The organism is Methanoregula sp., assembly GCF_028712425.1.
Classification (GTDB): Archaea; Halobacteriota; Methanomicrobia; order Methanomicrobiales; family Methanospirillaceae; genus Methanoregula.
Map to the genome: position 1 here is coordinate 56,439 of NZ_JAQTQD010000007.1, position 57,671 is coordinate 114,109.

At 52.6% G+C, this 57,671-nt stretch carries 54 protein-coding genes and 1 tRNA gene (2 of these 55 cut by a window edge); 19 read left to right on the forward strand and 36 right to left on the reverse strand.

Annotated elements, in window-relative coordinates; genetic code table 11:
* The 4 genes from gdhA to PHF39_RS05485 all read right to left on the reverse strand — a co-directional run.
* Window positions 1-1,212 carry the 5' portion of an NADP-specific glutamate dehydrogenase gene (gene gdhA / locus PHF39_RS05470; RefSeq protein WP_300221243.1) on the reverse strand. The gene continues 141 nt to the left of window position 1, outside the view, so 1,212 of the gene's 1,353 nt are visible here — the first part of the coding sequence; its start codon is at window positions 1,210-1,212; its stop codon lies off the left edge, out of view.
* A gap of 358 nt (window positions 1,213-1,570) precedes the next feature.
* On the reverse strand, window positions 1,571-2,422 hold the full coding sequence (locus PHF39_RS05475; RefSeq protein ID WP_300221417.1) for a DUF362 domain-containing protein: 852 nt from the start codon (window positions 2,420-2,422) through the stop codon (window positions 1,571-1,573).
* A gap of 480 nt (window positions 2,423-2,902) precedes the next feature.
* Complete coding sequence (locus PHF39_RS05480; RefSeq protein WP_300221245.1) at window positions 2,903-3,736, reverse strand: hypothetical protein; 834 nt, start codon at window positions 3,734-3,736, stop codon at window positions 2,903-2,905.
* A 13-nt stretch (window positions 3,737-3,749) separates the two neighbouring features.
* The gene (locus tag PHF39_RS05485; protein ID WP_300221247.1) at window positions 3,750-5,096 is read right to left on the reverse strand and encodes a hypothetical protein; all 1,347 of its coding nucleotides are present in this window, start codon (window positions 5,094-5,096) and stop codon (window positions 3,750-3,752) included.
* 99 nt (window positions 5,097-5,195) lie between these two features.
* Between PHF39_RS05485 and PHF39_RS05490 the strand changes: the two genes are divergently transcribed.
* Window positions 5,196-5,861 (forward strand): hypothetical protein, encoded by a 666-nt coding sequence (locus PHF39_RS05490; protein ID WP_300221249.1) that lies wholly within the window; start codon window positions 5,196-5,198, stop codon window positions 5,859-5,861.
* 49 nt (window positions 5,862-5,910) lie between these two features.
* Here the strand turns inward: PHF39_RS05490 and PHF39_RS05495 are convergent, their stop codons facing one another.
* The 8 genes from PHF39_RS05495 to PHF39_RS05530 form a co-directional block, all read right to left on the reverse strand.
* Window positions 5,911-6,276: a hypothetical protein gene (locus PHF39_RS05495; protein ID WP_300221250.1), complete on the reverse strand. Its 366-nt coding sequence runs from the start codon at window positions 6,274-6,276 to the stop codon at window positions 5,911-5,913.
* 1,009 nt (window positions 6,277-7,285) lie between these two features.
* The gene (locus tag PHF39_RS05500) at window positions 7,286-8,524 is read right to left on the reverse strand and encodes a tyrosine-type recombinase/integrase (protein ID WP_300221252.1); all 1,239 of its coding nucleotides are present in this window, start codon (window positions 8,522-8,524) and stop codon (window positions 7,286-7,288) included.
* A gap of 73 nt (window positions 8,525-8,597) precedes the next feature.
* A complete protein-coding gene (locus tag PHF39_RS05505; protein WP_300221255.1) occupies window positions 8,598-8,876 on the reverse strand; it encodes a DUF362 domain-containing protein in 279 nt (92 codons plus the stop codon).
* A gap of 122 nt (window positions 8,877-8,998) precedes the next feature.
* Complete coding sequence (locus PHF39_RS05510) at window positions 8,999-9,487, reverse strand: ferritin (protein ID WP_300221258.1); 489 nt, start codon at window positions 9,485-9,487, stop codon at window positions 8,999-9,001.
* 88 nt (window positions 9,488-9,575) lie between these two features.
* Window positions 9,576-10,040, reverse strand: coding sequence for a tetratricopeptide repeat protein (locus tag PHF39_RS05515; RefSeq protein ID WP_300221261.1), 465 nt, complete (start codon window positions 10,038-10,040; stop codon window positions 9,576-9,578).
* A gap of 34 nt (window positions 10,041-10,074) precedes the next feature.
* Window positions 10,075-11,088 (reverse strand): hypothetical protein, encoded by a 1,014-nt coding sequence (locus tag PHF39_RS05520; protein ID WP_300221264.1) that lies wholly within the window; start codon window positions 11,086-11,088, stop codon window positions 10,075-10,077.
* A gap of 225 nt (window positions 11,089-11,313) precedes the next feature.
* Entirely contained in the window at window positions 11,314-11,457 is a 144-nt protein-coding gene (locus PHF39_RS05525) for a YHS domain-containing protein (RefSeq protein ID WP_300221267.1), read from the reverse strand.
* An 8-nt stretch (window positions 11,458-11,465) separates the two neighbouring features.
* On the reverse strand, window positions 11,466-13,901 hold the full coding sequence (locus PHF39_RS05530) for a heavy metal translocating P-type ATPase (RefSeq protein WP_300221270.1): 2,436 nt from the start codon (window positions 13,899-13,901) through the stop codon (window positions 11,466-11,468).
* 137 nt (window positions 13,902-14,038) lie between these two features.
* On the opposite strand from PHF39_RS05530, the gene PHF39_RS05535 reads away from it, so the two are divergent.
* From PHF39_RS05535 to PHF39_RS05545, 3 genes are all read left to right on the forward strand, one after another.
* On the forward strand, window positions 14,039-14,326 hold the full coding sequence (locus PHF39_RS05535; protein WP_300221273.1) for a hypothetical protein: 288 nt from the start codon (window positions 14,039-14,041) through the stop codon (window positions 14,324-14,326).
* Window positions 14,310-14,585 (forward strand): AN1-type zinc finger protein, encoded by a 276-nt coding sequence (locus tag PHF39_RS05540; RefSeq protein WP_300221275.1) that lies wholly within the window; start codon window positions 14,310-14,312, stop codon window positions 14,583-14,585. The genes PHF39_RS05535 and PHF39_RS05540 overlap by 17 nt, the downstream gene beginning before the upstream one ends.
* 92 nt (window positions 14,586-14,677) lie before the next feature.
* A complete protein-coding gene (locus PHF39_RS05545; RefSeq protein ID WP_300221277.1) occupies window positions 14,678-15,004 on the forward strand; it encodes a hypothetical protein in 327 nt (108 codons plus the stop codon).
* A gap of 2 nt (window positions 15,005-15,006) precedes the next feature.
* Here the strand turns inward: PHF39_RS05545 and PHF39_RS05550 are convergent, their stop codons facing one another.
* The 4 genes from PHF39_RS05550 to hcp are packed head-to-tail and all read right to left on the reverse strand — an operon-like array spanning window position 15,007 to window position 17,709.
* A complete protein-coding gene (locus tag PHF39_RS05550) occupies window positions 15,007-15,294 on the reverse strand; it encodes an NAC family transcription factor (RefSeq protein WP_300221279.1) in 288 nt (95 codons plus the stop codon).
* Window positions 15,281-15,664, reverse strand: a complete 384-nt coding sequence (locus PHF39_RS05555; RefSeq protein ID WP_300221282.1) for a cupin domain-containing protein — start codon at window positions 15,662-15,664, stop codon at window positions 15,281-15,283. The genes PHF39_RS05550 and PHF39_RS05555 overlap by 14 nt, the downstream gene beginning before the upstream one ends.
* Before the next feature lie 5 nt (window positions 15,665-15,669).
* Window positions 15,670-16,032: a cupin domain-containing protein gene (locus tag PHF39_RS05560; protein WP_300221285.1), complete on the reverse strand. Its 363-nt coding sequence runs from the start codon at window positions 16,030-16,032 to the stop codon at window positions 15,670-15,672.
* Window positions 16,033-16,092: 60 nt separating this feature from the next.
* Window positions 16,093-17,709: a hydroxylamine reductase gene (hcp, locus tag PHF39_RS05565; protein ID WP_300221288.1), complete on the reverse strand. Its 1,617-nt coding sequence runs from the start codon at window positions 17,707-17,709 to the stop codon at window positions 16,093-16,095.
* An 88-nt stretch (window positions 17,710-17,797) separates the two neighbouring features.
* Between hcp and PHF39_RS05570 the strand changes: the two genes are divergently transcribed.
* The 3 genes from PHF39_RS05570 to PHF39_RS05580 all read left to right on the forward strand — a co-directional run bounded on the left by PHF39_RS05570 (window position 17,798) and on the right by PHF39_RS05580 (window position 21,196).
* Window positions 17,798-18,157, forward strand: a complete 360-nt coding sequence (locus tag PHF39_RS05570) for a helix-turn-helix domain-containing protein (RefSeq protein WP_300221292.1) — start codon at window positions 17,798-17,800, stop codon at window positions 18,155-18,157.
* Window positions 18,158-18,291: 134 nt separating this feature from the next.
* Entirely contained in the window at window positions 18,292-20,079 is a 1,788-nt protein-coding gene (locus tag PHF39_RS05575) for an Eco57I restriction-modification methylase domain-containing protein (RefSeq protein WP_300221295.1), read from the forward strand.
* A gap of 4 nt (window positions 20,080-20,083) precedes the next feature.
* Window positions 20,084-21,196 carry a BsuBI/PstI family type II restriction endonuclease gene (locus PHF39_RS05580; RefSeq protein ID WP_300221298.1) on the forward strand — a complete coding sequence of 371 codons (1,113 nt, stop codon included), beginning with the start codon at window positions 20,084-20,086 and terminating at the stop codon, window positions 21,194-21,196.
* A 352-nt stretch (window positions 21,197-21,548) separates the two neighbouring features.
* Here the strand turns inward: PHF39_RS05580 and PHF39_RS05585 are convergent, their stop codons facing one another.
* The 8 genes from PHF39_RS05585 to PHF39_RS05620 form a co-directional block, all read right to left on the reverse strand.
* Window positions 21,549-22,865: a DNA-processing protein DprA gene (locus PHF39_RS05585; RefSeq protein WP_300221301.1), complete on the reverse strand. Its 1,317-nt coding sequence runs from the start codon at window positions 22,863-22,865 to the stop codon at window positions 21,549-21,551.
* Window positions 22,862-24,961: a RecQ family ATP-dependent DNA helicase gene (locus PHF39_RS05590; protein ID WP_300221304.1), complete on the reverse strand. Its 2,100-nt coding sequence runs from the start codon at window positions 24,959-24,961 to the stop codon at window positions 22,862-22,864. Before PHF39_RS05590 ends, PHF39_RS05585 begins: the two co-directional genes overlap by 4 nt.
* Window positions 24,962-26,182: 1,221 nt before the next feature.
* Window positions 26,183-27,277: a ribosome small subunit-dependent GTPase A gene (gene rsgA / locus PHF39_RS05595; RefSeq protein ID WP_300221307.1), complete on the reverse strand. Its 1,095-nt coding sequence runs from the start codon at window positions 27,275-27,277 to the stop codon at window positions 26,183-26,185.
* A gap of 185 nt (window positions 27,278-27,462) precedes the next feature.
* On the reverse strand, window positions 27,463-27,888 hold the full coding sequence (locus tag PHF39_RS05600) for a HEPN domain-containing protein (RefSeq protein WP_300221310.1): 426 nt from the start codon (window positions 27,886-27,888) through the stop codon (window positions 27,463-27,465).
* Window positions 27,881-28,444: a nucleotidyltransferase domain-containing protein gene (locus PHF39_RS05605; RefSeq protein WP_300221313.1), complete on the reverse strand. Its 564-nt coding sequence runs from the start codon at window positions 28,442-28,444 to the stop codon at window positions 27,881-27,883. Before PHF39_RS05605 ends, PHF39_RS05600 begins: the two co-directional genes overlap by 8 nt.
* 128 nt (window positions 28,445-28,572) lie before the next feature.
* A complete protein-coding gene (locus tag PHF39_RS05610; RefSeq protein ID WP_300221316.1) occupies window positions 28,573-29,328 on the reverse strand; it encodes a queuosine precursor transporter in 756 nt (251 codons plus the stop codon).
* Between the two features lie 55 nt (window positions 29,329-29,383).
* Window positions 29,384-30,625: an SLC13 family permease gene (locus PHF39_RS05615; RefSeq protein WP_300221318.1), complete on the reverse strand. Its 1,242-nt coding sequence runs from the start codon at window positions 30,623-30,625 to the stop codon at window positions 29,384-29,386.
* A 397-nt stretch (window positions 30,626-31,022) separates the two neighbouring features.
* Window positions 31,023-31,700 (reverse strand): 2,5-diamino-6-(ribosylamino)-4(3H)-pyrimidinone 5'-phosphate reductase, encoded by a 678-nt coding sequence (locus PHF39_RS05620; protein WP_300221321.1) that lies wholly within the window; start codon window positions 31,698-31,700, stop codon window positions 31,023-31,025.
* A 204-nt stretch (window positions 31,701-31,904) separates the two neighbouring features.
* Here PHF39_RS05620 and PHF39_RS05625 point away from each other — a divergent pair, with 204 nt between their 5' ends.
* Together PHF39_RS05625 and PHF39_RS05630 are read left to right on the forward strand one after the other, a co-directional pair.
* A complete protein-coding gene (locus PHF39_RS05625) occupies window positions 31,905-33,701 on the forward strand; it encodes a PAS domain-containing sensor histidine kinase (RefSeq protein ID WP_300221325.1) in 1,797 nt (598 codons plus the stop codon).
* Window positions 33,691-34,065, forward strand: a complete 375-nt coding sequence (locus tag PHF39_RS05630) for a response regulator (protein WP_300221328.1) — start codon at window positions 33,691-33,693, stop codon at window positions 34,063-34,065. The genes PHF39_RS05625 and PHF39_RS05630 overlap by 11 nt, the downstream gene beginning before the upstream one ends.
* 48 nt (window positions 34,066-34,113) lie before the next feature.
* Here PHF39_RS05630 and PHF39_RS05635 read toward each other — a convergent pair whose 3' ends face one another.
* The 3 genes from PHF39_RS05635 to PHF39_RS05645 all read right to left on the reverse strand — a co-directional run bounded on the left by PHF39_RS05635 (window position 34,114) and on the right by PHF39_RS05645 (window position 36,648).
* Window positions 34,114-34,326 (reverse strand): hypothetical protein, encoded by a 213-nt coding sequence (locus PHF39_RS05635; protein WP_300221331.1) that lies wholly within the window; start codon window positions 34,324-34,326, stop codon window positions 34,114-34,116.
* Window positions 34,327-34,418: 92 nt separating this feature from the next.
* Entirely contained in the window at window positions 34,419-36,425 is a 2,007-nt protein-coding gene (locus PHF39_RS05640; RefSeq protein ID WP_300221334.1) for a cation:proton antiporter, read from the reverse strand.
* A 149-nt stretch (window positions 36,426-36,574) separates the two neighbouring features.
* Window positions 36,575-36,648 (reverse strand) — tRNA-Phe (locus PHF39_RS05645).
* Window positions 36,649-36,757: 109 nt separating this feature from the next.
* Here PHF39_RS05645 and PHF39_RS05650 point away from each other — a divergent pair.
* Window positions 36,758-37,720 carry a phosphoesterase gene (locus PHF39_RS05650; protein ID WP_300221337.1) on the forward strand — a complete coding sequence of 321 codons (963 nt, stop codon included), beginning with the start codon at window positions 36,758-36,760 and terminating at the stop codon, window positions 37,718-37,720.
* A gap of 107 nt (window positions 37,721-37,827) precedes the next feature.
* Entirely contained in the window at window positions 37,828-38,328 is a 501-nt protein-coding gene (locus PHF39_RS05655) for a hypothetical protein (protein ID WP_300221340.1), read from the forward strand.
* Window positions 38,329-38,518: 190 nt separating this feature from the next.
* Here PHF39_RS05655 and PHF39_RS05660 read toward each other — a convergent pair whose 3' ends face one another.
* Window positions 38,519-39,310: a hypothetical protein gene (locus PHF39_RS05660; RefSeq protein WP_300221343.1), complete on the reverse strand. Its 792-nt coding sequence runs from the start codon at window positions 39,308-39,310 to the stop codon at window positions 38,519-38,521.
* A gap of 39 nt (window positions 39,311-39,349) precedes the next feature.
* Between PHF39_RS05660 and metG the strand changes: the two genes are divergently transcribed.
* Window positions 39,350-41,338: a methionine--tRNA ligase gene (gene metG, locus PHF39_RS05665; RefSeq protein WP_300221346.1), complete on the forward strand. Its 1,989-nt coding sequence runs from the start codon at window positions 39,350-39,352 to the stop codon at window positions 41,336-41,338.
* Between the two features lie 40 nt (window positions 41,339-41,378).
* Here the strand turns inward: metG and PHF39_RS05670 are convergent, their stop codons facing one another.
* Window positions 41,379-42,032, reverse strand: a complete 654-nt coding sequence (locus PHF39_RS05670) for a hypothetical protein (RefSeq protein ID WP_300221349.1) — start codon at window positions 42,030-42,032, stop codon at window positions 41,379-41,381.
* 445 nt (window positions 42,033-42,477) lie between these two features.
* Between PHF39_RS05670 and PHF39_RS05675 the strand changes: the two genes are divergently transcribed.
* Both PHF39_RS05675 and PHF39_RS05680 read left to right on the forward strand, forming a co-directional pair.
* Complete coding sequence (locus tag PHF39_RS05675) at window positions 42,478-44,142, forward strand: hypothetical protein (protein WP_300221352.1); 1,665 nt, start codon at window positions 42,478-42,480, stop codon at window positions 44,140-44,142.
* A 99-nt stretch (window positions 44,143-44,241) separates the two neighbouring features.
* Window positions 44,242-44,925: a hypothetical protein gene (locus PHF39_RS05680; RefSeq protein ID WP_300221355.1), complete on the forward strand. Its 684-nt coding sequence runs from the start codon at window positions 44,242-44,244 to the stop codon at window positions 44,923-44,925.
* A gap of 143 nt (window positions 44,926-45,068) precedes the next feature.
* Here PHF39_RS05680 and PHF39_RS05685 read toward each other — a convergent pair whose 3' ends face one another.
* From PHF39_RS05685 to PHF39_RS05710, 6 genes are all read right to left on the reverse strand, one after another.
* Window positions 45,069-45,269: a hypothetical protein gene (locus tag PHF39_RS05685; protein WP_300221358.1), complete on the reverse strand. Its 201-nt coding sequence runs from the start codon at window positions 45,267-45,269 to the stop codon at window positions 45,069-45,071.
* Between the two features lie 348 nt (window positions 45,270-45,617).
* Window positions 45,618-46,124 (reverse strand): peptide-methionine (S)-S-oxide reductase MsrA, encoded by a 507-nt coding sequence (gene msrA / locus PHF39_RS05690; RefSeq protein ID WP_300221360.1) that lies wholly within the window; start codon window positions 46,122-46,124, stop codon window positions 45,618-45,620.
* A 60-nt stretch (window positions 46,125-46,184) separates the two neighbouring features.
* Window positions 46,185-46,679 (reverse strand): phosphohistidine phosphatase SixA, encoded by a 495-nt coding sequence (gene sixA / locus PHF39_RS05695; protein WP_300221363.1) that lies wholly within the window; start codon window positions 46,677-46,679, stop codon window positions 46,185-46,187.
* Between the two features lie 63 nt (window positions 46,680-46,742).
* Window positions 46,743-47,837, reverse strand: a complete 1,095-nt coding sequence (locus PHF39_RS05700) for a PEGA domain-containing protein (RefSeq protein ID WP_300221366.1) — start codon at window positions 47,835-47,837, stop codon at window positions 46,743-46,745.
* Window positions 47,838-47,903: 66 nt separating this feature from the next.
* On the reverse strand, window positions 47,904-49,373 hold the full coding sequence (guaB, locus tag PHF39_RS05705; protein ID WP_300221369.1) for an IMP dehydrogenase: 1,470 nt from the start codon (window positions 49,371-49,373) through the stop codon (window positions 47,904-47,906).
* A 5-nt stretch (window positions 49,374-49,378) separates the two neighbouring features.
* On the reverse strand, window positions 49,379-50,065 hold the full coding sequence (locus PHF39_RS05710) for a (5-formylfuran-3-yl)methyl phosphate synthase (RefSeq protein WP_300221372.1): 687 nt from the start codon (window positions 50,063-50,065) through the stop codon (window positions 49,379-49,381).
* Window positions 50,066-50,110: 45 nt separating this feature from the next.
* Between PHF39_RS05710 and PHF39_RS05715 the strand changes: the two genes are divergently transcribed.
* The 5 genes from PHF39_RS05715 to PHF39_RS05735 all read left to right on the forward strand — a co-directional run bounded on the left by PHF39_RS05715 (window position 50,111) and on the right by PHF39_RS05735 (window position 56,190).
* The gene (locus PHF39_RS05715) at window positions 50,111-50,782 is read left to right on the forward strand and encodes a HisA/HisF-related TIM barrel protein (RefSeq protein ID WP_300221375.1); all 672 of its coding nucleotides are present in this window, start codon (window positions 50,111-50,113) and stop codon (window positions 50,780-50,782) included.
* Entirely contained in the window at window positions 50,776-51,402 is a 627-nt protein-coding gene (gene tmk / locus PHF39_RS05720) for a dTMP kinase (protein ID WP_300221378.1), read from the forward strand. The genes PHF39_RS05715 and tmk overlap by 7 nt, the downstream gene beginning before the upstream one ends.
* Window positions 51,403-52,008: 606 nt before the next feature.
* Window positions 52,009-53,013, forward strand: a complete 1,005-nt coding sequence (locus PHF39_RS05725; RefSeq protein ID WP_300221381.1) for a Fic family protein — start codon at window positions 52,009-52,011, stop codon at window positions 53,011-53,013.
* A gap of 1,825 nt (window positions 53,014-54,838) precedes the next feature.
* Window positions 54,839-55,570: a hypothetical protein gene (locus tag PHF39_RS05730; RefSeq protein WP_300221384.1), complete on the forward strand. Its 732-nt coding sequence runs from the start codon at window positions 54,839-54,841 to the stop codon at window positions 55,568-55,570.
* Between the two features lie 149 nt (window positions 55,571-55,719).
* Window positions 55,720-56,190, forward strand: a complete 471-nt coding sequence (locus PHF39_RS05735; protein ID WP_300221387.1) for a winged helix-turn-helix domain-containing protein — start codon at window positions 55,720-55,722, stop codon at window positions 56,188-56,190.
* Between the two features lie 129 nt (window positions 56,191-56,319).
* On the opposite strand, the gene PHF39_RS05740 is transcribed toward PHF39_RS05735, so the two are convergent.
* On the reverse strand, window positions 56,320-57,671 hold the 3' portion of the coding sequence (locus PHF39_RS05740) for a valine--tRNA ligase (protein ID WP_300221390.1). 1,243 nt of this gene lie beyond the right edge of the window; the window shows 1,352 of its 2,595 coding nt (coding positions 1,244-2,595); its start codon lies off the right edge, out of view; the stop codon is at window positions 56,320-56,322.

The window sequence follows — 57,671 nt, forward strand, 5'->3', positions numbered from 1 at the left end:
GAGTTTTGCATCAACCTCTTCAGCAGTCCAGGATAAGCGTTCCGAGTTCTGGGACATCTCGAGACCTGAAGTGGCGACACCGCCCGCGTTGGAGGCTTTCCCGGGTGAGAAAACGATCTTTGCTGCAAGGAATGTCTCAATCGCTTCGGGTGTGCAGGGCATGTTTGCGCCTTCGCAGACCGCGATGACACCGTTCTTTAAGAGGGCCTTTGCATCCGCGCCATCGAGTTCATTCTGGGTAGCACACGGGAGTGCAACCTTGCACGGGACCTGCCAGATCTTCTTGCAGCCCTCGTGGTACTCGCTGCCCGGGACACGCTTGGCATACTCGCTGATCCGTGCCCGCTCAACTTCCTTGAGCTGTTTGACAATATCCAGTTTGATCCCCTTGGCGTCGTAGATATAGCCGGAGGAATCGGACATTGCAACAACCTTGGCCCCGAGCTGCATGGCTTTCTCTGCGGCGTAGGTGGCCACATTGCCGGAACCGGAGATGACCGTGACCTTTCCCTTGAAGGATTCCTTCTTCATCACGGCCATTGCTTCCTGTGCAAAGTAGCACAGGCCATAACCGGTTGCCTGGGTCCGTACAAGCGATCCGCCAAAGGACAGGCCCTTGCCGGTCAGGACACCGGTAAACTCGTTCCGGATCCTCTTGTACTGGCCGAACATGTACCCGACTTCCCTGCCTCCGACACCGATGTCCCCTGCGGGAACATCGAGGTCTGCCCCGATGTGGCGGGAGAGTTCGGTCATGAATGCCTGGCAGAAACGCATGATCTCGACATCGGACTTGCCCTTGGGATCGAAGTCGGAGCCACCCTTGCCGCCCCCCATGGGCAGGCCGGTCAGGCTGTTCTTGAAGATCTGCTCAAAGCCGAGGAACTTGATGATGGAAGCCGTGACCGACGGGTGGAACCGGATACCGCCCTTGTACGGGCCGATTGCCGAGTTGAACTGGAACCGGTACCCGCGGTTGACCTGGGTTTTGCCCTTGTCATCCACCCATGCAACGCGGAACTGGATGCCCCGCTCGGGTTCAACGAGCCGTTCGAGAAGTCTGTTCTCAAAGAGTTCAGGCGTCTTCTTGATGACCGGTTCGAAAGACTGGAGCACTTCGAACACTGCCTGGTGGAACTCTTTCTGGTCGGGGTCTCTTTTGACAACCCCTTCATATACCTGCTGTAAGTCCTTATTTTTTAGAGAAGTCATGCATTTCACACTCGCATGTTGCCGTATGATACATCACTTGAATGATCCATAAATGGGTTGTGTAATCTTTCCGGGTAACACCCGAAATTTTCCAGCCGAAGAATGATGCCGCTTCCTCACCGGGTGTCCGGGTTGAAGGCGTATTTTTCCCTGGGTGGTTGGAGGTGTTGCCTGATACCCGGCTCTTCACAAGCCAGTTACATTTAATACCTATTCACTAATAAGCCATTGCCCACCATCCCTTTATAAATTTAGTGTTTAGTTTCTCACCTCAAACGGTTTTCCCCTGGATAGTTGGAAAATTACAGGCAAAAATAAAAAAACGTGAGAATGGATCAGTATGCGTTTTTTCTGAGGATCAGATCCTGATGAGCTCGTAGTTGCTGCTGCCCATCCCGATCTCCTCGCCGTACCGCACCTGCCGGTACCCGTCCGTCTGCTCATGGACGCCCGTGAACTTATCCTCGCCCGGGTGATGGTGTGCAGTGAGGAGCGAGTCCTTGTATCCCTGCTGCTGGTTCACGAGATCGAAACTCGCGGCATCGATTGCCACCGGGTCCTTCGATGCAAGGATCCCGATATCCGGCACGATCGGGGCGTCAGAAAACGGGAAACAGTCGCAGTCCGGTGTGATCCGGATCAGGAAGTTCATGAACCCGACCTTCTTCTCTTTCCCCTTCACCGCCCCGTACGCGTACTCAACCATCCGCTCCATGAACTGCGGGATCTCGGTCTCCCAGTCAATGTCGATCGCATGCTCCGGGCAGGCGTGCATGCATTCGAAGCAGCCGATGCAGAGCTCGCGGTCGATCACGGACTTTTTCTTCTTCACGGTTATCGCGTCTTTCGGGCAGACCTTCAAGCACGAAGCGCAGCCCGTGCACTTCTCCGGAATGGTGAATGGCCGGGCATTGTGCTGTGCCCGCTTCCCTTCCGGTGGAGCACAGCCCATGGCCATATTCTTGATCGCTCCCCCGAACCCGGAGACGATGTGGCCCTTGAAGTGGGAGAGTACGATCATGCTGTCCGCTGCTGCAATATCTCCGGCAATTGTGACTTCTTCGAAATGCTTCTTGCCTATGGCTACCTTCCGGACATTCTTCCCGTTCAGCCCGTCCGCAATGATGACCGGTGCGCCCGCCACGGCAAAATCGAACCCGTGGGAGATCGCGGTGCCGATATGTTCGACAGCGTTCGACCGTGCCCCCAGGTCGGGTGAACTTTTTCCGGGTTGGAATTATCCGTTTTCCAACCTTCTTTTGTCAAAATCGAACCTCCTTGGGTTCTGATCAGTAGATCGGCGCGATCCGAAATAAAGTTATGTAAGCCGGGATGGGGAGTTTTGTAAATCCAGCATCAAAGGGAAAATGCGCGGGGCCGGGAAATGTCCTGTGGCACGGGATAAAACAACATACTTCTATCGTGATATGAGGTGTTTCCTTATCCCAGATCCTCTTGGGATTACTGTTGATTTGATCAAAACAAAAAATATCTTGGGCGTATTGTTAGAAAAAACAGGAAATTTTTATGGTTTTTTTTGTCTAAGAATCGTGACAATTCTAATTCATGTTGTTACGGGGGAGACCTCCGTAGTTTTCCTTATTGTTCCACACGTATTTTACGGCATCATTTTTTGAAGAACAACAGGAAAAAGCGAGAACAATAGGCTCGATAATACGAAATGAAAAAGTTATTTTTTACGGGTTAAATGATAGAGACGAATTTCCTTTATTCCATTTTCATTAATTTCTGTTGTATTCTTAAATTCAATCAAAAAAATACGATTTCTATCAATTGGTTTAGCACATATCGGGCGACAAATCAGATCGGGGAAGTTTTGTTTGGCGAATTCAACCATGCTCGTGATTTGTACCCATCCCAATTTATCACGTTCTTGAGGACTTTTGGCTTCAAGAGGGAAAATGTATTTTTTACCTTCTCGATCAATCCCTACATAGATTTCATCAATTTCAATTTGGCCCTTATTTTTTATCGTGGTTCTAATATGGGATTGCAGAGGAAAGCAAGTGACTTTAGTAAAAATATCAATTAGCCGGTTATACCTGATAGACGATAATAATCCTTGTTCATCTTCAGCTGAATAATCTTCAACAATTTCTGGAAGTGAATTTAGAATTTCAATTTCGGATAATCCATCCTGTATTGAGATAAAGGGAGATTTGTTGATTTTTACAAACGCATATTTTCCCTTACCTCTTGGTTCGATGATCCAATTTCCAGTTTTCAAGATTTTTTCAGGGAAATCGCCACGTGATCTATATGTGTAAATGATATCCGGAACATTTTTCGCCTTGATTCCTAGTGATTCACCAGACTCAACTAACTCTGTTTTTAAAAATGGAAATTCCGTAATTGTTTCAGAATTTGTTTTTGGATATTTTTTGAAAAAGAGATCTTCAATTACTTTATCGTATTGAGACAATTCTTCATGAGTAATTGTATCCGCGTTACTAGTGTCTTCATCTTCGAGTTCTTCATCGGTTTTATTTCTCTTTTCTTTCATAATTAACAACCCCTCATTGATTTTCGAGAATTATTACATTTTCATCAATTGAACGCGAAGTAGCAGTTGCATATCGGGTTCTCCACAGTTCAATTTCAGATACCTTGTACCCTAATGACTCTGCAACTTCACCTAACAAATCCGCAGTCGGGATATACGTCTGGAAGAACGACATTTGATCCCCAACAACATACGCCAGCTTTGCATCGGGAGATAAAAACGGTTTCAAGGTTTTCAGGTGAAGTAACATGCCCCCAAAATAATGACGAACAATCTTATGGTACTGTTTTTCAAATCCTGATGTTTTATTCATCCGAATCCTTTTTTCCTCAATTTCATCAGCAATTTTTTCAATACTCTCGAATTTTCTTACATATTCGCCATCAGTATCATTTACGAATATATTGCGTGAGTTGCTTCTGAGTAGGTTTTCCTTCATTGATCGCAATTCCTGCTTATTTTGGATAAATCCAAGGAGCACACTCTCTAATCGTGTACTTCGTGTGTAATCTTTCTCATTTGGATACGGGGGTGATGTAATAACACAATCAATTTTTCCTTTTAAATCGGAATTTAAACAACTATTTACGTCTCTTGAATCTCCATGAACTATATTTGAAATATTACGCCCATTTTTAAATAATTTTATATCTTGGATCATATGGTCCGTATTTACGCTGTAATACGACAATGCATCGATATCCACTTTTGCCTTTTTCCGATATATCTCAGGTCCAAACCCGATATTCCCTGCACGTTTAACAATCAAATTAGCTAATGACAATGTGAAAAAGGCCCGAACCTCGTTATCTTCGATAGTGTCGATAATCGTTTTTAAAATTTGAACTTTGTACAGGGGTTTTTCACTAATGAATCCCGCTGGAATTATTTTTTCTTGTTCTTCTGTCAATCTTGGAATTTCTTTGATTATGATTGGATCTTGTTGAGATTCCAAAGGAGTTAAAAAAGCAATTCCATCCGAGATATGGTGATAATTGAACGAGTAATTCGCCGATTGAACAATGAATCCAAGGGTATCAGATAATTCCGATGGATCTAGTGCAAGGTTGGTTTTCACGGTTGAGGCAAAATAAGCCATATTATTCGCTTCGATACCCCAATTAGCAATCCCACACTTCATACATTCAACGGGGGTGGTACCAGTCCCACAAAATGGATCCAAAACGAGATTACCACGGTGAATGTTGAATTTTGATAAATAATATTTTACTAAGTGGGGTGGATATCCTAAAACAAATTGATACCATGAATGGATGGGGGTATCTACGAGTTGCAGCTTATTTTTCTTTCCATTATCGATGTCGGTGTGGATAAAGGAAGCTTCTTTCGATCCAATCATTTCCGTAATCTCTGATGAATAATATGTGGCATAGATAATTTAATACTCTGTTAAGGTCTGTGAAAAGAACTAAACGTGGACTGATATAAGCATAATATAATGAGTGTATTGATAATCACAGAGGACACTGCGACAAAACTACCTCAAGTCGATAAATGGACCACCCCAATACGAAAAGGGCAAGATATCGAAAAAAATATTGAGTTAGTTCAATTATTAAAGACACATAATTCAACAATTCCATCAGATGACCTCAAAAAAGAAAAGGCATATAAAACCATTTTAAAAAAATACATTCGACCTGCAAAGTACATGTTTTCCGCCGTGTTTTCCGAAGTCCGTGATTTTTCGGATGAATCAGCGGAACTCACAAGAACCGACCTATATATTATATCTGGACGATATGGATTAATTAATGGAAATGATGAGATTATCCCGTATTCAAAAACTGTGAAAACAAGTATCGAATTGGCAGAGCTCGATAGAAAAACTGATTTTGTAAAAAATATTCAGACGCTCTTAAACCAATACTCAATAATTATTTTTTTACTACCGAGTGAATTCATAAAATTTTTTTTAATTGTAGGTTTTTTTGATTCTATCCCAAAAAAACAAACAGTGATAATTGTCACCAGTACACAAAATAATACAATTTTAGGAAAATATCCGAATTTTATAACCTTATCTCGAAAAGGATTGGCACGACTTGGTGCGATCAACCGGGAAAAAATTATTGATCTAATTAAAAAAAAGAATACCTCATAACTTCCCCAATTAAAAAATGAGGGTTTTTATAATTATCTGCTAAAATCCTTCAGAGATTTTGTTTGTTCAACCGTTTCTTCAACCGCTGCTTAATATTGCAGGTTGTCGCTGTACACCCATCATCCGTTGTTGTCTTATCAGGTTCACTTACTGTTCCTTCAGAAGTCTCACCCGGATCCTCGGCCACCTTTGCTCGAAGGGATTCATCGTAGATAGGAATCCGCCGACACTGCTTAGTTTCACCGGTAATAACATCTACATCACATTCCAAAAGGGACAGCGTCTTTCTTGTACCTGATGCGGATGTTTCCGTCTGCGATACCTTCATCTGCCCTGCGGTAGATGAAATTTCCTTGGGGGTGCTCTGTTCAGATTGTACCCTGGAACGAGACTCCCCCAGATCTTCTTTTGTCATGTTTTTTCCTATGTGATTGAACACATTGCAACTGATTTACGCAACAGCTGGCGAATTCTTATATCGATAATGATCTGTTACCTGTCAAGTTCCTTATTCACTACACAATATCGCCCCCCAATTGAGAGTATTCCCCGTTGGTAGTCGGAGAGTTTCGAAAAGGAGGCTGTCCTATGGGTGTGGGTATAGATGCCATCACGGCACCCCGCACCCTCTTGGAATAGCGTGTAGCAAGACGGTAGCGTATCGGAGTATCTCCTGATGCCCGGAGGATCATTTTGTCCCCATACAACCGGAAGAAGATTGCACGGTCGAAGCCCGGTATCTCGCTGGCCTGTTGGAATGTGAAGTGGCGGTACCCGAACCTGTTATGGATATCCCTGAACAGATCGCCCTTATGGCTGCCCATGCCGCGAAGGGTCATGCTCATAAGCGGTCCTCCGCTGGTTTGGTCGGGTTTTCGACAACGATTCTCTTCTCTTTCAGAACGCATTCGCCACGGCCCACGAGTATGTCAACTGTCAGCTTGTGAAGAGGGCTGGGAAGATTGTCATACTGTGCACGGGTCAAAACAAATTTGTCACAGTTGTTGATTTCTTTCATAAAAAGAAGTGGAAATCCAGCTTACATAAGCATTTTGGGCATTATTTGAGCGTTAAATTGAAATTGCGCTTAAATAATGTCTCAAAAATGGAATTCAACTGTCCATGGACGGACAATTTTTCATTTTCCGGAAAATTTTCTTGTCCATGGCAGGACAGTTTGTCAAGGCACCTGATCGGTTTTTGTCATTGCAATGACAAGTAAGTGTCATTCCATGGACATTTTTGACAACAGGACGTGATTTTGCTGTCAGTATGCTGACACAATTATTTTTTAATTTTATGATAAATTTTCAAATCTTTGGATTTATCGACGATAAAAACTAAAACTCACATTTGTCAGTGCGGATCGATAGCGCAGACGCGCGGAAAAATGTTGAAAAAAGAAATGATGATATCGGGAACAGCTACGGTGCCGCTTCTTCCATCTGGGCTGCCTTCATGGTCAGCTCCGCGACAAGTGACTTAAACACCGGGTTCTGCTCGATCTTCTTCACTACCTGCTCCATCGTTCGTTCCTCCGTTTCAGACAGGGGCATGCCGCACGTTCCACAATACTTCACACCGGGCTCACATATTGCCTGACAGTTCCGGCACTGGGTAGCCACCATCAGGGACTTCTCCGAGTTCTTCGGACACGAGATACCGTTCAGCCGGAGTATTTCGGCATCGACATCGGAACTGGATAGATGCGTGTAATTCCCGAGCATCTTCGTTGACTGCGATCCCCAGCACATCTGTTTCACAACGGCTTCGCTGCATCCCTGCTGGAGCAGGTGGGTGACTCTGCTGTGTCTGAAAAGATGGGGATGCATTCGCTTGGTTATGCCTGCACGAATGGCGATTTTCTTGAGCTGAACGTTGACCTGCCCGTGTTCGAGCGGCTTGTGCTGGTATGTGATGAACACAAGGTTTTCCCCACTGGATTCGTACGGGTAATCCTTCCGCCACGCGGCCAGATGCGGAACCGAGTTGACCAGCCGGACGTACCGCGGCTTTTCCGTCTTCTGGTTCGTATTGATCACGACACCGAGGTGATCGAACTTCACCTGTTGCCATTCAAGACGGGCCATCTCGACGATACGGAAGCCGCCTTCGTACATGACACTGATCAGCGCACGGTCACGAGAGTTCCGGCATGCCGCTATCATGTCCAAGACTTCCTGCTCGGTGAGCAGGTCTTCAGCGGTCGTGCTCATGGTATCGGCACCCGGAGGTTTGATCTCCTTGATCTTGTCCCACGGCAGAGTCGAATACTTGTTCCTGATCAGCCAGTGGTAAAACCGTTTCAGGAATGTGATGTAATCGCGGAGCGTGTTCTGCTTGATGGGCCGGCCAATGAAAAGGGTTGCTTTCCTCTTGGCAATTCCCTGATAGATGGAATCTACCGTGTTCTGGTCAAATGGCCCGATGAAACTACGCCAGTTCACGAGAACGGACATGATCTTGAATGCCCGGGCCTCCCCGATATTGGCGATTACCCGGCGTTCATCAATGTACCGGGTGATCAGGGTGCGGTCGTTCTGCGTGAGCGAGCCGTGTTGCATCTTCCAATCAAGATGATCCTCAAGTGCATTCGGTTTCAGGATGTGAAATTCCCGGTCCTTGCGGGTCGGGGCATGCTGAATGTTCTTTTTTGCATTCATGCCGGGTGCGTCCCCGCTCGTAATCAAAAACCTAGCGGGTGCTCTGGACGGTTTTTGAGAGTCTGTCGGGTGTCTACCCCGAAAAGAGTACGCCCAGGTAGAGTGTATTGGTGTCGGTCAGAAATGGCAGGGCCTTGCATTCCTTCACCTTTTCAACAACCTGCCGCACGAACACCGGGCTGATGAACCCGTCGCTGCCTACCTCGCCGAAATGGAGCTTGATGGCAGTCTTGTCCTGCGGTGCAATGAGCTCGGAAAATCCGGCCTCGTCAAACAGCCGTCGCACTTTCTCCGTGGTGGCTTCCTTGTCGGAGAACGCACGGAGGCTGGAAAAATATACGGGACTCTTCATGGCGAATACTCCCCTGCGGGGAATGTTGACACCCATACCGTATAATCCCGCCGGTTACTTCCGGAAATACTGTGGTGCTGCATCCTGCAGGAAACACCGGAATATGAACGAAAAAAAGGGGATTATTCCCGCTTGCCCAGCTCGTGGTCGAGCCAGAAGAGGTGGCCGACAACATCGCCGAGCATGTTGATCTGGGAGAGGATCCCGCTTGCCTGCTCCTCTTCTTCAACCTGCTCTTTGACAAACCACTGGAGCATCTCGAACGTTGCATGGTCCTTCTCCTTAATGGCGAGGTCCACGAGGTTGTTGATCATGCCGGTGACTTTCTGCTCGTGAGAATAGACCTCTTCAAAGACTTTCCCGGCCGAGGTCCACTTCGCCTTCGGGGCCTCGATTGCTTCCAGAGAGGCTTTCCCGCCGCGTGCAATGATGTAATCGTAGATCTTCATCGCGTGGCTCTGCTCCTCTTTTGCCTGGAGCCGCATCCATTTTGCAAAGCCCTTCATGCTTGCGGTCTCGAAATACGCAGACATTGCCAGGTACAGGTACGCAGAATAGAGCTCGCGGTTGACCTGACGGTTTAACGCACTTTCCATAGACTTTGATAACATGCGGATTCCTCCGTCTGAATGTGAAATTGATTTTTCCTTTCATAATGGTTTCTATAGCCGCAAAAAAAGGAGAGGAAAAATGTCCGGGTTACCACTGCTTCTTCATCCGCCTTGCTTCCGCGTGCATGTCAAGGATGATCTCCAGTTCGAGCGACCGGCCATAGGCCTCCTGTGCCTCATCGCTCCTGCCCATCTCGTCAAGGCAGACGCCCCTGATATACCAGGCCGTGACATCGTTTGCATTCAGGGTCGATGCCCGGGTGCTCGCAGCGAGTGCGTCCTCGATCCGCTCAAGGTAGAAGAGGGCGAGCGATTTCTTGGACCAGGCTTCGGAAAGGTTCTGGTTGATGGCAATAGCCTTGTCGCAGTCAACGAGCCCTTCCTTGTACTTGCCGGACTCGATCAGCGCCGCAGCCCGGAGGAAGAGCCCCTCCGCGTAATTCGGATCAAGGGTGAGCGCCTTGTTGTAATAGGCAAGCGCCTCCTTGTACTTTGTCCGCTTGGCATACGACAGGCCTTTCTTTGCCAGTTCCACGGCTTCCTTCAGTGCCATACGATCCCTCCCGACGGGTCTCTCTTCTTCATCCTCATGATCCCTCCAGCGTATCGGTGATGAGGTCCCCGAAGATCTTCTTTAACGCCTCTTTCTCGTACTCTGCCTTGTGCTCGTGGGCGTCGAGCAGGTGCTTGGGCGGCTCCCACACAAACCAGTCCCGCATGGTCATGTACCCGATCAGGTTATCGGTCAACAGTTTCCCGACCTTGTACAAGTCATAATAGTAATCGATTGTTGGCTCCTCCTTCCAGTTCACCGGCCCGAGTGGTTTTTCGATGATCGAGAGCATGTTGTCGCCAAAGACCTTGGACTGGTACCAGGCCGTGTGCGTCCACCGGGTGGTCAGCATCTCCTTGACCTCGAGGTGGTTGAATTTCTTCATCTGCGGGATGTTTAAGACCGGCATCAGCTCGTCCGCCGGCAGGGTCTTTGCAAGATACATGTCGCGGGCATAGAACATCGCTTTGTTCAGTACGAAATACCGGCGCGGGACAATAGACTCCTGCTCCATCATCTCGTCCATGTCGTTCTTGCTCTCCTTCATGATGTGGTAGAGCTGGGTTTTCCTTATCTTCGGCATCCGGTGGTAGACATCGGCATTGATGATCGCGTTCCACGGGATCTCGTTGATGTCGTCGTTGAAATGCGAGAAGAGGATAAAGAGCATCTGGATGAGTTTCTGGACCGGGAGCTTGTTCTCCTTCTTGGCCTCGTCTTTTAAAGCATCGATATAGATCTGCCTCATCCCGGCGTAAACGCCATCAGCATTATAGGAACAGACCTTATACTCGCCCTTCTTTGCCGCAGCGCCCTTGATCAAAAGGTGCGTACAGTGCTTTGCGATGATGAAGTCTTTCAAGAGCCCGACATACTGCGCCGGAAAGATGATGACGTTTGAGTCGATGTCGTAGGTGAACTTGTCGACAAGTGTGCCCCCGGGCTCGGCTTCCGGCTGGCGCAGGAGCGAGATTTTGGTATCGAGCATCTCTTCGGTATGGACAAGGATCCGCCGGATTGGCTTGGATAAGGGCATCTCGGTTCTCATGGGAAAATCACCGGGGCGGATCCGAACACCGTCCCAAGGATCTGTGGGTAATACAATTGTTCGTACCAGTGCATTTATAACATACACATTCTTTGGCGGATACCCAAGAGAAAATGTGTCTCGTTCTGGTTATTGCCCGATACTCCCCTGCCAGGATTCTTCGGCACCGGTAAAAAAGAGTATGATCACGGTTTATCCACGAAAATCTGGACAAACCTGCCCGGATTATTCTGCGTATTTCGCCGGGTCCGAGTCGAACTTCTTCTTGCAGCCCGGGGCACAGAAGTAATACTTCTTCCCCTTGTACTCGCTCGTGAACTTCGCGGTCTTCTCGTCAACAGTCATCTTACAGATAGGGTCGATTGCCATAGAACACCTCAGTTCCTCCCTTTCCTTGCATCGGGTATATACTTTTTTAAGAGCAGCGAGAGCGAGACCACGGTGACGGAACTCGCTGCCATCGCGAGTGCGGCAAGTTCCGGCCGGAACATGATCCCGAATGACGGGTAAAGCACCCCCGCGGCAACCGGGATGAGCGCAACATTGTACGCAAACGCCCAGAAGATGTTGCCCCGGATCCGGCCCATCACTTTCTTTGAGAGCTGGATTGCCGCAACCGCATCCACAAGATCGTCCCGGACAAGCACGATGTCCCCGCTCTCAATGGCAACGTCCGTGCCGCTGCCGATTGCGATTCCCACATCGGCCTGCGCAAGCGCCGGGGCATCGTTGATCCCATCCCCGACAAAGGCGACAACCCCGCCCTTCTCCTGCAGCCGCCGGACTTCCGCGGCCTTGTCCTGGGGCATCACTTCCGCGATCACCGTGTCGATCCCGGCCTCGCGGGCAACCGCGTCTGCGGTCCTCCGGTTGTCGCCCGTGATCATCGCGACCTCTTTGCCCATGGCACGGAGCTGCGCAATCGCCTCGCGGGTTGTTGGCTTGATACTGTCGGCAATGGCGATCAGGCCCGCGATCGCGCCCCCGGCAGCAACAAGCACGACCGTCTTTCCTTCCTGTTCGAGTGAAACGATCCGCGACTCGATTTCACCAGGAATGGCCACGGCCTTTTCGTTCAGGAACGCACGGTTCCCGACCAGCACGGTCTCGGAGAGGACAGTTGCTGCAACGCCACGCCCGCCGAACGTGTCAAAGCCTGTTGCCGCCTCAGCCATCATGCCCCGTCCTTCTGCCGCACGCACAACCGCGTCGGCCAGCGGGTGCTGCGAGTTCTTCTCGACCGCTGCAGCAAGGGAGAGAAGCGTCTGTTCGGTGACTCCGACCGGGACTATATCCGTGACCTCGGGTTTCCCTTTCGTCAGCGTCCCGGTCTTGTCAAAGACAACGGTCGTCACCCGTTCGGCAACTTCCAGCGCCTCGCCGTTCCGGATCAGGATGCCGAGTTCCGCACCCCGGCCCACGCCCACGGTCACGGCCGTCGGCGTTGCGAGCCCCAGCGCACAGGGACAGGCAACGACAAGCACGGAGATGAACGCTGTCAGGGAAAAGAGCGCGGTCTCGTGGAAGATAAAGAACCAGAGCAGGAACGATGCGGTTGCGATGATCAGCACGGCCGGGATAAAGTACGTCACCGCCACATCGGCAATCCGCTGGACCGGCGGTTTCGAGCCCTGTGCGTCCTCGACCAGCCGGATGATCTGGGCAAGCACGGTCTCCTTCCCGACTTTTTCTGCACGGACCTTCAGTACGCTGTTCGTGTTCAGGGTCCCGCCCACGACATGGCTCCCGCTCTTCTTCAGCGGGGGGACCGGCTCGCCGGTGATCATCGCTTCGTTGACGTAACTCTCCCCTTCGACAACCACGCCATCAACAGGGATACTCGCCCCGGGCTTCACCACCACGACATCGCCCGGCACAACCTCTTCTACCGCCATCTCGCGTTCGGTCCCGTCGCTGACGACAATCGCGACTTTTGCCCGCAGCCCCGCGAGTTTTTTGATCGCATCGGAGGTCCGGCCCTTAGCCCGTGCCTCCAGGAACCGCCCCAGCATCAGGAACGCGGCGAGCATGATGGCAGTATCGTAGAACATGTATTCGTGCGTAAGGACGATCGAGAACGTCCCCATCACGCTCGCGACATACGAGACCCCGGTGCCCATCGCGTACATGACGTCCATCGAGAGCTTCTTGTTCTTCAGCGAGACCCACGCGGCCCGGAAGATCGGGGCTGCGACAAAGACGAAGACCGGCGTTGCGATGACGAGCATCACGTACGAGAGCGTGTGCATCGGGATGGGGAGCGGCACGAACATCGCGATCATCAGCGGGATACTGACGGCAAACCCGACCATGAAGCGGACGAACTTATCGTGCAGGTCGGCGTCGCGGGCTTTCTTCTCCGCCTCTTCGCTCACCTCGCCGGAAATCCCGAGGTACTGGTATCCCGCATCCTCGATCGCCTTCTTCATGTCGGAGAGGTCCGAGAGCGACGGGTTGTAGGTCACGTATGCTTTTTCCGTACCAAGGTTCACCGACACGGTTGCAACGCCCGGCAGCGCCCGGAGCGCGGCCTCAATGGTCTCGACGCAGGTAGCGCACATCATGCCGCCGACCTTGATCGTTGCCTCGCTGTTCACCACATCATAACCGGCGTCCTTCACCGCCTTCTCCAGCGTGAACAGCGTGACCTTTGCCGGATCGAACTCGACATGCGCCTTTTCCGTACCCAGGTTCACCTGCGCTTTTGTCACATCTTTGAGCTGCGACAGCGATTCTTCGATGTTAACGGCGCACGTGGCGCAGGTCATTCCCGTGATCTTCAGTTCGGCCTTCTTCTTCTCCGGCTCCGGCATGCTTGCCTCCCTGTGTGGTGTCTTTGTTATGGGGATATAATCGTTGTGAACGGGGCAGGCGCCCGGTGGAATACAGATTCACGCTGCTCTCCGCTCATTAATAACGCCAGCGGGTGATGGTATCGCGAGGAAAACCATTGGGAGTCTTTCGCTTCGAGAGCAAATATGCCGCACCGACAAAGGAGCAGCGGGAGCGGTACATGCGTGGGGAATCTGAAGAGCACACGTTCGGGAACGATGGGGAGATCGTCCTTATCCTGTACGATGAAGCCGCGTATCTCAAGGATGACCGCGAGGGTGTCCGCATCCTGTTCACGGGTGTTTCGGACAAGCAGAAAGTCAATGACGAGGTGCGCCGGCTGCTTGAGGAGCATGGGCAGAAGGAGCAGCGGCCGGACGAATTTGAAAATGGAAAACGGCGCTGACCCGGCCGGGCCGGATTATTTTTTAGTGAAAGCCACCAACACCTTCAGCATGGGCCTTGTCGCAACCATTCGTCGCTTCTTCTCGCGGCTGTTCGAGAAGAAGGAGTACCCAGTACACGGGACCTGCGCCGTCTGCGGCGAGCGCGTCTATCTCCCGTTCCACTGCGAGTACTGCAACAAGTACTACTGCGACAAACACCGGCTCCCGTTCGATCACGATTGTAAGAACATCGGACAGTGGAAGAGGAAACCGAAGTAATCCTTTCCGGATCCGCTTGCAAGTTTCCTGATGGAAGCCTTTTGTAGTTTCATTCCTAAAGAATGGTAATTGAATCAGATTTGGTGATATCCATGACTGAACAGGAAGGGCATTTCGAGAAGGGGGTCTGGGTGAAGGAAGCCGCCGCAGCCCCTGCCGCACAAATGGAGAACAAGATCGAAGAGCGCCTGACAACCGCGACAAAGAACGTCATCTCCGCTGTCGACGAGCTGGCAAAAGCAACGCACGACCTCCTTGCGACCGAGGAGGGCAAGAAGCATATCGAGAAGACCGTGAAGGAGACAACGGACCAGGTCCAGAAGTCCTTCGACGACATTCTCAGCAAGGCCCGTGCCGAGATGGACAAGGCAAAGGCCGATATCAAGGCTGAAGCGGAAAAAGCAAAACAGAAAAAATAATTTTATTCGTTTTTCGCCAGCGATTCCTTGTACGCAGCAAGGAGCCCGGCCGCGTACTCGGCCTTCTTCTTCGTGGGCACGTAATTGAACTGCTGCACCCGGATGAGGATCTCCTCCGCGAGCCGGGAATCGTTTTCGGTCCCGAGCTTCTTCACTTCAGAAAAGATCCAGTCCAGGTGGTCGATCCCGGTTGCCTTGCCATCGATGAGGACCTGTTTTGTGGTGATCCTGTCCGGGGGAACGCCGCCGCAGATCGTGCAGTAGTACCCGTCCGCATCATTTCCGCCCATCGTCCCCCTCCTTGATCATCACAAGCGACATCTTGAACTTCGTGATGGCCGAGAGGGCGTGGGGGACCCCGGCCGGGAAGATGATCGTCTCCCCGGTCTTCATCTGGTACGTTGTCCCGGCAACCCAGACCTCGCACTCCCCGTCCAGGATCGTGACGACGGCATCGAAAGGTGCCGTGTGCTCACTGAGCCCCTCGTCCTCGTCAAACGAGAAGATCGTGATGCTCCCGCACTTCCGGTTGATCACCATCCGGCTTGCAACCGTCCCGTCCGCGTACTCCACGAGGTCCGAAAGGCGTATCACTTTGCCTTTGAGTTCCTCGCGTTTCTTGTCCGGTTTTCCCGGCTCATCCTGCTTCCATTCAACCATTGCATTCACTCCCGGATCATCGTCAGCGTCATCTTGAACCGCTTCTTTGCCTGGACGCCGTGCGGCCGGTTTGCCGGCAGGATGATCATCTCGCCGGCCCGCACCGTGAACGGTTCTCCCTCAATCGTCACGTCCGCCTCCCCGTCCGTGACCGTGAGGATCGCATCGTACGGGGCCGAGTGTTCGGAGAGCCCCTCGCCTGCATCGAACGCAAAGAGCGTGATGGTGCCGGCCTTCTTGAACACGATCATCCGGCTTGCAACGGTCCCGTCCTGGTACTGGAGGAGATCGTTTGTCGCAAGGACTTTGCCGATGAGTTCCTCGCGCTTTTTGTCCGATGAGGTGAGTTCTTCCCGCGGGTCGGTCATGGTGTTCCTCGCTGCTCTGTACGCGTAAAGAAAATTAAATGCTATTGTTCCATGCAGCGGTTATGCCGGTACCATCCGCTTCATGTCCTCTTCGACCGTGCTGTTCTTGCCGATGTTGAAATTCCTGACGAGCACATCGAGCACGCCAGGCGAGACGAAGGCCGGGAGTTTTGGCCCGAGCGCGATGTTCTTTACGCCAAGGTTCAGCAGTGCAAGGAGCACGAGTGCAGCCTTCTGTTCGTACCACGCAATGTTGTATGAGACCGGCAGCTCGTTGATCCCAACGTTGAATGCCTTTGCAAGCGCCTGCGCGATCACCACGAGCGAGTAGCAGTCATTGCACTGCCCGGCATCGATGACCCGGGGAATCCCGCCGATTGCGCCAAGGTCAAGGCCGTTGTAGCGGTACTTTGCGCAGCCGGCCGTGAGGATCACGGTGTTCTCCGGCAGGGCCTTTGCGAATTCCGTGTAGTAGGCCCGTTCGGTCTGCCGGCCGTCGCAGCCGGCCATGACAACGAAGCGCTTGATGTCGCCTTTCTTCACGGCCTCGACTACTGTTCCCGCAAGCGCGAGCACGGCATTGTGCGCACAGCCGGTGATAAGGTCACGGCCCGGAGCCGGCAGTGCAGTCGGGGGTTGGCACTTCTTTGCATGCGCGATGACCGCCGAGAAATCTTTCTTCCCGTCTTTTCCGGCAGCGATGTGTTTCACGCCCGGGTATCCTGTGGGGCCTGTGGTGTAGATCCGGTCCTTGTACGTGTCCTTCGGCGGCACGATGCAGTTGGTGGTGACGAGCACCGGGCCGTTGAACGACTCGAACTCCTCCTTCTGGTGCCACCACGAGCTGCCGTAGTTCCCGTACAGGTGACCGTACTTCTTCAGCGCCGGGTACGCATTGGCCGGCAGCATCTCGCCGTGCGTGTAGATGTCAACACCGCTGTCCTTTGACTGCTCCAGCAGCTGCTCGAGATCCTTAAGATCATGGCCCGTGATTAAAATGCCGGGGCGCTTCCCGGCCGAGGTCTTAACACTCGTGATCTCCGGGTTGCCGTAGGTCTTCGTATTTGCGGTGTCGAGCAGGGCGAGCGTGGATACGCCAACGCCCCCGCATTCGAGCACGAGCGCCGTCATCTGGTCGGCCGGGAGATCGTGGAGCATGGACGCGAGCCCCTTCTGCATGAAGTCCGTGATCTTCTCGTCCTCATACCCGAGCATGGCCGCGTGGTGGTAATACGCGGCAACGCCCTTGAGCCCGAACAGCAGGAGCGCCCGGAGCGAGTGGACGTCATCGTTGTTCGCAGCGTCCTTTGCGATCTGCTCCGCCTTTGCCGCCATCGTTGCGTCGCTGGCCGGTTTCCACGTGCAGGCCTCCGGCTCGTTTGCACCAGCGGGCGGCAGTGCGTCGCGGATGGATACGGCCTGCGTGATGAGCGATTTGAGCCGGCCGTCATCGAAGTTCGTGTTGGTCAGTGTTGCAAACAGTGATTCGGCAATGAACATCCCGGCATCCTTGTTCGCCTTCCCGGCTTTTGCAGCGGCGATGTTCCTCTCGGAGATTCCCTTGCAGAGCCAGATCAAAACATCCATCAGCCCGGCTGTTGCTCCTTCCTTTCCACAGACTCCTTTCACGGTACACCCGGTGCCCCGGGCCGTCTCTTCGCACTGGTAACAGAACATAACTCACTCCAACTCCTTTTGTATTCTTTTACTACATGGTATCTTTTGTATACTAGGTTAAATAGAAAAGAGTTTCAGAAACTATACCATGGACGAAGCCTGCACGGTCAACATGACGGTCAAATACTTAACAAAAAAATGGACGCTCCTGATCATCCTCGAACTCTACAAGGGGCAGAACCACACGCGTCGTTTTTCCGATCTCAAGGATTCCCTGAAAGATATCACACAGAAGATTTTGTCGGAGCGGTTGAAGGAGCTGGAGGACGAGGGCGTCATCACGAAACATGTCGATGCAACGACCTTTCCCGTACGGAGCGAGTACACGCTGACAAAGAGCGGGCTCGAACTTGTGGATGTGATCCGCGGGATCAAGATGTGGGCGCTGAAGTGGAAGATTGACAATATTCCGTGCGGGAAGCAGGACTGCAGCAAGTGCGTGCTGTGAGAAAGATAGGAGATAGAGGAATCAGTTTCACCCTGCGCATGGCGTCAATATATATTCAACTTTCTCGACAGTGTTAAATCGAAACATATCGATATTCACTATCATATTCTTCGTAATGCTCGATGGAATAAACAATGCAAAACAATCCGCTAAAAATTGAATTCAATCGATTGAAAGTGTTATTAACAGCGGAAGCGGAAAAAATCAAAAACCCGGAAAACAGGAATAAATTCGCTCGCTCTATTTGTCAATTAGTATTAAAGGAATTCTGGTCGGAAACTTGCACGAAGAATGGTTGTAACTGGAAGATATGCAAGTCATTTGTTCAGTTTGATAAACCAGAATCAACAGGTGAGTCGGAAGCCTGTGATGTTGGATCTATCCTAGCTCAACTTCCATTTTCTGAGAGCAGTTATCTTATCGGCACATTATACACTGCTTTATTACCTCAAGAAACTCAAGCGGATTTTGGTGCATATTATACTCCGCCCGCACTTGTCGATCGCTTAGTCGGTATGGTGACTGACCAAGGGTTTGATTGGAAAAATGGTACGGTAATGGATTTGTCCTGCGGTGGTGGTGCGTTTCTCTCCCCAGTTGCTCTTCGGATGTTAGAGTCGTATTCTGTGAAAGATCGGGGTAATCCTTCCCGCATCATCGAGTTGATCTCCAAGAGGTTGCAGGGATTTGAAATTGATCCTTTTGCAGCATGGATGTCGCAGGTTCTTGTAGAGATTGTTTTGTTAGAAATCTGCATCAATGCATCTACTCGACTTCCTATTATTGTGAATGTATGCGATACGCTCGAAACATTGCCAAATAATGGAGAAGAAGTCGATCTCGTAATTGGGAATCCACCATATCGGAAGATTACACTTCCTCCGCATCAGAGAAGAATATTTTCCCGTTCGCTTTATGGACACGCAAACTTGTATGGTGTTTTTACTGACATCGCAATCCGTTGGACGAAGCCAGCTGGACTTATTGCTTATGTAACCCCAACTTCATTCCTTGGTGGGCAATACTTCAAATTCCTTCGTGCCCTCCTTTCCCAATATGCTCCACCAGTGCTAATGGATTTTATTTCTGATAGGAAAGGCGTTTTTGAGGATGTCCTTCAGGAAACAATGCTTGTGGTGTACAAGCGTACAGAAAATGAAAAAGAAATCTCCCGCGATCAGTGGGTTACCGTTCATGATCTAAAATCAAATGGTCCTGAAAAACCTGTGGTGAGTGAAAGAATTGGCACATTTTTATTGCCAAATAGTGGTGAGGAGCCATGGATCATACCGAAAGCACCAGATCAGGTTAAACTTATCGATAACCTCAAACGGATGCGGAATAGAATCGTCCACTTTGGATTTGAAGTCAATACTGGCCCGCTTGTTTGGAACCGACATAAAAATCAGATGAGTACTGAAAAACAGGAGGGAAATTATCCTCTTATTTGGGCTGAATCCATTCATCCAGATGGACGGTTCCTGTTTAGCGCGAAGAAACGAAATCATCGGCCATACTTAACGCTAAAGAGGAATCAAGAGTTTCTAGTAACGAAAAAACCATGTATCCTTATTCAACGAACCACTGCGAAGGAGCAGAAAAAACGGATTGTTGCTACAACACTCCCAAAGGAATTTCTCCATATGCATGGTGGAGTAGTAATTGAAAATCATGTGAATATTATCAAGCAGACGAAGAGTCCTTCCCTAGCCTCGCTTGAAACATTGGCTGTTTTATTGAATTCAAAAATGATAGACAAAATTTTTCGTCTGATTAACGGAAGTGTTGCGGTTTCGGCTTTTGAATTAAAAGCATTGCCATTACCAAACAAATCTGACATTAGACATCTCGAACAATTAATCCAAAGTGGCGTTTCGAATAGTGAGATTGAATTAGCTATAAAAATGATGTACGAGCGATAGCATCATGTCTGATATACAATCACCATCTTTACCGTCATTACCTTCGATAGATGTGATCAATCAAAGGCTTCCTTTAATTTTCCCGATGGATACTGAACACCGAAGCCAAATTATTGGGAAAATGGCAGTTAGGACAATTTTTGTAATGTTTTATATTGGTGCAATAGAGGGAAGAAATGAATGGTTTCAACCGGCACACGTGCTCAATATGGATGATGCACGAGCATCAAGAACAAATGAAGAATCTCGTCGATCATGGGCCAAAAGGCGAGAATTTTCATCAGATCGGAGTCTTCATAAATGGTATGCTGACACCACAAAAGAATCAGTTCGAAAACAAGTGATCCTCTTCGGTCTAATCCCATTAGGAGCAGCAGTCAAAATCGATCTCGGCCAAGAAAATGAGCCGCGATATGCATTAGCACATGATTTTTCTATATTATTTGATCAGGACCTTTCTGGAGAAGAGTTAACAAGAAAAATTTCTGAATGGCAACGGTCACATCTTACAAGAGCTGCATTGGGAGCGACCGCTTTAAGGGGATCGGATTCTGGTACTCGCCTTAAGGTCAAGATCCCAAACCACCAAATAATTAGTGAGATGAAATTACCTCCGGGAAAGAGTTCTCTCATTATCAAAGAAGTAATTGAAAAATTTTCAGAGAATTTTCTTCATGAACCTCATGTAATCGCTATCAGTACTTCTGAAGCACCATTTCAGCCTATTGATGATCAAGTTATCCAAATTCTCAATTTAGATTTTTCAAGCGTTGTGCAGAAAAAAATTTTACCAGATATTATCCTGTGGGATAAATACCTAGATCACGGCCGTTCTGAGAATTTATTAATATTCATCGAAGTTGTTGCATCAACAGGATCGATGATTCAAGAAAGAAAAGAGAATATAATGGCCTTTTTACGAACCAGAGAATATAATGCTAAAGTTGCATTCGGGACAGCATTTCTGAGCAGAACCGATGAGGCTTACAATAAAAAGAATATTGCTGAAATATCTTGGGGATCTTTTGTTTGGTTTGCTGCCGAACCCACGAATATCGTTATACTAAACCAAATGGATGCTGAAAATAATAAAAAATTGTCAGATCTAATCTTCTGATATTTTACGATGCCCACGCGCAAAACGCCTCGCGGGTTTTCGAAGAACGCTTATGCGTTCTTCTCGTGTCTCGACTCTGATGAGTCTGGACATTGCGCTACGCACTTACCTGTACGAGAATCTGCGTACAGTCTCTTGCCCAGCGAGGGGACGAGAGAATCGACCGTCACATCAGTGAGGGTCGATTGGAGAAGACGTTAGTCTTCGACTGCGCCCGAGCGACTCCCCGCACCGCGGAATCGACCGTTGCATCAGCAAGGGTCGATTGGAGAAGGCGAAGCCTTCGATTGGAGGGGGGCTTCGCATCAGATCTAATTAAGACGGGATCAAATCGAATTCAAAAAAAATTTCATTAATTTTCAATCCACGTATCCAGCGAAACCTTCGGCTTCTTCGGGAGAACATACCGTACCGGCTTCACCAGTTTCTGAACGTCACCTTTCTCAACAGCCGATAAAAGCCATGCCCGCATCTGTTTTACTTCAACATTGAAGCATTCGGCAAGTTCCTTCTCGGTCTTGGGTGTCGCGAGTTGTTTCTCAATGCAGGGCCAGACGATAGGGAAGAGATCGTTGGGTTTCTGTCCGGTATTTATCTCCATTGAAATGTTCTGAGTACTGTTTGGGATCTCAACGGGCATTGCTGCAATATCATTCGTAACCGGAGTTTCATCCGATGTAGAATATGTGCTCGTGAGGTCGCACACGATGCAGGGTTTGCCCGCCATTGCCTGTGAGTGTTTAAGAATGGTCAGGAATGTATCGGGATCCGAAAAGGAATCCGGCCGGATGGCTGTCGCCCCCCGATCGATTAACCGGTAGTTTCCTTCCGGGACATCCACATCCTCCCTCACGAACAGCGGCACCCACTTATTCTTCAGGTTCTCCGTGGCACCGGCCCAGGTCCCGCCTTCGTTATAGGAGGAGGCTATCACAAGGGTCCAGTCGCTCAGGCAGTACACGAATTTGTTCCGGGCCATCGCGTTCCCGACACTGAACGGGGTCTTTGGATCGTTCGATGTCACGAGCACTAACCGCTGATCCCGGAGAGCCTGACGGTATTTGCCGTTCACCGACATTTTCAGGAGACTGTCTGCGATAAACCCGATGACCAGTCCCCCCTCATCGAGTACCGTCTGCATAGCTTCGGAATCAACACCACGGGCGCCCCCGGAGATCAGCGGGATCCGGTTCTGAACACAGAGACTACCGATCTTGTGCGTGGCAAGTTTTGCCCGTTCACTGATATCCCGCGACCCGACAACCGCAAGGCCGCCTTTCGATAACAGTTGGGGATTACCGACACCAAATAACAACGGCGGAGCTTTGTTCGAAAGACGCTCCGTCAATCTTCGGGGATAATGTTCATCGGTTGGAGAAAGGATCCAGATCCCCTTATTGTTCCAGTCTTCGACCGCAAGGGCAAGTGCCCCGCCCCGGTTTAGTAATTCCGGTAATCGCTTTGCATCGAGCCGGGAAATTTTACTGTAGTGATCGACAACATTTGAATCAAAAAGGTCCGGCAGGGTTTTCGATTCGTTTCTCAGCCACTGGCATAAGGAAAAAAATTCGTTGGCATTCAGCGGGGTTACGGACGGTTCATTCAGTCCGAATCTTCCACACAACAGGAGTGCCACCTGAGTATCCGGTGTTATCGAATCCGGTATCATAGGACATCCTTGCCTTGCGTATCGGTCAGAGCACAGGGATAGACCGGGCCGCTTCCGGCAGATTGCAGCATGGCCGAAAGAATCGTGAAGGTCCACCGGGAATCGACCATATCATCAATTAAGAGGACCGGGCCTTCCATGACAGAGTCCCGATCGATCTCAAAGGCGCCGTCAAGATTGGATACCTGCATAAAGCTGTTCTTCATCATTTTCTGTGGGTCAGTTTCTTTGATTTTCCGGATACAGTCCACGAAAGGGATTTTGAGCGTCCCGGCGAGTGCCATCGCGAAATTTTTTACGAGAGTCTTTTTCCTGAGTGACGGGACACAGGTTATCCATGTCGGCATGGGATTGGGTTTCCACTGGTTAACGATCAGATCACGCATTGCATCTACAAGTTTATTATCGAAATGATTTGCGTGTTTTCCGGCTTTGACAACTTCTCCCCAGCCCCCGTCACCCCATGAAGAGAGTGCCCGCCCGGGGTTTGCCTGTAATTCCTCCGGAATCCGCCCCTGCCAGTTCTCTCCGGAAAAAGATATTCCGGGTGGCCACTTGAGGCGCGGGGAGATGACGTGCTGATTTGTGTAGAGAAACTGTCGTGCCTTTGCGATCAGTTCTTCCGGAGGATCTTCCGGAAATAACGGATGCCCGACACAAACGGAACATCTCCCGCAGGAGGTTGCGTCATCGTCTTCCAGCTCGCGCTGGAGGAACATCATCAGGCATGAACGGCTTTTCAGGTAATCATTGATCTTCCGCCACTCATCATGACGAAGGGAAGTCAGTCGTTTGATTTTTTCTGTGTCGATCGCGTACGCCATTGAAGTTGCATAATAGCGGTGCCCCTCTTTGACAATTGGGGACGGTGTATCGACAGAAATCAGGTTGAAAACTTTTTCAATCTGGGATCTCGAAAGATTTGTCCGAGATTCAATCATAGGGACTGACAATCCGTCATCAGATTTCTCCAGTTCCTCAAGGATTGTAACAACCTGTTCTTCTTTTGGAAATGCGGTCTGGATAAAATATTCGACGATATCCTGATCTTCTTCACCTGCAAATAAAATCCCGTATGCCTTGGAGAGGGATCGACCGGCACGGCCTACCTGCTGGTAGTAGTGAACGATGGACATTGGACGCTGGTAATGGATAACAAACCCGAGATCCGGCTTGTCGAAACCCATACCCAGAGCGCTGGTTGCTACGAGGACTTTGATCTTATTGTCAAGGAGATCCTGCTCCATCTCTTCGCGGGAAGAAGATTCGGATTCACCCGAATATGCCCGGGCGTCGATTCCCTGGGATTGCAGCCACTGGGCAACACGATCGGAATCTTTTACTGTCATTGTGTAAATGATCCCGCTGCCGGGCATCTTCGGGACATATTCTGCCAGCCACGCCAACCGTTCGGCCCGTTGGGGTAAGACAATATTCTGCAGGCTGAGTGACGCCCGGGCAAGCGGTCCCCTGAACAGGCCTAATTTGTTTCCCATCTGCGAGCGAATATCGGTGATAACCCGGTTATTCGCTGTTGCGGTTGTTGCAAGGAGTGGGATATTTTCTGGGAGAACCTGGAGAATCCGCAGGATCCGCTGATAATCCGGACGAAAATCATGCCCCCAATCACTGATGCAATGCGCCTCATCAATGACAAAAAGGCCAACGGTATTGGCAATAGGAATTAATTTTTCCCGGAACCCTTCATTTCCCAAACGTTCCGGAGAGATGATGAGGAGATCGATTTGCCCTTTTTCAAGATCTGAAAAAGTCTGATTCCACTCATTGCGATTGCTTGAATTTATTGTCCTCGCAAAGAGGCCTATTCGCTCGGCCGCGGCGATCTGGTTTCGCATCAAAGCGAGTAAGGGAGATATGAGGATTGTCGGGCCGGTACCCCGATCACGCAGTAGTTTTGTCGCGATAAAATAAACGATGCTTTTCCCCCATCCGGTTCGCTGAACTACGAGAAGATGTGCATTCTCATTCACAAGCTGTTCAATAACTTCCCACTGGCCTGCCCGGAATTCTGCATGGGGATCCTGTAATGCTATTCTGAGAAGATCAAGAGATTTTTGGTTTAAAGGATCACTCATGTCACTTTCTCCGGCACAGGATTCCGGCTGTTTTACACCCTACGATCGATTGAGGGGATCCCATTGATGATGTGGTCAAAGACCGGATATCAAGATAAATTATTTTTTATGATTTCTTTAATCGCAACTTATATTATGTGGTGTGCACCGGGAAAGTGTTACAAACTGCGGTCGCTGTCCTTAACTTGCAGGCTGAATTTTTTTACAGGAAAATTTTCTCTGTCCGGAAAAATTTTCCCACAATATTTTCAAAACAGTTTCACGGAATATTTAACGATTTCAAGATAACAACCCTGAAAAAAATAAATGGTTCTGCTGCAAAAAATCCATATCCCCAGTGAGATTTCGGCGTCATCCCAAACCCGTCGAATTGGACGGGATTAAAAAAAATAATCCCCCCGCGGAATTTTCCGGTTCCCTTTTGTCACATGCAATACTACCGGAATAAAAAATTCGTAAATCGAAAAATCTTTCTCGCGTTTCAAAATTTTTTATTTTCAAAAATAATTTCCGCAAAAATTTCCAGAATTTTTTTTCATCGCACAAAAAATTTTAAAATTTTTCCGGCTCGTGCTCCTGTAAAATAATTCCCAAATTTCACCATCATATCACGCCAGGGCACCCCTTGGAAGCCCCACCCGGACACCCCATTTTCCAGTACCAGACCAATGCCAATCCGGCCCCTATACGGGCTCCGATGTACGACTTTTCCTGAACGGAGCCCAATACAGCCCCTGATTGCGATCCGCCGACCCCCTGTTTGATCGAAAACTCCTGGAAGTTTTTCACAAACAGGGGGTCCGGAGGAGATACTCCGACGGAGACTACCCATTACCGACGTGAAAGCCCTCTGTTCAGGGAGTGCCTTGGAGCATGGAACCCTGTGAAAATTATCTCCCCGTAAATCGCTCCTTTTTCGGATCCGGGCCCATTTTGAAAAACCGGTTTCCGGAAACTCGCACTTTTTTACGAATTACCGTATACTGTTTTTGAAATATCATCAAATTATCGATATTTCTCCTAACGGGGTTCATTTTTGGCTTGAAAAATCAACTAAATAGTGCCCTTCCAGCAGCCGATCGTTCTTTTTTCGCATGGGGAGCACGTGAAATGAAAAGAACCCCCCTTTTCCGGCCCCCTCTCACGACGGAGAAGGGGATATCTCCGACGGTGGAAATAGCCCGGATACCTTCCCCCTCAGAGATATCCGGAAGGATATCCCTACTCTCTCCTCGCCTTCTGGATCTCCTTTCCGAATTTCGCGATCCCTTTCCAGCGTTTTCTCTCAGAACGGACAAGTCCGATCTCCGCTTTGTCCTGCTCAAATGCAAGCTCGCGGCTGAGCCGGTGGAAATTCTCAAGCCGGGCCGCTGAGAGTTTTCCGGCCTTCACGGCTTCCTGCACGGCACAGCCCGGTTCCCGCTCGTGCCGGCAATCGGAAAACCGGCAGCTCTTGGCCAGTTCATGAATGTCCGGGAACGCGTCACTCAAACCGGTCGAAGCGGTCCCGATGCCCACTTCGCGGATCCCGGGATTATCGATCATGAGCGCACCGCTGTTCAGGACAAAGAGCTGGCGAACGGTTGTTGTGTGCCGGCCTTTCCCGTCATCCTCGCGGATACCCGATGTTTTCTGCATCTCCTCGCCAAGGAGCCGGTTGATCAACGTGGACTTGCCGACACCCGATGAACCGATCAGCACGATTGTTTTGCCGGGCTCAAGATACGGGTCGAGCAGATCCATCCCCTCGCCGCTCATGGCACTCACGGGAATGACCGGAATGCCGGACGAGACCGGAATAATTGTTCCGGTAAGCGATGCGGGATCCTCCGCAAGATCGGATTTGTTGATGACGATCACCGGCCGGGCCCCGGATGCGTGGACGATCGCAAGATACCGTTCGATCCGGCGGGCGTTCAGCTCAGGGCCGGCTGCGGTCACAATAAAGATCGTGTCGATGTTTGCCGCAATGACCTGGTCCGTTCCTTCCCGCCCGGTGGCTCCACGCGTGAACACCGTTTTTTGCGGGAGGATTGCAACGATTGTGGTGGACCCGGCCTCCGGCTGGTTGAGAATGACGACAAAATCCCCCACGGCCGGAAACCGCCCGAGTTTTTTTAAGGCCCCGGAGATCCCGGCTATGACCGGTCCGCTTCCCGTAAAAACTTCAAAGACAGTCTTCTGCCGGCACGCAACGCGCCCCGGGATGTACGGTCCCGGATATTTTCTGAATGCTTCCTTGTGTTCTTCTGTCCAGCCGAGCTGTTCCAGGGTATAAGGATGCGGTTCCCCGCATCCGGAAATGGATGGGTTCATAAAAAAACCTGAACGTTTGTATTGACAGGTGATTTTTGGCGGTCCAAGTGCTTTGTGGTCACGCTCTATGGATGCAGTTTTTTGGTTACGACAAGACTTGTCTGATCCGTACGACTTTTATGAATTCGAAGAGCGTGATAGTCTGCCCCTGCTCACGTTCGTGTTTCTTGGAGGAGACTCTCTATTCAGTCAGGTTCATGATCTTCAAGAATAGTATCGATCTTCCGGATAAGATCCTCTGCATGGCGGATTGCAGATTCCGCTTCCGTTTCTGATACGGTACCCGCTTGATCGTAGACCGAACTGTGCCGTTTACGTCGCATTCGGTCGAAGACAATTGCATCACTGTTGTCAAGGAAAAGTTCTGCAAATTTTACAACGGAGATGTGCTGGTTCGCGCCATCGGGACGATAGCCTTTTGAGAACATCAGCGCCCTCCCTGCTTGCAGAACCGCGTTGTAGGCTATCGTGTATGCCCAGTCCCGGTCTGAAGGAAGAATCGTGCGAGCCGTTGCGAGATCCCGCTGTGCGTGGGCCATCGCATCATCCACCTTCTTCCGATCATATGGGAGTACCCGTATCAGGCCGTCGCGTTCGAGATCGTCAATCATCACAGTTTCCGCTGATCAGGATCTTCTCTTCATGCATTACATTCTTAACGAATGGATCGTTCTCCTGTTTTCTTTTCCGGAATTCCCTCTTTGTCATAAGAGTGTAATTGATCTCCCGGCCGGTGGCCTGTTCGCAGGAATGAATGACGGGGATAAGCCGATCCTCGTCAATATTCCCTACAATAAAGAGATCGATGTCACTGCCCGATCCCGCGCTTCCCTTTGCAAATGATCCGTAGATGAACATGCACTCAATGGGCTCTTCAGATAGTGCAGTACGGATGATGCCGACTGCGCCTTCGGTTTTCAACAGGACTTTCTGGAGATCTGGATACAGGAAATGATCGGTCCTTACTGTGTAGTACTGCTGGTTTCCTTTTCTCTGGCCGGCAATGATGCCGAAAGATTCGAGGTTTGCCAGCTCGCGGCGCACTGCATTGATATTCTCACCAGTTATCCTGACGATCTCGCGGATATAGAATTCACGTCCCGGGTTGAGCAGGAAGAGCGCAAGAAGTTTCACCCGGGTCTTCGAGGAGATGAGAGCTTCCAGCATGAATACATAATGTATTCAATTGAGTAAAAAATGTATTCATTGTTCTGTTTATCCAGAGCAACCATTTCGGTTTTTCCCTGTGCGCTATCATTGAATGGGATTATTACAGGGATTCATGCATCCTCGGATTATACCCGCCCCTGCCCCGGCTCCCCTTCCTTCTCCCCCTTCTTCAGCATGTGCTTGTACCACACGAACCACGGGTTGTCGATGAACCCGATGATGTTCTTGATCACGACCTGGCCGAGCATCAGCGGGAGGATTGGGAGCACGCCTAAGAACGCGATGGTCACAAAGATGATCGAGTCGAGCGTGAGGGAAACGGCATCGCTCACGCTGGACCGGAGCCAGACGTACGGGTTGAGCATGGTGTGGTGCCGGAACGCAAGCTCGCGTTGTAAAAATCTCTGCTTCAGCGCGGAGAAGATATGGGCGTCGATGGTTGAGCAGACAAGGAACGCGACCCAGCTGGCGAGCGTGATCCGGATGCTCATGGAAAAGATGTCCTGCCACGCCTCTTCGTGCGTGAAGACCGCTGCGGGCGAGAGCGAGTTTACCATCAGGAAAAAGATCACGAGGAGTACCTGGCTGATAAAGACGATGGCGATTGCGGCATGGGTCATCGCCTTGCCGTACACTTCGTTGATCATGTCGATGACCTGCGCGATGAACGGGTAGAGCAGGACGGAGGCCGGGGCGGTAAAAACATAAATGCCGAGATCGAAGTCCACGACCCGTGCCGCAATGACCTGGGACGCCGCAAGGTACACAACATAAAACCCGGTCAGGGCCGCAAATCCGTACTGCGGGTAGCGCCGCACGATCTGGACCGAGGCGTAGGTAACTATCGTGAGGCTCAGAAGCCAGCAGATCCAGACAAGCATTCCCGGAACTTTGTCGCGGGAAGTAATGGAATTTGCGGCGGGGTTTGCAGCGTGCTCATCCCACTACCACAAGCCATCCCCAGTACACGATCACCTGCAGCACCGTGAGCGGCACACCGACCTTCATAAATTCAAAAAAGGTCAGGGTCTCGCCCTGCTTCTCCGCGTTCTGGATGATGATGACATTGCTTGCGGCCCCGAGGATCGTGAGGTTTCCGGCAATCGTGCTCCCCGCTGCAAGCGCCATCAGCTGGGCTGTGCCGGCACCGGCCTCTGTCACGAGCGGCTGGAAGAGCGCAACGAACGGGACATTGGAGATGAACTGGCTGATGACAACACTCGTTGCGAGCAGCGCCGGGATGGATGCGAGCATCCCGCCGCCGACCAGCGACTGGAAGACGCCGGTCTGCCAGACGCTCTCCATGAGGATGAACATCGCGGCAAAGAAGACGAGCGTGCACCAGTCGATCGATCTCACGATCTCAACGCGGCGGTGCGAGAAAAGTATGATGGGGAGTGCTGCGCCGATCGCGATCAGCGGGAGAGTCACGAACATGGAGCCGGTGATGAGCGATGCGACAATATTGACAGCCGCGAGCAGCAGGATGATCGCGAGCGAGATTTTCGAGAGGAGCATCAGCCGGTCATCGCAGGCCGGGACCGGGATTTCTCCAAAATTATTCCGGGTGAATTCATCGCGGTACATCCACCGCAGAACGCCCCACGAGACTGCGAGGCAGATGAGCGTCGGGATGCCGAGCCAGACCACAAACGTAAGAAACGGGGACGCCATACCAGAGTTCAGCGCAACGAGCAGGTTCTGCGGATTGCCGATCGGGCTCATCACGCTGCCGGTCGTGATAGCGATGGCGAGCGCGAGGAGCAGGAGTTTTGGCGAGATCTTCCGGCTCGCTGCAAGCCCGAGTACGAGCGGTGTGCCGATCACGGCGAGGGTGTCGTTCATCAGGAGCGCCGAGAGGATGCCCATACCAAAGAGGATGAAGAGCACGACCTGGTCCGGTTTTTTTGCCCGGGCAAAAAAGCGGTGGGCGATGCAGGAAAGGTACCCGCTTGCGACCATCGCCTCGCCGACTACGAACATGCCGAACAGGAATAGCATCACGCTCGGGTCGATGGCGAAGAGCGCATCGGAGGGGGAGATCTGGCCGGTGACGAGAACCGCAACGGCGCCACCGAGCATGATCTGCCAGATCTTGAGATTGAACCGGCCGACCTGCCGGATTGCGATGAGCAGGAAGACTGCGGCAAGGACGAGGATGGGGAGGTAGGAGGTCATTCATTGCTCCAAGTGGTTGAGAAGAGTTGGGGTGCGGGGGAATAATTATTGTGCGGATTGTTGGGTTCAGTGTTGTCGGGAAATTGTGTGTATCAAGCGTATATGAGCGGTTGGATCGTCAAACATTCGATGGTATTGTGAGCCATCCCACCGCCTGATGGGGGTCGCTCGGGGGGCTCGTCGCTCCCTTGCTGGGCAGGTCGGTTTATGCATGAATTATACTGTATTGAGGCCGCCGCGGGGCGCCCCGGCGGGGAGGCTATCGTCGCATCAGCGAGGATTGCCTGGAGAAGGCATCAGCCTTCGACTGTGGCGGCACCAATCATAATTGGGGGTATGGGGGCATCAGCCCCCATAATTTGATAAAAAAAGGTTCCTTGAAACGATATTTCATCAATTATTTCTCAACCTTCCAGTGCAGCAATATCCCGTCCTCGATCCTCCGGGCCTCAAGCAGCACAAGCCGGCAGAACTCTGCCTCCTTCACAAACCCCGGGCCGTCCGCGAGCGTGGGTGCATCCTTTCCGCCGATGATGATGTTGCCGATAAACGTGTAGATCTCGTCCACGAGCCCGGCCGCGATAAGGCCGGCGATGAGCGTTCCTCCACCTTCGACTATGATCCGCCGGATATTCATCCGGCCGAGTTCCTCCATCATCGCGGTAAGGTCGACGTGATCGTCCCCGGCAACAATCACGGTCGCAAGCTTCTCCAGCTCGCGGACTTTTGCCGGGTCCGCCCGTTTCGAGACCGCGATGACCCGCTTGCCCTCCTCTTTGTGGAGGATTTTTGCATCGGTGGGTGTACGGGCCTGGCTGTCCACCACGATCCGGACCGGGTGCAGGCTCGTCCCCCTCGCGAGCCGGTTGTTACGGCACTCCTCGGATTTTACGGTGAGGGATGGGTTGTCTGCAAGCACGGTGCCGATACCGACCATCACCGCGTCGCTCCCGGCCTTGAGCCGGTCCACCCGGTTGAAATCCTGCGCGCCCGAGATCTTCACCTGACGGCGTTCGCGCGTTGAGAGCTTGCCGTCTGCACTCATGGCAGTATTGACGATCACGTAAGGGCGCATAATCCATCGTTGGTTGCCCTGCCTGTTATATCAAACCACTGATCCCGCTGTAGACGCCTGACACTGCCCGGCTATCGTGTGGGCGTGGATGATCCTCTTCGGGAGTGGTGAGCCGATCCCGGGAAACAGCCTTCCCTGGACAGATTGTGTTTTTTATCCTGTCTGCAATCTTCAAATAACAAGAGAACCAAACTGGCAGATATCATGCGGGTGAATGAAGTCCGGACTGGCAGTCTTTCCCTTCCCGGAACCGATCTCGTGCGGCTGGTCATTATTGCCGTGCTTGCCATTCTCTGCATCGCCACCTCTGCGGCGTCATTTGCATCGGGTATTCTTGCCATCATCACCTCCCAGCTCTTCTTTATCCCGATCATCTATGCCGCGTACGTGTCCCCGAGAAAGGGCCTGTATGTTGCTGCTACCTGCAGCCTTGCGTACCAGACCATCGGGTATTTCTACAGTTTCCCCAGTCCCGTGTCGCTTGTCAGCATCACGGGAGAAGCGATTCTTTTCATCGTGATTGCCGCCATTATCGCGTATTTCATGGAGCGGATCCAATCCGGGGAACTCAAGTACCGCACGGTGTTTGAGAACTCCCAGCTCGGTATCCTCCTCTTTAACGACGCGGACTTCTCCATAAAGCAGAGCAACGAGAAGTTTGCCGCAATGCTGAACTACACGGTCGATGAAGTCATGACAAAGTTCCTGCTTGACATGTTCCTCTCGCCCCGCGAGAAGAGCCGGTTCCTTGAACGGTTTGGAAAGGAGAAGACGACCTCTGATTTTGAGACACGCTTAGCCGCAAAGGATGGCTCCTCCTGCTGGGTCAACCTCTCGTGGGGCCAGATCAGCGTTGGCACGGTCAGCTGCTCGGTTGTCAACATCAATGCACGCAAGCTCGCCGAGAAGCTCAACAACGACAACATGATGAAGTACCGGCAGCTCACCGAAGGCTCCCCGACAAGCATCCTGATCGTCCAGAACGGATTTATCCGGTTTGCCAACCCCTCCTTTGTCGCGTTCGTGGAGTATTCTCCTGCGGAGATCACCGGAAAGAGCCTTTCCGCATTCATCGAGCCGGGCAATCTTGACGATTTTAACAAGTTCTCGGAAAAGTGGGCCCAGAAATACCCGGCAAAGCATGCAAAGGAGTTCCGGTTCGTCTCAAAGACCGGGGAAGTAAAGGTTGGCTCGCTCTTCACGAACCAGGTCATCCACATGGGAAACCCGGCTACCCTCGTCAACATCGTCGACATTACGGAGAAACAGCGCCTCGAAGACCAGATCCACAAGGACAATGAGCGGCGCCGGGGGGTTATCGTGACCGTTGCCCACGAGCTGCGGACTCCGCTCCAGCCGATCCTCGGGTACCTCAACCTCCTGCTCTCCGATGCGGATGGGTTCGGGATCAAGGAAGACACAAAGAAGATCCTCGAACGCTGCCTTACCAGCGTTGACCGTGAGCGGCAGATCATCAACCAGATGCTCGACCTTTCCGTCCTTGAGAGCGGGAAGCTCCAGCTGACTACCTCAACCTTCCCCCTGGCCCCGCTGGTAAGAAACGTGCTGGATGCCGGGGAATTTGCGGCCAAAGCAGAGCTCACGGTCAACATCGAGGACTCAATCCAGGTCACGGGGGACAAGGAAAGGCTCTTCTCGGTCCTTGACTCGCTCCTCTCGAATGCGGTCAACTTCTCCAAGCCCCCGCGGAAGATCGGGATCTTCTACCGCTCGGCTGTCGGGGACCGGCAGCACCATATCTCGATCCGGGACAATGGCGTTGGCATCCCGCAGGACCAGTTCAGTTCGATCTTCGAACCGTTCCAGCTGGCCGATGGCACGGTTCTCTCGCGGAAGTACGAGCGCCTCGGCCTGTCACTCTCGATAGCAAAGAATATCGTACAAATGCATGGCGGGAGCATCTCGGTTGAGAGTGTGGTGAATGCCGGAAGCACATTTACCATACACCTGCCCAAGGAGGAAATACACCATGACGCGTAAGATTATGCTTGTTGAGGATGACCAGCCCATTCTCGACATGATGGATATCCTGCTGCGCAGGATCGGCTACGAGCCGGTGCTCGTGCCGGATGTGCTGGATGCGCTGGAACGCGTGAAAAGCGATCCACCGGCTCTTATCCTGCTCGACATCATGATGACGCCGATGAACGGCTGGGAGTTTTTAGAGAAACTCCGTACCGAGTACAATATCCGTGACCTGCCCGTGATCCTCTTCACCGCATCCCCCTCGGTGGAGGAGCGGATCGCCCTGATGAAGGACCCGTATCTCGGGGTGCTCCAGAAACCGGTCTCCATTCCGGAACTGAAGGCGGGACTCGAAAAATTCCTCGGGAAACCGGAATGATCTCTCCCGCTGGTTCCCGGCGGGATGTGCATTTCTATAAAAAAACTGTTACTCTGGTGTGTTTTCAGGTGAAGGCCCGGATCCGGTGTCCATTGCTTTTTTGATCTCTTCCGAGACCACATGGCCTGCCCGGTTGATCTCCGCTGAAAGATCATGGGTCTGGGTTTCCAGGTCCAGTCTGTGGTGTTCCCTCTTGTTTTTCTTCATTTCGTTGTCAAGCTCTTCGGACAGCTCCATGGGGATCGCCAGTTCTGTTCTCAAATTTTTCGTCCGGGGCATAAAAATGATTCTTTTTCCTGCCCGTCCCCGAAGAACTTTTTTCGCCGCAGGTTGCCGGCCGCACTTCCCCCGTCTTACAAAACCGGAGGCTCGCCTTTCCGGAAGAGGGGACGGATCTCCGCCGCCACCTGGTCGGTGCAGAAGACTAACAGGGCATCGCCGGCAGCGAGGACTTCTGTGTCATCGGCAACCGTCATCATGGTGTTGTTCCGCCGCAGGCCAAAGTCAGCGACACCATACCGCTCCCTTAAGGCCAGGTCGCGGATCGCCCTGCCCTCCGCAGAAGAGCCCGGTTCAACCGTGAGCACGTGGATGCGCAGGGAGAGGAGGACGGTGTCCATTCCCGTGGAAGGCGGGCTCATGTTCCCATTCTTGATGAACTTGGCATAGCCCCAGTTCTGGATCTTGCTGACAATCTTTTGGATCTCGGAGTCCGGCAGCTGGTATTTCTTCAGTGCACGGGTGAAGATCTCGCGGGCGGCCTCGAACTCTTCCGAGATGACCTCATCGGCACCAAGGTCCAGCAGGTACTGGGCGTGCCGGACATGCTCGGTGCGGGCGATGATGTAAATATCCGGCGACATGCGGCGGGCCCGGTGGACGATCCGGGGAACCGCTTCCTGGTCGGAGACCGCGACAACGAGTGTCCGCGCATCGCGGATCCCTGCATGCTCCAGCACCTCCTCCTGTGCGGCATCGCCGAAGATGAAATACTGTTTCCGCGCTGCCCTCTCCTGCCTGATAATCTCCGGTTTCATCTCGATAACCATGTAGGGGATACCGGTGATCTCTGCAGCCCGGGCAACGCTCTTTCCCGTGATGCCATAGCCCGCGATGACCATGTGGTCTTTCGGGGCAGACGGGGCGGTGTCGTTCTCCTGAGCAAACGGTGCATCAATCTTAGCCCGGTAGGGGACGACCCTGTACCAGAGGTCCGTGAACCGGGGCGCAGCACCCATCATGATCGGGGTCAGCGCCATGGAGATGATGGCTGAGGAGAGGAAGAGCTGGTAGATCATGTCCGGGATGAACCCGGACGAGAGGCCGGTCTGGGCCAGCACGAACGAGAACTCCCCCACCTGGCAGAGGGCAAACCCGGTGAAGATGCAGACCCGCGCCGGCATGCCGAGCGCTGCGGCCGCAAACGCACCGGTTAAGATCTTGATGCCGATGATGAGCGTGACGACCACGAGAATGAGGAGGACAAAGGATGGATCGGAGATGATAGAGCCCGTGTTGAGGAGCATCCCTATCGAGAGGAAGAAGATGCTTGCGAAAACATCGCGGAAGGGGATGATGTGGCTGAGTGCATCGATATTGTAATCGGACTCGCCGATGATGAGACCGGCAACGAATGCCCCCAATGTATAGGAGAGTCCCACCTGGTTCGTGAGCCAGGCAACGATAATACAGATTGCCGCTATCGTGATGAAGAAGAGCTCGCGGCTCCGCTGGGAGGCAACCCGGAACAGGAGGCCGGGGATGATCCAGCGGGCAAGGATGACTATCATGACCAGGATGATGACGGTCTTTATGATCTCGAGCGGGAGGTTCGTGAGGGTCATGCCCCCGGTTCCCATGATGACCGGCAGGATGAGCATCATCGGGATGATGGCGAGGTCCTGGAAGAGCAGGATCCCAAAGAGCGTGCGCCCCTGCAGGGTATCCACCTCGTGGCGCTCCTGGAGGATCTTCATCACAATGGCCGTGCTGGAGAGCGAGATGATGAACCCGAAGACGAGTGCCTCGTTGAACGGGACACCGAGGGTTTCCGTGACCAGGGTGACGGCGACAATGGTTGTTACGATCTGCAACAGTCCGCCGATGACGATAGTTTTCCAGGATTTTAAGAGTCTCTCGAACGAGAACTCAAGGCCGATCGTGAAGAGCAGGAGGATGATGCCGATCTCGCCAACGGTCTCGACCGCTGCCTGGTCGGCAATGATCCGGAACCCGTATGGGCCGGCAAGCATGCCGATGATGAGGAATGCCACGATGCTCGGGAGCCGGAACATCTGGCCCACGTAGAGAAGGAGGATGGCGATGATCGCGATGCTGACAAAGCCGAGCATGAACTCCATTATCCAGTCTACCCCGTTTCAGTTATGCCAGAAGAATCGTTTGTCAGGGATAGTATGTGAAATTATAGGATATTCGGGTTCATGATAATCCCGGATATGTTCTCTGCACAGGGCGTAAGCTCCTTATAGCGGAGTCGGGAAAAGAATAGTGCCCCAGGCCTGATTTGAACAGGCGACAACCAGATCTTCAGTCTGGCGCTCTCCCGGGCTGAGCTACTAGGGCAGGGATACAAATGTTGTTCCTGTTGACTAATAAATGATCTGTTCCCCGTTGCTTTATGACCCGCGCACCGGAGGTTCATTTTTATAGGCCCAAAGGAGAGTAATAACCCATGGCATCGCCGAACCGCAGTGAAGACTCCGGCCTTTCAAACGCGATCAGGAGCCGCGCAGGGCATGTTGTCCACCTGACGCACAATGACCTCGATGCGGTGGGTGCTGACGCGGTGCACCGGATGAAGTTCGGGAAAGACGGTGTCTTTACCATCTGGAGCTCGGTGGGAAAGTTCGCCCAGCTCTTTTCCCTTGCCGCCTCCTGCGATGGAAAGGGAGACCTCCTCTCGATCTCCGACCTCGGGTTCCACAAGGATGCGGAGTTCATCGCGGCAAAGGCGAAGAAGAACGGGTGGATCGTGGAGTGGCGCGATCACCACCGCTGGCGGGAGGAGGAGATCGGGAAGATCGGGCGTGCGGTTTCCCTCCTCCGGGTCGACACATCGACCTGCGGCACGGGGATTGTAGCCCGCGATCTCATGCCCGGCGATCCGGTGGCGTCTGAGGTTGCCCGCGTTGTCTGCGATTACGATCTCTGGAAGCATGCTGATCCCCGCTCGGCCGTGCTCGGCCAGGTGCTCCAGCGAAAGGAGAACCGGGACCATGTCCGCGACTGCCTTGTTAAGGGGGTCTTCACGGACGAGCTGATCGAGCGCGAATACGCGGATATCAAGAACGAGATAACCCTGATGATGAGGCACAGCCTCCGGCAGGCAACGTTCACCGGGACGAAATACCGGATCGCCTTCGCGCCGCTGTACGGGTACCCGAGCGAGACCGCTCATTTCATCCGCGATGAGAAGAAGACCGAGATCGAGGTGATCATCGGGAAGGACGGCAGGTTCTCGATCCGGTCGGTCCCGCCCGTCAGCCATCTCATTGCCCGCGAGTTCGGCGGCGGCGGGCACCCGAACGCGGCCGGCGGCTCGTTCAACTTCACGGTTGTCGAGCGCTTTACCTGGTGGCTCTTCAGGAAGAGCAGGCATTTCGATGAGCTGGTGAAAGTAGCCGAGAAGTACTGACCTTTACCGTTCTCCGCCTCATAGGTGCAGTGTCTGAGCCAATCCGGTAATAAGTATCACTCCGGCCATCCGCTGTTTTTATCATCCCCCCTGTCCAAGGGATTCTCATGAAGAAATTCATCCTTCCCATCACCCTCATCTGCCTCATGACCTTTGTAGTCATGCCGGTGCAGGCATTCACCATGCATTCGCTCTCCATCGACCTTGATCCAGCCGGCACCGCACAGGTCGACCTGAACTATGAGCTCACGTTCATCGAGCAGGGGGCGGTCTTCTTAAAGATTGCCGACCCTGCAAGCGAACTCCAGAAAGCCTTTGACAGCGGATCAGCTGCAAAGACAACCGTGATCTCGGCAGGCCCGTCTTCCGCCCGTGTTCTCGTGCCCGCCTTTGCGTCGATCTCGACAAAAGATGGCGTAACCGTTATGACAACGCCGGCCGTCTCATTCGAGCGTGCGGAGAAGGTTTTGAAGAACTACTGGTTTGCGCCGCTTATTGCTGCGGATTTCTCTCCCTCGGTGACTACGATAACATTCCCGGACGGGCAGCAGGAATATTTCTACAACCGGGTCAGTATCCCGTCAGTGAAGCACGTGATGAGCGGGTAAAATTTTTCTTTCTATTTTTATCAGGTAATCTTTTTTGTTTGTCATGTGATGACCTGATTGCCCCCCAACCCCCTCCCCTCACAACTGCCGCCACAGGCAGGCAGTTGTTCGGGCGGGGGAGTTACGCTGTAAAACATCCCGCACCAAATTAATGACGGCAGGCTGGGATCAATGTTCTGGATTCCCAGAATTACCGCACGTACACCGACCGCTCAACAACACCCTTCCAGTACGCGTCACACTCTTCCGTGCAATATCCCGCCCCGAAAATCTGGTCCGGGTCGAAGTGGGTGCGGGCGAGTCTGATTGCGCTATCATTTGGATCGAGCAGGAAAATCCTCCTGACCGTATACTCGTTCATGAGATCGAAGAGCGTCTCCAGCCGGCCTTGCGTGATTGCAACCTGCTGCTGGTGTTCGAGGATACCCGCAAGGGTTTCGCGGTCCGGTTTGGGAGCAAAGAAGAAGACATTCTGCCCGGCAAGCGCGAGGAGTTCCGGGTCGTTCGCCTGCTCACAGATCAGGACGTGACCAGTTACTCCCGTGTCCCGCATGGCCCGCATCAGCGTGCGGTAGATCCCGCAGATCGCATCGTTCCATTCATCGGCGTCGCCATAATACTCGTCCCGTATGCCGAGCGTGTGCGGCGCAGGCATCGCGCACCACGCGTCTTTCTTCTGCACCACGATTGCCGCTGCGTCCTCGATAATGTCAGGAGTATCGGCATGTAGTTCCCCGGTGGCCCGGTTTTCCGTGATCCCCTCGATGCACCCGCAGATACGGTCCGCGTAGAATCTTCCCCCGGCACAGGGAGTGCCGATCCCGGCAGGGATCTGTGGTGCAAGGGACTGGTCGAGACGGTACGTGATGATGTCAGCAAGCCTGCCCCGGTGCTCCGCGATCCAATTCGCGAGCACAGCACGGTCCGGGACCGGGGGTTCTGCCCCGAATGCCCGCGTAGGGAGGTCCAGCTGTTTTGCCATCTACAGATCTTATTACGCAGAACCATCTAAAACATAGTGATGAATCAAACGCCGCTGCTCGTCACCTGCGGGCTGCCGTACACGAACGGCCCCTGCCATCTTGGCCATTTGCGAACATACGTACCTGCCGATGCGTATGTCCGCTACCTGCGGCGGGCAGGCGAGGAGGTTGTCTTCGTCTGCGGTTCGGACAACCACGGGACGCCCATCGTGGTCTCGGCCGAGGAGGCCGGTACAACGCCCCGGGCGCTCTCGGAGAAGTATCACAAGCACTTCGACGAGACGTTCAAGCGGATGGGTGTCGTCTTCGACCGGTTCGGCATGACAGACGATCCGGCCAACCACCACCGGACGCAGGACATCGTCTCCCGGCTCCAGGAGAACGGCTACATCTACAAGCAGGTCGTCCACCAGGCTTACTGCACGAAATGTAAGCGGTTCCTTCCCGACCGCTATGTCGAGGGGATCTGCCCGCACTGCGGCAAGCCGGCCCGGGGCGATGAATGCGACCAGGGGTGCGGAAAGCATCTTGAGCCCGGCGAGATCAAGGACCCGGTCTGCAAGGTCTGCGGCACGAAGGCGGAGTTCCGGGACCAGGAACATTTCTTTTTCAAACTCTCGGAGTTTAAGGACTTCCTCCTCCCGCATCTCGACCAGCTCCGGGGCACGACCAATGCAAAGAACTATGCCATCGGCTGGATCAAGGACGAGCTCCATGACTGGTGCATCACGCGGACACTCGACTGGGGCGTGAAGTTCCCGGGCCGCGACGACCTCGTGGTTTATGTCTGGGTCGATGCCCCGATTGGTTACATTGCATTCACCGAGGAATGGGCGAAGGCAAACGGCAAGGACTGGAAGCGGTACTGGTGCGGCGACAACCGCGTCACGCACTTCATCGGCGGTGATATCATCTACCACCACTCGATCTTCTGGCCGGCGCTCCTCAAAGGCGCTGGTTATGGCGTGCCGCACGCCGTCGTAGCAAGCGGGATGGTCAAGGTCGACGACCATAAGTTCTCGAAGTCCCGGGGGTACGTGGTCTGGACCAACGACGATTACCTGGACAAGGGCCTGCCCGTGGACTACCTGCGGTACTATCTCCTGTCGTACACAAGCCATACCAAGGAGCTGAACTTCGCCTGGCCGCTCTTTGCGGAACGGATCAATAACGAGGTAGTCAACATCTTTGGCAACTTCGTGTACCGCACGCTCTTCTTTGCCCAGAAAGAGTTCGAGGGCGTGCCGGGTGGGACTGTCGACCCGGCAATCATGGCCGAGATCGAAAAGACTCTCGCGAATGTTGACCAGCTGATGCGGGACTACGAGTTCAAGGGAGCCGTCGATTCCGTGATGGGCCTTGCAGCGTTCGGGAACACCTACATCCAGACCAATGCGCCGTGGAAGCTCGTCAAGACTGACAAAACGGCAGCGGCGCAGGTGATCAAGAACGCCTGCCAGATCGTCAAAGCCCTCGCCCTCCTCATACAGCCGGTGATGCCGGATGCAGCGGAGCGGTGCTGGAAGGAGCTCGGGTTCTATGACGAGGTGGCAAAACACCCGGTCAGCGATGCGCTGCATCCGGTGCCCGAAGCCTGCCTCAAGCCCCCGACACCTCTCTTTGTGAAGATGGAGGAGGCGCTGGTGAAGGAGCTCGATTCAGTCCTGCAAAAACGCGTTGCCGATGCAAACAAGAAAGCGGAGAAGATCCCTGTGGTTACGTTCGAAGAATTCCAGAAACTCGACCTGCGGACCGGAAAAGTCCTGTCCGCGGAGCCCGTGCCGAAGTCGAACAAGCTCTTAAAACTGATGGTGGATATCGGCAGCGAGAAGCGCCAGATTGTTGCCGGCATGCAGCAGTTCTACAAGCCCGAGGAGATTGTCGGGAAGGATGTGGTTGTTGTCACGAACCTGGCCCCAGCGAAGATCTTCGGTGTCGAGAGCAACGGCATGGTTCTTGCCGCCGGAGATGCGGCCTCGCTCCTCGTGCCGCTCAAGCCGGTGGAGCCGGGCACGAAGATCCGGTAATCACACTGCCTTTTCCCAGTGCACCACAGGTTCCCGGTTTTCAGGCGCCCTGTTTTGCTGCCGAAATGATCTCCTGCCAGCGGGGATGACTGAAGTTCGGGTACACACTGTTTGAGGAACCATACATCCCCTCTGCCCGCTGCCATCCGTGGGATTCGCCGGTAGCAGTCCACATATAGGAATCCTGGTACTCATTCCCTCCTCCATCAATACCGGTACTCACCGTATTGGGTTTTATTGGTTCCATCCATACGTTGAATCCGAGCAGGTGGGATCGGATCTGTACCCGGGCTGTCGGAGAGGACGAGTAGTCAACAAGGATAACCGTGGTCTGGTGTGTTCTTGCTGGCGCGTATTCGATCCATTCCGTTGAACGAGGGGTAATTTGCTGACGGTATGGGGGGAAAAAATCAAGTTTTGGCAGGATAACAGACACATTACCAAGGGGATATAACGTGTTTATGAAGACAGCCGGTGAGAGTGAATCCGTTGAGTTCACCAGTTCGACCGAATATTCAGGTACTTCGGAAGGATTAGGATCGATCCTGTCGGTACTCACTTTCAGGAACCAAGGCTTGCTGCCTGGTACCAGATAGGCGTCACTTGTGTTGAGTCCGGGTGGTGACTGGACAAGATCAATGGTAAAATTTTGCCGGGCAAACTGTGTTTTGTCCAGAGGAACCGGCCCCATCATGGGCTTTCCGGCTTTTACCGGGACCGGGAGATATACTGTCACGTTCCTGATTGTCTCGTTTGTGTCGATGGAGATATCGTAGGAATTGTGGGAGAGGCAGAGGCGGGGCTCAGAATGTGTAGCACATCCTCCTGTCAGGATCAGGAATACAATGACAAGAAAAAAACAAGATGTACTCCGGAATAGTGACGCCATATTGGATCTGAATATCTGATCGAAATGTAATAAGTGTAATTATGTATAAATTTGCCGAATACATCAAATTTCCTTTTATTTGCTGATATTTTCATTTTTGACTTTTCCGGTAAATTAAAAAAAAAATATATTATTAATAAGGTAATTGTCAATTTTACATAAAAAATCTAAAAATATTCTTTAAAAATTCAATTAAATTGCAAATTCACCTTAGTTAATAATAGTTAAATTTAAATTAGGGAGTTGTAAAATGAAAAAGACTGTATTCGTAACGGGAATTATCTTAGGATTATTTCTGATTGCAAGTGTTTCAGCAACGAGTTTCGGGCCATGGACAACCGAAACCGTGGATTCTCTCGGAAATGTCGGGGAATATACCTCCCTTGCGCTGAACGTTTCCGATTGCCCCCGGATCAGTTATTACGATCAAACAAACCACGATCTAAAATATGCAGCGTGGGATGGTATAACATGGACGATTGAAACTGTCGACGGAAAAACGAAAGCCCTTAATTCCCACGCCAAAAAAGGAAAAAAATTCAACCGTGGGGATGTCGGGCAGTATTCTTCCCTGTCTCTTGATGTAAACGGCAACCCCAGAATCAGCTACCTGGATAAGCAACACAGCGATCTCAAGTATGCTTCATGGGATGGCACATCATGGGTGATTGAAATTGTTGATGGGGTATCAAAAACACCTGTAGTCAGCACGAAGGGAAAAAAACCTGAAAAATCGCTTGAAATCGGTGAATACTCCTCGCTAGTACTTAATTCTGACGGCAATCCCCGTATCAGTTATTTCGATAAAACGCACGGCAACCTGAAATATGCATCATGGGATGGAACCGCATGGAAGATCGAGACCGTTGACGGGACTTCGAAGGCCCCAAAGATTAATCCACGGGAAAGAAACCATGACAGGTTCGTTGAAGTCGGTGAATATTCCTCACTGGCTTTGAATTCAGATGGCAATCCCTGTATCAGCTACTATGATAAAACCCACGGGGACCTGAGATATGCAGCGTGGAATGGCACATCGTGGGAGACCGAGACGGTTGACAGCAGTGGCAGGGTTGGGGAATTCACTTCGCTCAAGCTGGATGACAATGGGGATCCGAGGATCAGTTATTATGATCGGACAAATAAAGTCCTGAAATTTGCCGTATGGACTGGTGCCAGATGGCAGATCGAAACTGCAGACAACTCAAAGAAAGTCGGAACCTTTGTCTCCCTTGCGCTGGATTCGGCGGGTGATGCCAGGATCTCTTATTTCGATCAGGCAAACCGGAATCTGAGGTATGTACGATCCACGGGACATGCACAGAAGAATCAGATTGCCCTTCAGCTCTACGGAAAGGACATCACCCAGGGCGAGTATCTTCAAAATGTATCCCCGGAATTTCTGGTTAATTTATCGCCGGATGCCTTGCAGCGACTGTACGCAACCAAGATGGACTGGCATAATACCTTTGACAAAGTATCTTCTGGGTCAACCGAAAAAGCAACAGAAAGTACATCACAGCTTCTGAAAACCGGGATTTCCGCTAAGGCTTCGGCGAGCCAGGGAATCCCCGTTCTTCTCGTAAACTCCAGATTTTCCCAGTTATCAAAAAATGTGCTGAGATCCTGGTCGCGATCGGATGCAAGAACGGAGATTTTACTAACCCCTTATACCGCTGAAATAATAGGAGTGGAAACGCATCTGCAGCGCGCGGATAATCCGCCGGGTCTTTTTACAACATGGGAGGATGTCGCTGTTAAAGTCGTTGCAAAAGAACTTGCCAGTTCAGCTGAAGCACAGGTGGATGTTCCTATAACGAAAAGCGGGTATTACCGGGTATTTGGTTTCCATACTCTTAAATGGGACAATCTCGGGGTATGCAGTACTCCTACATGTGCCAATCCTCTGACCTAAGTATCGATTGCCGGTGAATATTATATCAATCCGACCTCAGCGCCGTTAGTCATAGCGTCCATCCAGAATCCGGGAGGATCGGTTAATCCATCAGGATCCATGTCGGTACCTGTAGGTGAAAGCCGGACATTCACGATCACGCCGAATTCAGGATATAAAATTGAGGATGTACTGGTTGACGGCGTATCCCAGGGTGCGATTTCATCCTATACTTTCTCTAATGTCAGAGCCGACCATACTATCTGGGCAACCTTCAAACAGCAGAGCCTCCCCCCCATCGTCGCTCTCTGCCCTGCCGGGACTGCATTTGATGCAACGAAGTACCCCCAGAACTGGCCGCAATCGGACCCGATGACATCGCAGTGCTACTGGGATGGTAATGGCAAGGTGTATATCTCCGGCGACCCGGCTTCGCTGACCGGCGTCCGGGCTGATGATGGATTTATTGTCCAGATCCAGCCAAGCGGTGCACAGTACGATGCCCAGCCGCATTACGCAACAGTGCATAATATCATCGACCTGACCAGTGGCATGACACCGGGCCAGAATACCATAACCATCATTGTGAAAAACTGGTGTGGGCTGTCGATGAGCTACGGATCAGCAACTGGTATTGGTACAACACAGACTCCCTTCATCATCCAGGTAAACACACAGACCATGAGCTTATCCGCAACGGAGAAACAGTCAGCAGATGAAATGCCTTCGTTCATTACCGAGGAGAAAGATGGCCTTGTGGTCAACGGGACATTGATTAAAATTACCAATGAGTCTGTCGGGTAAATTCTCCCTTTTTTATCTGCTCATTTCGCAGTCTCTGTTTCAGGTGCTCTTGAGAAGAGGAGCGACCGCGCCGGGCTGGTCTTCCGGCACGGTCTTTGGAACAGGTGACTGATGGCGGTCCCGTGTGCAAAAGGACTGCCCGATTACACTGTGCGTGTCATTGCCGAATCGCGGTGACGCCCGACAATGGTTGTCGTGCGCCAGTCTTCGTTCGGAACGATCTCCCGGATCCATCCCATGGCCGGCATCCGGTGAGGTCGTGCACGGTTGCCGGTCAGGGACCCTTCGCAGGCGTGCTGTTTCGCCCGCAGGAAGGTTGGTTCCGGGTTGTCTGGTGAGGTCATGGCATGGTCTCCTGGCTGCCCGTGACAGGACAGATCATGTCCCGCAGGTGCAGCCCGCAGGTCGTCAGTGCTATCCATCCCCGACATCTGAAAGCCCGGGAAATCGTTCCGGGGAAAGTGTGCCGGAAGCGATTCTCCCAGGCCTCATGCGGGTACTGGATACGAGTGCTTCCCCGTCCGCTCGTGACGAACGAAACACTCTGATCAGAACATCGGGTGCGGCTGCACATATATTGGTAAAATGGCAAAGGTAGGGAGGTCAAACCGCGCGGTTATATCAAAGAACGCGGAGATTGGTCCGCGTATATCGCAGATCGCAACCGGTATCCGGCGGTGGGGTGCGGCGCCTCATTCCCAGATCTGCCTGCTCGTGCAGTATGACTGGCCGCATTTGGCATAGAACTGCTGGTGGCACTCCTCGGCAGGCCAGAATGTCGTGGCAGGGAGGATCTCCGTCCTGATGGACCGGTCTCCGTACCGCTTTTCTGCCGCCAGCCGGTCGCGGGAGCCACTTGCTGCCACTCTCTGTTCTTCGTCATGGTAAAAGATCACGGACCGGTACTGTGGGCCGGTGTAATCCCCCTGCCCCCCATCCTGCGTCGGGTTGTGCATCTCCCAGAACGCATCGAGGAGCGCCTCGTAGGAGATGACCGTTGGATCAAAAACAATGCCCACCGCTTCGGCATGGCCGGTGGTGCCCGCAGCCACCTGCTCGTAGGTTGGTTCCGGCACAGAACCTCCGGTATACCCCGCGACTGTTTCCAGCACCCCGTCGATGTTGTGGAATGCGGCCTCAACATCCCAGAAACAGCCGGCGGCAAACGTCGCTTTCCGGTATACCGGGTCACCTGTCATGGATCTATCGTTGGCGCCTGATATTTTTGGGTGTTGCGATAGAATGCGGAAGCGTTTCTCTCACTTCCGCGGGGTCATCTGCTTTGCCGTGAGGAGCCAGTGGAGCTCCCCTGACGGGCGCTGGGTGAAGGAGACGTCGCGGATCTTTGCGAGCCCTCCCTTGGTCATCGCGATCCCTGCCTCTTCGTTTCCCGCAATGATCCTGCTGATGAGCGAGGAGAGGAGCGGCTCGTGGCCTACGAGAAGAATGGCAGAGGGTTTCCCGTGACGGCTGATCTCGTGGCAGACGGCATCCGGTTCGCCGCCCGGCACAAGCACGTTCCATGATGCAGGCTTCTTTTTGTATTTCAGGACGCCGGCAATGATCGCGGCAGTCTCCTGCGCCCGGGCAAGCGGGCTTGCAGCGATGAGATCGAACTCCAGATCCTGCGCGGCCAAAAAGAGCCCGACACTGAGGATCTCTTCGGATCCCTTTGTTGTCAGCCGGCGCGCAGCATCGCCACCTTCCGGTGTGCTCTCCTCCGCTTTCCCGTGCCGCAGAATGTAGATATCCACATCCTGTCTGGTGTGCTGTCAGGGGATAAGCATTGTGAAAAAAAAGATGCCTGGTTCCGAAAGTTACGAATCCCTCTTCCGGCAGGAGAGGACGATGAGAACCAGGCTCACTGCAGCAAGGGCAGCAAGGGTTTCAAACCCGGGGACTGTTTTCCGCGTGGATAGCCCGGTGACAAATTCCGAGGTCGATCCGGCAGCGATCTCTGTTGTGGTCTCGAAGTCCTGGTACCCGTCCAGGACCAGCCGGATCTTGTGCGGCCCGGGAGCAAGCCCGGGAATGGTTGCCGGGCTGATGCCTTTCATCTGGCCATCGATAAACACGAGCGCACCGGGCGGGGTTGTCGTGATCGAGAGGGAACCGGTTGTTGCCGCTGCCGGCTGTGGTGCGGGGGTGCCCGGGGTCTCCTGCACTGTGGTGGCGGGAACTGACGGGGAAGCCGTTGCCGGAGTGGACGATTGCCGGACAAGGGATGCAATGATCTGCGGGGAATCCGCGGTAACGGTCACTTCCCGGGCCACATCCTCGTATCCCTCAAGCCTCAGTGTCACGGTATGCCGGCCATTGGACACGGCTTTGAGGGTAACGGGAGTAATCCCCCGCAGGGTGTTGTCCAGGAAGACGTTTGCCCCCTCCGGTTCCGAAGTGATGACAATCTGGCCGTATTCCGGGGTTGGCGTGGGGGTGGGTTTGCCGATGAGGTGCCTGATCTCGGTAACTGACGATGTGATCACCCTGCTCCGCGCATCCAGTTCCTGCACCGTGATAAGGGGGAGCTCTGTCCCCTCAGGAGTAGCCGCAGGGACCTGGCCTTTCAGTGCGATATCGACAACAACCTCCTCGTTTGCAGGATAAGAGAGCTCGTATCCCCCGATAGTCAGGATCTTCCCGCGGTCGGCAGGCCGGGTGTTCTCTACGCCCCCGATGATCACCGTATAAACCCAGACCGGATCATCGAGCGTTGTTACGAACTGGAGGTCGTCAAAGGCAGAGAACGGGGTGCCCGAGGCAACATACACCTTCGTGGTCACGTTCACGGAATCACCGGGATCGAGGATGGCGGGATCCACGGTCGTTGAGGAGACAGAGAACGCCGTCACGCAGGGTACGAGGAGGAGCAGGACAAGAAATGCGCACCATTTCAGCGAGGATGTATGCATAGGATCACGTCAGGATACAGTAAACCGCCGGATCTTATTATCCTGCCGGAGAACGCGGGCAAAAAATTACTCGAAGAGCCGGTAATTCGGCGCTTCGTCAGTGATCATGATGTTGTGCGGGTGGCTCTCGGTCATGCCGGCATTGGTGATCCGGACGAACCGTGCCTTCGTGTGCATGTCGCCGATGGTTTTTGCACCGGAATATCCCATCGCGGACTTGAGCCCGCCAACGAGCTGGTAGATGACCTCGCCCACGTGGCCGACATAGGGGGTGACTCCCTCGACGCCTTCAGGAACGAATTTCGTGCTGCCGATCTCCTTCTTCTGGAAGTACCGGTCGCTTGACTGCCCGCTGCTCATCACACCGAGGGAGCCCATGCCACGATACTGCTTGTAGCGCCGGCCTTTCATCGTGATGACCTTGCCGGGCGACTCGTCAGTTCCCGCAAACATGCTCCCCATCATAACGGTGTCTGCCCCGGCCGCGATGGCTTTTGCAACATCGCCGCTGAACCGCACTCCCCCATCGGAGATAATCGGGACTTCTGCCTCATGGGCAACTTCCGCCACCTGCGCAACGGCCGTGATCTGCGGGACGCCAGTGCCGGCGACGATACGTGTCGTGCAGATGGAGCCCGGCCCGATACCCACCTTGATACCGTCAACGCCGGCATCGAGCAGTGCCTCTGCCGCTTCCTTTGTTGCGATGTTCCCGGCAACCACATCTGCTTTCACGCTCCCCTTGATCTCTTTGACGGCTGCGACAACTTTCATGTTATGGCCGTGGGCGCAGTCAACAACAAGAGCATCCGCCCCGTTCTGGTCCAGGAGCTCGGCGCGGGCAAAGTCGAACGGGCCAACGGCAGCAGCCACGCGGAGGTTGCCCCTTGCGTCCCGGCTGGCGAGCGGGTACTGGCGTTTTTCCAGAATGTCCTGCATGGTGACGATGCCGATCAGTCTGCCTTGTTCATTGACGATGGGGAGCCGCTCCACCTTGTTGGTGTACATGATCTCAAGGGCCTTTTCGGCAGTGATGTCATCTCCGCCAACGATCGGTTTCCGGGTCATGATGGTGGTGATATTCTCGCTGCCGCTCTTCTGCACGATAGCCCTCACATCGCGCCGGCTCACGATCCCGATAATCTTCTCTTTGGCAACAACCGGGACCCCGCTGATATTATACTGGTGCATGAGGTTTTCGGCGTCAGAGACCGTTGCCGTGTCCTCAACATAGAGCACGTCGCGTTCGATGAGCTCCTCTGCCTGCTTGACAGCAACGACTTCCTGCATCTCGTGCTCGGGGGTCATGTTCCGGTGGATGACGCCGATGCCCCCAAGGCGGGCGAGCGTGATGGCCATCTGTGCTTCGGTCACGGTATCCATTGCGGCGGAGACGAGCGGGATATTGACCCGGATTTTTTTCGAGAACCGCGACCGTGTGTCAGTGTCGGAGGGTTCGACCCATGATGCCTGCGGCTCCAGCAGGACATCGTCGAAGGTTAAGGAGAGTGGAACATCCAGTTTTTCAACAAACATGATCATCACCGGATCAGCGCAAGCGCTTTGTTGATCAGGTCTTCACGTACCGTTGCGTTCCGGTCGCCGCCGCAGACCATGCCGCGGACGCCGATGATCTCGGGGTTGATCCGTTTGAGGGCATCCATGTCCTCGAACTTCAGGGCACCGGCAAGGGCGGTGCCAAGGCCGAGCTTCCGGTTTCCTTCCGTGAACGAGAGGAGTGCTTTCTCGTCCATGAAGGCAAAGGTGCTCTGGCGGTCCTTGATGCCGGTATCGATCATGGCAAAGTCAGCCCCGCACTCAGCGGCGATGGGGGCCATATCGAACGGGGAGATGGTATGCATCCGTTTGTAGTCGGAGTACGCGGCGATGACAACGTACTTCTTCGGGAACGGTTCCTTGACCGCCCGGACAACCCCGGCGATAACCTCCCGGGCTTGTTCTTTTCCCTCGAACGCGAGCCCGATCTTGACATAGTCAGCCCCGGCACAGGCAGCGCCGTACGCAGCAAGGGCAGCCCCGCCGGGTCTGAACTCGAAATCCCCGATGGCAGCGCTCACCGGTTTTTGGGCGAATTCCTTGATCTCACGGATCACCCAGGGAAAATTGGCACCGAGCGAGCCTTCGGATGGTTTCTTGACGTCGATGATGTCAGCGGCGACGGAGTGTCTTGCTTCGTCGATTGAGCTGGGGCTGACCAACAATTGCATAAGATTTAATGATCTTTTGACATAATAGTGGTTTTGGGTTCGTCTATGGAACTGGTACTTGCGATGGATTTGAAGAACAATCTGGTCGTGCACGGCAAATCCGGTCAGCGGGAGAGTTACAAACCGCTTGACTGGGGCTGTTCTCCGACGGCGGAACCCGTGGGTTTTGTTAAAGCGATCCAGCCCAGATCTATCTACATCGCTGATCTCGACCGCATTGAACGTACCGGTTCCCATGACACGATTGTCCGGCAGTGCGCACAGCAGGTCTCTGCGTGTTACGTGGACCGGGGCTGCCGGTCTCCGGATGACCTGCTCGAAGGGTATCATATCAGAAATATTGTCGGCACCGAGACCGGGGGAAGCGACCTCTCGCAGTACCAGGGAGGATTCCTCAGTCTTGACCTGAAAGATGGCAGGGTCATTCCATCGGGTCGCAACCCGGTCGACTTCCTGCGGCAGGCAAATGGATGGAAATTCGACGGGTGCATCATTCTCAATATCAGCGCCGTGGGAACGGAGTCTGGCCTCGACCAGAACCTGCTCGAAATGATGCGGGCCGCGTATCACCGGAAATTATTCTGGGGCGGCGGGATTGCAACGCGGGGCGACCTCGCGATGCTCTGCGATGCGGGGTTCGACGGGGCGATTATCGCTACGGCCTTACATCACGGAAAAATCCCGGTTGACTGGATACGGAGGGGACGGGTATGCTGATCACGCTGGAGGGTATTGACGGGAGTGGGAAGAGCACGCTTCACGCGAGCCTCAAAGACCTGCTCTCGGACCTCAACCCGCTGATGACCCGTGAGCCCGGGGCAACGTGGGTGGGCGACCAGGTGCGACGTGCGATCAAGGAGCAGATCGATCCCATAACCGAGGCAACCCTCTTTGTCGCCGATCACGCAGCCCATCTTGCAAAGGTCGTCCGCCCGGCGCTTGCAGAAGGAAGACTTGTCATCTCCGACCGGTACAGCGACAGCCGGTATGCGTACCAGTCCGTGACCCTGCAGGGCATTGTGCCGGAACCGGAGACGTGGCTGCGGGCGATGCACGATGGCTGGACGATCATCCCCGACAAGACATTCCTCTGCGTGCTCCCCATTGACGAGGCGCTGACCCGGCTGAAACCGGACAGCCAGCGCGAGCATTTCGAGAAGCGGGAGACGCTGGAGAACGTGCAGAACAATTATCTTTCCTACGCGAAGGCCGAGCCGGGGCGGTTTGTGATCGTGGATGCAATGCTTTCTCCTGAGATTGTTGCGAAGTTTGTTGCGGATGCGATCCGGGTGGAGTGGGAGACCGGGAAGAAGAAGCGGAAGGGTCGGAAGAAGTGAGCTGGGTTTATCCGGATTTTTTTGCAGCAGATCGCGATGAAAAATTTTCCATCGCGCTTTTTGGTTGTCAGTAAGTGAACCGATTGTCGGTTAATTAACCGACCATCAAGGTGTACAACCTACTATTTTTTTGTCGGTCCGGCGGGAGGGATCAGATCGGTGCACCAGATCCTGATGAAAATTTTCCCGGCAGGGTCTGAAGGAGTAATCGAAAAGGCTGAAACTGGTTAGCAGTTTCAGCTGCCGCTTGGGAGCGGCATTTTTCAGCGGATTTCAATTGGATCTAAAAAATTTGAGAATACGAATAAGCCGCATTTGAAACATGCGGGAATTTTCCCAAAGGCAGAAAACAGGGTAATTCCCGTGACCAGGATACAATTATTAAATATACCGCAGTGTCCGGGCCGCCGGAAGACGGCGGGTTCATCGTAGGGCACGCTGATTAACCGGTCTGATCGTTATTAAGGAACCGCTATAATTTTATGGATAGGAAAATCACCCGCAATAACCGCAATGACCAATAGGTCAGGGATGCAACAGACAATAGGTTGTGATATTATGGAGGATCCCCGTATTTTTTCGCCGGAGTTTTCCTATACCCATGCGATGGTGAAGCGTCTTTCTGATATTGCCGCTTCACGGGAAGTGATCCTTCACGCCCATCTTATCCCCAAGTGGGAAGTTTCGATAAGGAGAGAGCAACTTGTCCGGGCAGCGCATGCATCTACGGCAATAGAGGGAAACCCCCTCTCCCTTGAAGAGGTGAGCCGTCTTGCGGAAGGCCGTGATGTGATGGTAGCGCGACGGGCAAAAGCCGAGGTGCTCAACTATCTCCGGGTGCTGGAACATATTGACCTCTACGGGAAAGATGGCAGGATATCGGCCGAGGGCCTCCTTTACCTTCACCGGGATGTTACCCGGGATACGCTGGATGATCCGTCAGCGGAAGGGGCGTTCCGGAAGGTGCAGGTTGTGGTGGGGAACCGGATTACGAAGGAGGTCGTGTACTCACCTCCGAAGGCAAAAGAGGTTGTCCCCCAAATGAACGCGCTTATCGACTGGCTGAATTCCGATGCAGCTCACCAGATGCACCCGGTGCTGGTTGCCGGGATTGCGCATTACGAGCTCGTGCGGATCCACCCGTTTATTGACGGGAACGGGCGGACTGCCCGGGCTCTTGCAACACTTATTCTTGCGATCCGAAAATTCGATATCAAGCGTTTCTTTACGTTGGACGATTACTATGACAGCGACCGGCCTGCATACTACCGTGTGCTTAAGGAAGTAAACCTGACCTGGCCGGATTGCACGGTGTGGCTGGAATATTTCACGGAGGGTGTGGAGATCTCGCTATCCCGGGTGAAAGAGCGGGTCCTGCGCCTCTCGTCCAATGAGCACCGGGCCGTGGCAGACGGGCAGGTGGCTCTTACGGGGCGGCAGATGAAGATTATCGAGTACATCCATGCCCATGGTTCGGTGAAGAGCGGCGATCTGATGCGATTGCACGGGATTTCCCGGCAGGCCGCAGGCAAGGAACTTATGCAGATGGTTGAGAACAACGTGATCCGGGTCGAGGGAAAAGGACGTGCGACACGGTACGTGATGGCATAAGCGGGTTGTCGATTCGGTTGTCGATTCGGTTGTCGATTTCCGGACTGTGAGGATGTACCGGAATTTGAAAATTTTTTCGACACGTTCGGAGGATGTGTCGATTGGTTCGACAGGTCAATTTATCTTTCTGCGGTGGGGTCGGTTGAAAATCCCCCGTGGCCGGTCCCTGCCACATCGCAAACCCCCTCCTCCCTTGTTTTCAGTCCTTGTAACGCTGCTAAATATGACCTCATTTGTTCCCGCCGGATATCGCCCGATTATTCCGGCCCGGTTCCGCGTTTTTCTGAATTATGACCTCTGAAATTGGGGGTATGAGGGAAAAGAGGTACAACCGGGCCCGTGGCGGGCTGCGTTGCACCAGAATTACCACGGGGGTTTTGAGGGCAATAATCAGCGTTCGCCCGAGGATACTATTCTGTTGCATCAATAGTGTTACGATAGCTCCCCACCCCGGGGCCTTCAAAGAACCTGATGATTCTTCTCTCATCTCATCCCATTGGGATTCGATGAGATGGATTTTTCAAATCCCTCTGCTTTATTCCTGCTGAATGAAGCACCTCACGGGGCACGGCGGGGCAACGGCCTGCATTGGTAGTGCGATTCTTCCTGCTTATGGGCCCTGTAGCGTTGCTGCATATTACCTCATGTATTCCCGTCGGAAAATAGCGGTTTGTTCCGGGAGAATGACTGCATTTTCCGGAATCATTACCTCTACGAAAAAGGGGGGTGAGGCAAAAGTCGTACAACCGGGCACGATGCGGGGCCGGATTTCTCACGGGAAAAAGAAGCGATTTTTGATGTGGGGTTTGTTATGGGTAAGGTGAGGCTGAAGACCGGGGAATCGGCCTTGTGCCGGATATGAAATTCTCTCTACCGGGTTTTTTTCAGAAATTATTTGATCTGGAAATTTTGTATTTTTTCTGAACGGAAAAAAGTGAGAAATCATTCTGCTTCCGGAACATTTGTTGCGATGGCCCCCCGCCTCAGGGCCTGCGAAGAACCTGACGGTTCTTCTCTCATCTCACACTTTGGGATTCGATGCCTCACGGGGCACGGCGGAACAATTATCTGCACCGTACATGAATCCGACCTGAAGCCGCCGCGGGGCGCCCTTCGGGGCGGCGGCATGCATCGTCACTAGTGAGTATAAAGAAAAAGAGTGGAAAGATTACACGAAAAACCAAAATTTGATTTCATATTTAATAAGTAGTTCGAAGAAATTACATCGAAGCGTAGTTATTGGTTATCCATTTTTCTCAATATAACAAAAAAATAAATTTTATTCTTTCTTCGCAATCGTCACAATCACATCGCCAACCGTCAGCACGTCCACTTTCGCGCCCTCTTCCAGGAAGGAAATGGAATATTTCATCAACCGTTACTTGAATCAGTTATGTTGGGAAATAATACACCGTTCGGTTTTTTCCGAACAATCATATCCGATTTTATATATTTTTATTCTGAATTAGATATGACCTCAATGTATTCTGGTCTTGGATACTTCTGGGGGGATGTCAATGAATAGGTACTTACTAATATTGATAACCGGTTGCCTGCTGATTGCTCTGTCAGGTCTGGTGAGTGCACTGCCCTCAGCACATACCTATGATTGTTCGGATACCACTCCGACCGCCTCCGATGCACAGGCTGAGCAGTCTATAGAATATACAAAGCCAGGTATTCAGTCCCTGACATGGGTGATTACCCTGAAAGGTGAACCTGATGATCATGTTCTCCAGGGAGGGCTGGTTGTAATCGATGCATTGACCGGTAAGGTACTAGTGACCTCCCCATATCTCTAAATCGCCACGCACTCTAACGAGATATGATGCGCTCAGGGATTTGGGTATGGATAGCTATCATTGCTTCCATAATTCTTCTTTTTTCAGTAAATTATTACATACTCGTTCTCTCACCTTCAGGACATGAACATCAGAAGGAACCCATTCACATGACATCTTGGATACTGGCGTCCGGTTTGGAACGAGGGCCTTATGAATATGTGGATCCTGTCATCATTTATAACAAAGAGAATGGCGAAACCTGGCAAATCCGGGATAAGGATCGGTTGAACAATGCGATAGTAATCGAAGATCGCAATAGTAATAATCAGTCCTCCCCGGTTGACACCTTGTATACACCGAATGTAACAATTGAAGGAAATAATATCAGCCTTGATTTTTTAGTCTGGAATGGTGCCGGTGAGGACTGTGCCAGTGCTGGTCTCAATATGACGACCAGTTATGAGAACCTGAACCCGGAAACCGGTTCATCAGATGGCCCCACCTATAACGGTGCCGCAACCCGGGTGTATATATACAATCTGTCGGTCGGGGAATCTGCGGAAGTCCGGGTAACCACTGAGATTCCGGAACCTGCACCGGGAAAAACTATCCGGTTAAGGATCACGCTTATGTCTCCGGATGCGTTTATGACCAAGACGGGAACTTTGCGCACGTATGACCCCCACAGGCTTCCACGGGGAGAAGCCACATTTATAATAAAAGCAAAGGATGCACCGGAATTGGTACCGTTGCCTACAATCCGTGCAGGATGAGAGAGACTGCACCTCCCGTTTTGCAGGGGAATTGTACAATAAATCCTGATTGAAACAACCGGTTTCTGATTTTTTACGAATTCTCCTCAACGTCCGATAGTATTACGGTTATACCCCCGAAAATCTCATGAAGGAGATATTTTTTGGGTATGGTTGATATTCCTCTTAACCGGAAAGATATCGGTGCTTTATCATCCAATGTCCGTGTCACTATCCTGAAAACAATTGATTGTCGTGCAGCAACTGTAAGCGGACTTGCCAAAGAGCTTGGTCTTGCGAAATCAACCGTTCACGAGCATCTGATCATTCTGGCCGGCAATGGGTTCGTAACTGCAGATGACAGCAGGAAATGGCGGACATATACTCTTACCCAAAAGTCCTACCGAATCCTTCATCCGGAAAACGGGTACCGGATTATATTATTACTTGGAACCTCTCTCTTCACACTCGTCACAGGAGTATATTTTATTTTCTCATTTGTGAGAGGGTATACCCTTCAGGGAAAGAGCATTATTCATGATCCGATTATATTTATTCTGGGTGAGTTGCTTCTTATTCTGACTATTGTATTTTGGTATATTATCATTACGTCACGTTCATGTGAAACACCGCTTTTTTAATTCACACCTTTGGAAATTGTACAAAACTCGTTTGGATACTTATCATGAATGGGGGATTATCATTCCTCTCCCAATAGCATGAATAAAAATATGAGAAATATGTACTGGAAGAAAATCTGAAAAAATTGACTACTTCTTCGCAATCGTCACAATGACATCCCCAACCGTCAGCACATCCACTTTCGCGCCCTCTTCCATGTAGGAGAACTTGGGCGTGAACGCATCGGCAGGGATCTCAGTCTCGACACCATTGATCCTGATCGTCTTTGGCGGTTTCTCAAGTTCAGCCGGTGAGAGAGCCTTCACCGCGTCCATGAATGCCTGCGCATCCTTCCGGAATGTCTTGCCCACGACCGAGCGGTTGAACTCGATGTCGGTGATGGCACGGTCGAGCTTTGCCACATCGGTGCGCCAGTGGACATTGGCATTGATGGTGCGGCCGGTGTCGCCCTCGTCATTGACCGAATGCGGGGCATAGATCGTGACCTTGCCAAGCGGGGCATTGAGAGCCATGTTGTTGTCGTGCTTGTACTTCCGCACTTCTGCTACGACCTGTACGAGCGTGTTGCCTTCTTTTCTTGCTGCATCGTCATCGTACGTGAAGGAAACCCACGGCTGCTTGTGCACGCTCTGGCCCGGGTTGAGGTAGGAGTAGCACTCTTCGGCAAAGTAGGGGATGAACGGGGCGAGCATCCGGCAGAGGGAGTCGAACGCGGTGTGGAGGGCGAGGCAGGCGCCGGCCCGGGAGCCGTCCTGCTGGTAGAGGCGTCCCTTGACGAGCTCGATGTAATTGTCGGCCAGCACGTCCCACGCAAACTCGCGGATGGCCTTGAGCGCGACATCGAACTGGTACTCTTCCATCGCCTTACTGACTGCCTCGATGGTGTCCGAGAGCCGGACCAAGAGCCAGCGGTCGGCGAGTGCCGTAACCTCGGTGTTCTTGTCAAAGCCGCCCTTTTCGAGCTGGATGAGCGCGAACTTCGTGATGTTCCACATCTTGGTCTGGAACCGGGACGCGGCGACCACATCGTTCCAGTTGAACATGATGTCGGAGCCGGTCGCGGCTCCCATCGCACCCCACTGGCGGAGAGCGTCGGCACCATACTTGACGAGAATCTCCTCCGGGACGATGATATTGCCCCGGCTCTTTGACATCTTGAACCCGTCCTCGCCCAGCACCATGCCGTTCACCAGGATCTGGTCCCAGGGCTTGCTTCCCGTGATTGCAACGGAGCGCAGGATCGTGTAAAACGCCCACGTGCGGATGATGTCGTGCCCCTGCGGGCGGATCTGGGCCGGGAAGTATGGCGGGTTTCCATTTCCGTCCCAGCCGGTGACGTTTAAGACCGAGATGGATGAGTCCATCCATGTGTCAAGGACGTCGACCTCTCCTTCAAATTCCGTGCTGCCGCACTTCCTGCACGGGTGCTTCGGTTTTGTCAGCGTCGGGTCGCACGGGAGGTCCTTCTCGTCCGGCACGG

Coding starts and splice junctions, on each gene's coding strand:
- PHF39_RS05480 (WP_300221245.1), bottom strand. CDS start 3,736: ATGAAAGAAAAGAGAAATAAAACCGATGAAGAACTCGAAGATGAAGAC.
- PHF39_RS05485 (WP_300221247.1), bottom strand. CDS start 5,096: ATGATTGGATCGAAAGAAGCTTCCTTTATCCACACCGACATCGATAAT.
- PHF39_RS05490 (WP_300221249.1), top strand. CDS start 5,196: ATGAGTGTATTGATAATCACAGAGGACACTGCGACAAAACTACCTCAA.
- PHF39_RS05495 (WP_300221250.1), bottom strand. CDS start 6,276: ATGACAAAAGAAGATCTGGGGGAGTCTCGTTCCAGGGTACAATCTGAA.
- PHF39_RS05500 (WP_300221252.1), bottom strand. CDS start 8,524: ATGAATGCAAAAAAGAACATTCAGCATGCCCCGACCCGCAAGGACCGG.
- PHF39_RS05505 (WP_300221255.1), bottom strand. CDS start 8,876: ATGAAGAGTCCCGTATATTTTTCCAGCCTCCGTGCGTTCTCCGACAAG.
- PHF39_RS05510 (WP_300221258.1), bottom strand. CDS start 9,487: ATGTTATCAAAGTCTATGGAAAGTGCGTTAAACCGTCAGGTCAACCGC.
- PHF39_RS05515 (WP_300221261.1), bottom strand. CDS start 10,040: ATGGCACTGAAGGAAGCCGTGGAACTGGCAAAGAAAGGCCTGTCGTAT.
- PHF39_RS05520 (WP_300221264.1), bottom strand. CDS start 11,088: ATGAGAACCGAGATGCCCTTATCCAAGCCAATCCGGCGGATCCTTGTC.
- PHF39_RS05525 (WP_300221267.1), bottom strand. CDS start 11,457: ATGGCAATCGACCCTATCTGTAAGATGACTGTTGACGAGAAGACCGCG.
- PHF39_RS05530 (WP_300221270.1), bottom strand. CDS start 13,901: ATGCCGGAGCCGGAGAAGAAGAAGGCCGAACTGAAGATCACGGGAATG.
- PHF39_RS05540 (WP_300221275.1), top strand. CDS start 14,310: ATGGAAAACGGCGCTGACCCGGCCGGGCCGGATTATTTTTTAGTGAAA.
- PHF39_RS05545 (WP_300221277.1), top strand. CDS start 14,678: ATGACTGAACAGGAAGGGCATTTCGAGAAGGGGGTCTGGGTGAAGGAA.
- PHF39_RS05550 (WP_300221279.1), bottom strand. CDS start 15,294: ATGGGCGGAAATGATGCGGACGGGTACTACTGCACGATCTGCGGCGGC.
- PHF39_RS05555 (WP_300221282.1), bottom strand. CDS start 15,664: ATGGTTGAATGGAAGCAGGATGAGCCGGGAAAACCGGACAAGAAACGC.
- PHF39_RS05560 (WP_300221285.1), bottom strand. CDS start 16,032: ATGACCGACCCGCGGGAAGAACTCACCTCATCGGACAAAAAGCGCGAG.
- hcp (WP_300221288.1), bottom strand. CDS start 17,709: ATGTTCTGTTACCAGTGCGAAGAGACGGCCCGGGGCACCGGGTGTACC.
- PHF39_RS05570 (WP_300221292.1), top strand. CDS start 17,798: ATGGACGAAGCCTGCACGGTCAACATGACGGTCAAATACTTAACAAAA.
- PHF39_RS05575 (WP_300221295.1), top strand. CDS start 18,292: ATGCAAAACAATCCGCTAAAAATTGAATTCAATCGATTGAAAGTGTTA.
- PHF39_RS05580 (WP_300221298.1), top strand. CDS start 20,084: ATGTCTGATATACAATCACCATCTTTACCGTCATTACCTTCGATAGAT.
- PHF39_RS05585 (WP_300221301.1), bottom strand. CDS start 22,865: ATGATACCGGATTCGATAACACCGGATACTCAGGTGGCACTCCTGTTG.
- PHF39_RS05590 (WP_300221304.1), bottom strand. CDS start 24,961: ATGAGTGATCCTTTAAACCAAAAATCTCTTGATCTTCTCAGAATAGCA.
- rsgA (WP_300221307.1), bottom strand. CDS start 27,277: ATGAACCCATCCATTTCCGGATGCGGGGAACCGCATCCTTATACCCTG.
- PHF39_RS05600 (WP_300221310.1), bottom strand. CDS start 27,888: ATGATTGACGATCTCGAACGCGACGGCCTGATACGGGTACTCCCATAT.
- PHF39_RS05605 (WP_300221313.1), bottom strand. CDS start 28,444: ATGCTGGAAGCTCTCATCTCCTCGAAGACCCGGGTGAAACTTCTTGCG.
- PHF39_RS05610 (WP_300221316.1), bottom strand. CDS start 29,328: ATGCTTGTCTGGATCTGCTGGCTTCTGAGCCTCACGATAGTTACCTAC.
- PHF39_RS05615 (WP_300221318.1), bottom strand. CDS start 30,625: ATGACCTCCTACCTCCCCATCCTCGTCCTTGCCGCAGTCTTCCTGCTC.
- PHF39_RS05620 (WP_300221321.1), bottom strand. CDS start 31,700: ATGCGCCCTTACGTGATCGTCAATACTGCCATGAGTGCAGACGGCAAG.
- PHF39_RS05625 (WP_300221325.1), top strand. CDS start 31,905: ATGCGGGTGAATGAAGTCCGGACTGGCAGTCTTTCCCTTCCCGGAACC.
- PHF39_RS05630 (WP_300221328.1), top strand. CDS start 33,691: ATGACGCGTAAGATTATGCTTGTTGAGGATGACCAGCCCATTCTCGAC.
- PHF39_RS05640 (WP_300221334.1), bottom strand. CDS start 36,425: ATGGAGTTCATGCTCGGCTTTGTCAGCATCGCGATCATCGCCATCCTC.
- PHF39_RS05650 (WP_300221337.1), top strand. CDS start 36,758: ATGGCATCGCCGAACCGCAGTGAAGACTCCGGCCTTTCAAACGCGATC.
- PHF39_RS05655 (WP_300221340.1), top strand. CDS start 37,828: ATGAAGAAATTCATCCTTCCCATCACCCTCATCTGCCTCATGACCTTT.
- PHF39_RS05660 (WP_300221343.1), bottom strand. CDS start 39,310: ATGGCAAAACAGCTGGACCTCCCTACGCGGGCATTCGGGGCAGAACCC.
- metG (WP_300221346.1), top strand. CDS start 39,350: ATGAATCAAACGCCGCTGCTCGTCACCTGCGGGCTGCCGTACACGAAC.
- PHF39_RS05670 (WP_300221349.1), bottom strand. CDS start 42,032: ATGATGGGGCCGGTTCCTCTGGACAAAACACAGTTTGCCCGGCAAAAT.
- PHF39_RS05675 (WP_300221352.1), top strand. CDS start 42,478: ATGAAAAAGACTGTATTCGTAACGGGAATTATCTTAGGATTATTTCTG.
- PHF39_RS05680 (WP_300221355.1), top strand. CDS start 44,242: ATGTCGGTACCTGTAGGTGAAAGCCGGACATTCACGATCACGCCGAAT.
- PHF39_RS05685 (WP_300221358.1), bottom strand. CDS start 45,269: ATGACCTCACCAGACAACCCGGAACCAACCTTCCTGCGGGCGAAACAG.
- msrA (WP_300221360.1), bottom strand. CDS start 46,124: ATGACAGGTGACCCGGTATACCGGAAAGCGACGTTTGCCGCCGGCTGT.
- PHF39_RS05700 (WP_300221366.1), bottom strand. CDS start 47,837: ATGCATACATCCTCGCTGAAATGGTGCGCATTTCTTGTCCTGCTCCTC.
- guaB (WP_300221369.1), bottom strand. CDS start 49,373: ATGTTTGTTGAAAAACTGGATGTTCCACTCTCCTTAACCTTCGACGAT.
- PHF39_RS05710 (WP_300221372.1), bottom strand. CDS start 50,065: ATGCAATTGTTGGTCAGCCCCAGCTCAATCGACGAAGCAAGACACTCC.
- PHF39_RS05715 (WP_300221375.1), top strand. CDS start 50,111: ATGGAACTGGTACTTGCGATGGATTTGAAGAACAATCTGGTCGTGCAC.
- tmk (WP_300221378.1), top strand. CDS start 50,776: ATGCTGATCACGCTGGAGGGTATTGACGGGAGTGGGAAGAGCACGCTT.
- PHF39_RS05725 (WP_300221381.1), top strand. CDS start 52,009: ATGGTGAAGCGTCTTTCTGATATTGCCGCTTCACGGGAAGTGATCCTT.
- PHF39_RS05730 (WP_300221384.1), top strand. CDS start 54,839: ATGATGCGCTCAGGGATTTGGGTATGGATAGCTATCATTGCTTCCATA.
- PHF39_RS05735 (WP_300221387.1), top strand. CDS start 55,720: ATGGTTGATATTCCTCTTAACCGGAAAGATATCGGTGCTTTATCATCC.